This window comes from Peribacillus aracenensis (assembly GCF_025175645.1).
GTDB classification, from domain to species: Bacteria; Bacillota; Bacilli; order Bacillales; family DSM-1321; genus Peribacillus; species Peribacillus aracenensis.
In genome coordinates this window covers 57,672-105,739 of the sequence record NZ_JANZMJ010000019.1, presented here as the reverse complement: position 1 = coordinate 105,739, position 48,068 = coordinate 57,672, and the positions used below count along the sequence as shown (strand labels likewise).

The 48,068-nt window shown below is 38.4% G+C and carries 41 protein-coding genes and 1 pseudogene (1 of these 42 only partly in view); 6 read left to right on the top strand and 36 right to left on the bottom strand.

All coding sequences use genetic code 11. From position 1 onward, the window contains the following. Positions 1-240: 240 nt before the first annotated feature. Positions 241-525 (bottom strand): DUF5643 domain-containing protein, encoded by a 285-nt coding sequence (locus N0M92_RS18505; RefSeq protein ID WP_260287216.1) that lies wholly within the window; start codon positions 523-525, stop codon positions 241-243. Between the two features lie 27 nt (positions 526-552). Then, on the bottom strand, positions 553-948 hold the full coding sequence (locus N0M92_RS29475) for a UPF0715 family protein (protein ID WP_397443877.1): 396 nt from the start codon (positions 946-948) through the stop codon (positions 553-555). A gap of 134 nt (positions 949-1,082) precedes the next feature. Here N0M92_RS29475 and N0M92_RS18500 point away from each other — a divergent pair, with 134 nt between their 5' ends. Next, entirely contained in the window at positions 1,083-2,462 is a 1,380-nt protein-coding gene (locus tag N0M92_RS18500; protein ID WP_260287213.1) for a DUF3238 domain-containing protein, read from the top strand. A gap of 262 nt (positions 2,463-2,724) precedes the next feature. Here N0M92_RS18500 and N0M92_RS18495 read toward each other — a convergent pair whose 3' ends face one another. From N0M92_RS18495 to N0M92_RS18465, 7 genes are all read right to left on the bottom strand, one after another. Continuing rightward, entirely contained in the window at positions 2,725-3,279 is a 555-nt protein-coding gene (locus N0M92_RS18495) for a recombinase family protein (protein ID WP_260287212.1), read from the bottom strand. Between the two features lie 634 nt (positions 3,280-3,913). Further along, positions 3,914-5,215 carry an MFS transporter gene (locus N0M92_RS18490; RefSeq protein WP_260287211.1) on the bottom strand — a complete coding sequence of 434 codons (1,302 nt, stop codon included), beginning with the start codon at positions 5,213-5,215 and terminating at the stop codon, positions 3,914-3,916. A 16-nt stretch (positions 5,216-5,231) separates the two neighbouring features. Continuing rightward, on the bottom strand, positions 5,232-5,849 hold the full coding sequence (locus tag N0M92_RS18485; protein WP_260287210.1) for a flavodoxin: 618 nt from the start codon (positions 5,847-5,849) through the stop codon (positions 5,232-5,234). 150 nt (positions 5,850-5,999) lie between these two features. Then, on the bottom strand, positions 6,000-6,449 hold the full coding sequence (locus tag N0M92_RS18480) for an NAD(P)H-binding protein (RefSeq protein WP_260287215.1): 450 nt from the start codon (positions 6,447-6,449) through the stop codon (positions 6,000-6,002). A 22-nt stretch (positions 6,450-6,471) separates the two neighbouring features. Then, the gene (locus tag N0M92_RS18475; RefSeq protein WP_260287209.1) at positions 6,472-6,624 is read right to left on the bottom strand and encodes a Rossmann-fold NAD(P)-binding domain-containing protein; all 153 of its coding nucleotides are present in this window, start codon (positions 6,622-6,624) and stop codon (positions 6,472-6,474) included. Further along, complete coding sequence (locus N0M92_RS18470; RefSeq protein WP_260287208.1) at positions 6,621-7,487, bottom strand: aldo/keto reductase; 867 nt, start codon at positions 7,485-7,487, stop codon at positions 6,621-6,623. Before N0M92_RS18470 ends, N0M92_RS18475 begins: the two co-directional genes overlap by 4 nt. A gap of 76 nt (positions 7,488-7,563) precedes the next feature. Further along, the gene (locus N0M92_RS18465; RefSeq protein ID WP_260287206.1) at positions 7,564-7,983 is read right to left on the bottom strand and encodes a MerR family transcriptional regulator; all 420 of its coding nucleotides are present in this window, start codon (positions 7,981-7,983) and stop codon (positions 7,564-7,566) included. A 1,305-nt stretch (positions 7,984-9,288) separates the two neighbouring features. Here N0M92_RS18465 and N0M92_RS18460 point away from each other — a divergent pair. From N0M92_RS18460 to N0M92_RS18445, 4 genes and pseudogenes are all read left to right on the top strand, one after another. Then, positions 9,289-9,927: a LysE family translocator gene (locus N0M92_RS18460; protein WP_260287205.1), complete on the top strand. Its 639-nt coding sequence runs from the start codon at positions 9,289-9,291 to the stop codon at positions 9,925-9,927. A gap of 270 nt (positions 9,928-10,197) precedes the next feature. Beyond that, positions 10,198-11,628, top strand: a complete 1,431-nt coding sequence (locus N0M92_RS18455) for an IS4 family transposase (protein ID WP_260287204.1) — start codon at positions 10,198-10,200, stop codon at positions 11,626-11,628. Between the two features lie 656 nt (positions 11,629-12,284). Next, positions 12,285-12,452 (top strand): spore germination protein, encoded by a 168-nt coding sequence (locus N0M92_RS18450; RefSeq protein WP_260287203.1) that lies wholly within the window; start codon positions 12,285-12,287, stop codon positions 12,450-12,452. Between the two features lie 517 nt (positions 12,453-12,969). Then, positions 12,970-13,146: pseudogene (locus tag N0M92_RS18445) on the top strand (DUF2179 domain-containing protein); the annotation flags it as partial. 268 nt (positions 13,147-13,414) lie between these two features. On the opposite strand, the gene N0M92_RS18440 reads toward N0M92_RS18445, so the two are convergent. The 26 genes from N0M92_RS18440 to N0M92_RS18315 form a co-directional block, all read right to left on the bottom strand. Further along, entirely contained in the window at positions 13,415-13,633 is a 219-nt protein-coding gene (locus tag N0M92_RS18440) for an aspartyl-phosphate phosphatase Spo0E family protein (protein ID WP_260287202.1), read from the bottom strand. 422 nt (positions 13,634-14,055) lie between these two features. Further along, a complete protein-coding gene (gene meaB, locus N0M92_RS18435; protein WP_260287201.1) occupies positions 14,056-15,093 on the bottom strand; it encodes a methylmalonyl Co-A mutase-associated GTPase MeaB in 1,038 nt (345 codons plus the stop codon). Between the two features lie 79 nt (positions 15,094-15,172). Next, positions 15,173-17,359 (bottom strand): methylmalonyl-CoA mutase, encoded by a 2,187-nt coding sequence (gene scpA, locus N0M92_RS18430; protein WP_260287200.1) that lies wholly within the window; start codon positions 17,357-17,359, stop codon positions 15,173-15,175. Then, the gene (locus N0M92_RS18425; RefSeq protein WP_260287199.1) at positions 17,325-19,463 is read right to left on the bottom strand and encodes an acyl-CoA mutase large subunit family protein; all 2,139 of its coding nucleotides are present in this window, start codon (positions 19,461-19,463) and stop codon (positions 17,325-17,327) included. Before N0M92_RS18425 ends, scpA begins: the two co-directional genes overlap by 35 nt. Before the next feature lie 122 nt (positions 19,464-19,585). Beyond that, positions 19,586-21,136 (bottom strand): acyl-CoA carboxylase subunit beta, encoded by a 1,551-nt coding sequence (locus N0M92_RS18420; protein ID WP_260287198.1) that lies wholly within the window; start codon positions 21,134-21,136, stop codon positions 19,586-19,588. 39 nt (positions 21,137-21,175) lie between these two features. After that, positions 21,176-21,667 carry an acetyl-CoA carboxylase biotin carboxyl carrier protein gene (gene accB, locus N0M92_RS18415; protein WP_260287197.1) on the bottom strand — a complete coding sequence of 164 codons (492 nt, stop codon included), beginning with the start codon at positions 21,665-21,667 and terminating at the stop codon, positions 21,176-21,178. A gap of 15 nt (positions 21,668-21,682) precedes the next feature. After that, positions 21,683-21,817, bottom strand: coding sequence for a hypothetical protein (locus N0M92_RS18410; protein ID WP_260287196.1), 135 nt, complete (start codon positions 21,815-21,817; stop codon positions 21,683-21,685). Positions 21,818-21,885: 68 nt separating this feature from the next. Beyond that, the gene (gene accC, locus N0M92_RS18405) at positions 21,886-23,238 is read right to left on the bottom strand and encodes an acetyl-CoA carboxylase biotin carboxylase subunit (protein ID WP_260287195.1); all 1,353 of its coding nucleotides are present in this window, start codon (positions 23,236-23,238) and stop codon (positions 21,886-21,888) included. 200 nt (positions 23,239-23,438) lie between these two features. Beyond that, positions 23,439-23,615 carry a Spo0E family sporulation regulatory protein-aspartic acid phosphatase gene (locus N0M92_RS18400; RefSeq protein WP_260287194.1) on the bottom strand — a complete coding sequence of 59 codons (177 nt, stop codon included), beginning with the start codon at positions 23,613-23,615 and terminating at the stop codon, positions 23,439-23,441. Between the two features lie 515 nt (positions 23,616-24,130). Next, the gene (gene coaD, locus N0M92_RS18395; RefSeq protein ID WP_260287193.1) at positions 24,131-24,625 is read right to left on the bottom strand and encodes a pantetheine-phosphate adenylyltransferase; all 495 of its coding nucleotides are present in this window, start codon (positions 24,623-24,625) and stop codon (positions 24,131-24,133) included. A gap of 363 nt (positions 24,626-24,988) precedes the next feature. Beyond that, a complete protein-coding gene (locus tag N0M92_RS18390; protein ID WP_260287192.1) occupies positions 24,989-27,058 on the bottom strand; it encodes a (Fe-S)-binding protein in 2,070 nt (689 codons plus the stop codon). Between the two features lie 431 nt (positions 27,059-27,489). Continuing rightward, a complete protein-coding gene (locus N0M92_RS18385) occupies positions 27,490-28,767 on the bottom strand; it encodes an acetyl-CoA hydrolase/transferase family protein (RefSeq protein WP_260287191.1) in 1,278 nt (425 codons plus the stop codon). Positions 28,768-28,873: 106 nt separating this feature from the next. Next, complete coding sequence (locus N0M92_RS18380) at positions 28,874-30,049, bottom strand: thiolase family protein (RefSeq protein WP_260287190.1); 1,176 nt, start codon at positions 30,047-30,049, stop codon at positions 28,874-28,876. A 43-nt stretch (positions 30,050-30,092) separates the two neighbouring features. Continuing rightward, on the bottom strand, positions 30,093-31,064 hold the full coding sequence (locus N0M92_RS18375) for an electron transfer flavoprotein subunit alpha/FixB family protein (protein WP_260287189.1): 972 nt from the start codon (positions 31,062-31,064) through the stop codon (positions 30,093-30,095). 27 nt (positions 31,065-31,091) lie between these two features. Continuing rightward, positions 31,092-31,859: an electron transfer flavoprotein subunit beta/FixA family protein gene (locus N0M92_RS18370; protein WP_260287188.1), complete on the bottom strand. Its 768-nt coding sequence runs from the start codon at positions 31,857-31,859 to the stop codon at positions 31,092-31,094. A 358-nt stretch (positions 31,860-32,217) separates the two neighbouring features. Next, positions 32,218-33,159 carry an MBL fold metallo-hydrolase gene (locus N0M92_RS18365; RefSeq protein WP_260287187.1) on the bottom strand — a complete coding sequence of 314 codons (942 nt, stop codon included), beginning with the start codon at positions 33,157-33,159 and terminating at the stop codon, positions 32,218-32,220. A gap of 41 nt (positions 33,160-33,200) precedes the next feature. Then, on the bottom strand, positions 33,201-34,505 hold the full coding sequence (locus tag N0M92_RS18360) for an MFS transporter (RefSeq protein WP_260287185.1): 1,305 nt from the start codon (positions 34,503-34,505) through the stop codon (positions 33,201-33,203). Then, complete coding sequence (locus N0M92_RS18355; RefSeq protein WP_260287184.1) at positions 34,499-34,630, bottom strand: hypothetical protein; 132 nt, start codon at positions 34,628-34,630, stop codon at positions 34,499-34,501. Before N0M92_RS18355 ends, N0M92_RS18360 begins: the two co-directional genes overlap by 7 nt. A 455-nt stretch (positions 34,631-35,085) precedes the next feature. Beyond that, positions 35,086-35,838: an SDR family oxidoreductase gene (locus N0M92_RS18350; protein WP_260287183.1), complete on the bottom strand. Its 753-nt coding sequence runs from the start codon at positions 35,836-35,838 to the stop codon at positions 35,086-35,088. A 53-nt stretch (positions 35,839-35,891) separates the two neighbouring features. Further along, positions 35,892-36,350: a MaoC/PaaZ C-terminal domain-containing protein gene (locus N0M92_RS18345; RefSeq protein ID WP_260287182.1), complete on the bottom strand. Its 459-nt coding sequence runs from the start codon at positions 36,348-36,350 to the stop codon at positions 35,892-35,894. A gap of 355 nt (positions 36,351-36,705) precedes the next feature. Continuing rightward, positions 36,706-37,890 (bottom strand): acetyl-CoA acetyltransferase, encoded by a 1,185-nt coding sequence (locus N0M92_RS18340; protein ID WP_260287181.1) that lies wholly within the window; start codon positions 37,888-37,890, stop codon positions 36,706-36,708. Next, positions 37,891-39,303, bottom strand: coding sequence for an OB-fold domain-containing protein (locus N0M92_RS18335; protein WP_260287180.1), 1,413 nt, complete (start codon positions 39,301-39,303; stop codon positions 37,891-37,893). 53 nt (positions 39,304-39,356) lie between these two features. Then, positions 39,357-40,514 carry an acyl-CoA dehydrogenase family protein gene (locus tag N0M92_RS18330; RefSeq protein ID WP_260287179.1) on the bottom strand — a complete coding sequence of 386 codons (1,158 nt, stop codon included), beginning with the start codon at positions 40,512-40,514 and terminating at the stop codon, positions 39,357-39,359. A 117-nt stretch (positions 40,515-40,631) separates the two neighbouring features. Then, on the bottom strand, positions 40,632-41,492 hold the full coding sequence (locus N0M92_RS18325; protein WP_260287178.1) for a hydroxymethylglutaryl-CoA lyase: 861 nt from the start codon (positions 41,490-41,492) through the stop codon (positions 40,632-40,634). A 17-nt stretch (positions 41,493-41,509) separates the two neighbouring features. After that, positions 41,510-42,682 (bottom strand): acyl-CoA dehydrogenase family protein, encoded by a 1,173-nt coding sequence (locus tag N0M92_RS18320; protein ID WP_260287177.1) that lies wholly within the window; start codon positions 42,680-42,682, stop codon positions 41,510-41,512. 84 nt (positions 42,683-42,766) lie between these two features. Then, complete coding sequence (locus N0M92_RS18315) at positions 42,767-43,552, bottom strand: enoyl-CoA hydratase/isomerase family protein (protein WP_260287176.1); 786 nt, start codon at positions 43,550-43,552, stop codon at positions 42,767-42,769. A gap of 1,117 nt (positions 43,553-44,669) precedes the next feature. Here N0M92_RS18315 and N0M92_RS18310 point away from each other — a divergent pair. After that, on the top strand, positions 44,670-45,929 hold the full coding sequence (locus tag N0M92_RS18310) for an MFS transporter (RefSeq protein ID WP_260287175.1): 1,260 nt from the start codon (positions 44,670-44,672) through the stop codon (positions 45,927-45,929). Between the two features lie 936 nt (positions 45,930-46,865). On the opposite strand, the gene N0M92_RS18305 is transcribed toward N0M92_RS18310, so the two are convergent. Further along, a protein-coding gene (locus N0M92_RS18305) for a CaiB/BaiF CoA transferase family protein (RefSeq protein WP_260287174.1) crosses the window boundary here: on the bottom strand, positions 46,866-48,068 show its 3' portion. It continues 51 nt past the right edge of the window; only the last 1,203 of its 1,254 coding nucleotides appear in the window; its start codon lies beyond the right edge, outside the window — the gene reads right to left on this strand; it ends in the stop codon at positions 46,866-46,868.

The following is a 48,068-nucleotide window of genomic DNA, read 5'->3' as shown; positions in this document are numbered from 1 at the left end:
TCCAATGATACCTAGCCTTATATGAAGTTCGTGTTCCTCAGACCGGAGGTTTGCCGCTTGCTTCCTTCAGATTCCACGTCACCGTGGACACCCTTGCATTAAGCTAACCACTACTACTGCCTTCATGATTCGGGACTTTCACCCTATAGATTGCACCCATGCCGGGCGCACGAAAAAGAGCTGAAGTACCAGCTCTCCTTTTAACAATGAACAAAGCTCTTGGATGATTCATTTAGGTTCTCATTGAGGTATTTTCACTTTAAAAGATTCAAACTCGACAGGCTGTAAAGAATCCCCTTTAAATTCTAACTCTTTAGATTCACCATTTTCGTCAAATTCCACTCCTCCTCCATCCGTTGGAAGTGCTAAATAAGGTGTGATCGTCAATTCTTTGACACCCTCACTGACGGGGTCAAATTTATTCTGCCCATTAAACACCATTATCCCCTTATGGCGTTTACCTGTAACAGGACCTGAATGCGAGGTGATTTCTTTACCATTTTCGTCCGTCATACGGAAATCTATAAAACGTGGTGCGTACTAAAAACTTTTTTAATTGTATCGTTTTAAGACAAAAACGGAATTCCAAAACCAGTAACTAAGACCTAACCCTAGCCATATTACATACATAATCCAACCTTCGGCTATAAACATTTTGGATTCCATAGAAATAATTCTCTCAAAAAAGGTTCGGTCTATAATTTGAATCACAAAAAAAGTAATTAATAGGTAGGCTATTAGACCAATAATGCTAAATGGCTTTTTTCTGCGATTTAATAACAGAGAGAACGGAAAAGCTGAGACTAAATAAATTAGGAAGACGAATCCAGAAACTACGAAAATTAATGGCAAATAGCCACTAATTGACCCTTCCGTGATAGTAGCAATCATATAAATGTGAGCAAAAGTAATACTAGATAACAATAATGTGAGGAAATATTTTTTCATCTTTTATCCACCCTTTGTGTTTTATTACACTATTATGACTATTATACCGTTTTTCCATAATTGTACCATTTTCGACATGTTTTTATGTTATATTATAAATGTTATATCCAATATAAGGAAAGCGAGGAAGAAACTTGAAGTTATATTCACTTTTAAATCGAAAAAGATTTAATCCCAAGTATTTAGTTTTACCATTTGTTCTCACAGGTTTTGTCTATGGTGGTAACTCAGCTTCTGCTGAAAGCAATGTCGATGTCATTTATTCAAACGAATCTATAACACTTCAATTTAATCAGAATGCTGATTTTTATGAATTGTATAAAGAGGGGAAGCTAGTCTACAAAGGTAGTGATAAAAATTTTGTAGATAAGAATATCAAAGAGGGTCAACGCTATAAAATAGGTGTCTATAATAATAATAAACTTGAAGATGTGATTAACGTAAGGACCAATAAAAATGAGGACATCGTTCAAACAAAATCACCTCAGATGAGGTCTGTTGCTTCAAGTGAGCAAGATAGTCAGGACCTATTGATGAAAGAAGAAGTAAATAATAGCTACGTTGAATCCGTAACATCGGCTAACTCTGTGTCATTAGAGTGGAGCGCACTTCCGGATAATGATGGCATATATGAAATATTTAGAGATTCTAAAAAAATTGGAGAAACAAAAGAATTACAGTTTGTTGATACAAATGTTGAGCCGGATAAGCGCTATACATATGACATTGTAGCGGAATCCGAAGTCGATGAAAGTACAAAAGAAAAAATAAATGAAGAAATTAAAAAACAAAATAGTACACCTGACGCGGCACAACTTCACGAATTGTATAATACAAAAGGCATGCTTACAAAATTGGTTGATACTCCTTCAATTGATAAAAATTCTTTAACCGAAAAAACACCCGTCTTTGAAGGTGAAGAATCGTCGACTATAGGCACAAGGGCGATCCCTAAATCCGAAGAATACTCTTTTAGATATACCACATTTATACCGCAAAAATCTGTCATAGACTTTTTATCTCCCGGGAATTGGTTAAAAGGGGATAATCGTGGGTATGATCCATATTCAACAAAATTTCGTACAAACACAGAAGTCAATGTAGGATTTTGGATGCCTTTTATGACTCCATTTTTAGAAACTGGAAAATCTCATAGGTGTGATACAAGTGCATGTACGAAAGTTATAAAAGAAGACCAAGCAAGCACAAGCGGTATCAAAGTAACAAAAGATATTGTTACTACATCAAAAATGCGTTGGAGAGTGAATCATGATGTAGGCATTCCGTTTGGTGCTATCTATCCCAACATTACGTATTACTATGATGCGGTTCTTACAAAGACCACATTTAACGTGAATGGATCTCATGATAAAGCTCCAGCTCACGAATTCTATATGTTCTCGGCCACTTCCAGTGGTTATAATACGCTTCACCGAACAACGGTAGATTCCACTTGGGATTTCACATTGCTCGCCCCTGGAGCTCCGCAGACGAATTTTAAAGTTTCTCTTTAATTTTATTCCATTAAGACATCTCGTTTACGAGGTGTTTTTTTATTGGTCGAGTCAATACGACATCGGATTTAACGATGATCCCCACAGCACGCTGAAACAAGAACTGGATAATGACTTCACAATTGTCCTGACTTCGATTGAAAAATACCTTGCCTACAGCGACCAGGTATTTGACAGCACGTTCTAGGACATCGAAAAGGGAATCATTGAAGTTCACACCGGTATGGGCTTTTATCAAAGGATTAGCTGGGTTTCTTCATTTTTACTGCTTTTCTAAATAGCGATAAATCGTTGTTCGAGATACGCCCCATTTTTCTGCGACGTCTTTAATCGGTGTACCATTTTCAATTAGGGACTTCATCATTTCAATATCTTTCGGTCCAAATTTTTCAGGACGTCCACCAAGACGACCACGTGCTCTAGCTGCAGCTCGTCCGGCAGCCGAACGTTCCTCAATTAAATTACGTTCAAATTCCGCAAATGCCGCAAACAAATGAAACATCAATTGGCCTGTGGCATTGCTTTTTTCCATTGTTAAATTTTCTTGTAGACTGTGGAAGCCCACACCACGTCCATTTAAGTTATTCACAATTTGAATTAAGTCTTGCATATTGCGTCCTAATCGATCCAATCGCCATACTACAATCGTATCGCCTTCACGTGCATACTGAAGTGCTTCCTCTAAACCAGGACGCTGTCTTTTTGCCCCACTCATTTTATCATCGAAAAATTTGGAACAGCCATATAGCGTAAGAGCGTCCATCTGTAAATGTAAATTTTGCAATCCCGTCGACACACGTGCATATCCAATTAACACTCAAATCACTCTTTCTTTTTTTCCTCTTATATTTATTGTAACATAAGATAAAAAGAGATAGGTTATTGAACGTAGAATAATGAACAAAGTTTTGTTACGAGAAAGGCAATTAAAAACGTCCTTTTCAAATCGAACAGTGGTGTGTTCAGAAAAGGACGAGTTTTGGATCAAATAATAACTTATTTATGAAATGTGTGCTTTTTTAACTTTGTTCCACAAATGGGGCCATATTGTTGAATAACACCTAGATATCTAGGTAGGAGTTTTGTGAAACTTTGTACTTAAAGTAACTGAGCAGATTAGCTTAATAAGAAGTATACTATTGCTCAAACTTTGTTCTAAAGCTACAACTGGAAGGTTAATAATAATTATCCATATAATAACCAATATGTTAGCATTATGTTGTTTAGATTATGAATAAGGTTTGAGAAGAGGGGGGTACTAATGTTAGGCGGGATCTATTGGGTGAAATGTTAGTTCATCTTTTTGTCATATAGCTAATAGTTTTAATCACTGTATATTTATTTGTCAATGTCAAAGATTTTAAAAAAATAAATCCCTGCCAAGATAAAGATAGACAGGGATTTATTTTGTTTATCATTAAATTAATCATTTTTGCTCTGTTCAGAAGTAATCAATATTTCTTTTCATTCACAAAAATAGCAACCACCAGTATAGAAGCGAGTGTAAATAACGTCATGAACCAGATTTCAATAGAAAAATCATTAGTAGCCGAGACAATTAAAGATAAGCCGATTGGCCCGCCAATTTGATGCATGGTATTTGTAACGCCACTCGCAATACCAGCCAGTTCAGTTGGCGCTTCATGAACGCCTGCTGAGGTGACCGGTGCTAAAATCAGTCCTTGCCCCAAACCCAGTATTAACATAGGAATGAGAATAGTACGCCAATAACCATTGGCTGGGTTAGAGAAAGCAAGTAAAATTAACCCAGCCACTAATATTATCTCACCAACAAGTAAAACTTTGCTATTTCCAAATTTTGCGGTTAATCGTGGTAATTGCATGGCTATGATAAAATTGACGATTGTCAGAGGTAAAAATGCCAGACCCGATTGTAAGGCCGAAAAGCCATATTGACTCTGCATCATTTGCGGTAAAAAGAACCAAAATGGCAACATTGCCATCATAAATAAAAGCCGTGTGGCATATGCACCGGATCGTATCTTATTTTTAAAGAGTGATAATGGCAAAATGGGATATGGAACGCTTCGTTCCCAGAAAATGAATAAGCCTAAGATAATCATACCGGCAATGACGAATATACCTTTGCTTTCTGTCAATCCATATATGATACCAATTAATCCTGTGATTGATAATAAACTACCTAGATAATCAATGCTTTCTTTTCGTCGTTCTGAATTTTCTACGTACCTTACTGTTAAGAAAAACAGAAGAAGAGTGAACGGTACATTTATCAGGAAACCAGCCCGCCAAGAAATCAAGCTAGTCAACCCGCCGCCAACTAATAAACCGACACTCGAACCAATTCCTGCTGTTGCGCCATAATAAGAAATAGCACGCTGTCTCATATTGTTCTGATACGCATCCATGATTAATGCGAGGGTTGTAGGTGCAATAATCGAGCTGCCAATCCCTTGAATGGCACGCATAGCAATCACCATCTCAGGTGTTCTTGATAGACCAATGATTAGTGAACTGATCCCAAAAATGAACAGCCCAAACAAAAAAATACGTTTTCTTCCCAGCAAATCAGAAAGCCGTCCACTTAGAAGTAAGAAGCCTCCGAATGTGAGCGTATACGCACTTGATACCCATGAAAGTGCTGCGGCAGATAAGCCCAGGCTTTCTCCTATCTGTACTGAACTAGTAAAAATGATCGAGTTATCCATTAATATCAAAAAGTAGGATAGTAATGTAATCGGTAAGGTGATTCCAAATTTTTCTTTATTCAACTTTTTTAACTTCTTTCTATTTCTTTAATTGTTTAATTCTCTCTAGCCAAGTATCTATTTCCTTTGATACCTCAGCTTTATTTTTACCTTTAATTGCAAGCATGATACCGTTAGTTTCTTCTCCGCCCTTTACAGTATATCCTTCTAGAACTTTCGCTCCTTTAGCACCAGCATTTATCTGTCTAAAGGTTGAACCAGAACCGTAACCGCCATTCGTGTTAAATGGAATCACCGTTTTCCCCTTAAAATTATAACTATCTAAAAATGAAACTACCGATTGAGGCAAAGCCATGTTCCATGTGGGCGCTCCGATAAAAATACGATCATAGTTCTCAAAATTAGTAATGATTGTTTTTAATTCTGGTAGGGTAGCACTCTCTTGTTCTTGCGCATTTTGTTCTACTTCCATTCTGTAATCCGTTGGTCTTGACTCTTTTGTTTCAATTTGTACGAGATCTCCACCAACTTTTTCTTTGATAAGTTCAGCAACTGCCTTAGTATTTCCCGTCCTTGAATAATAGACAATCAATGTTTTTGAATTTTTTATGGTTGTTCCTTCCTTTTCATTCTGATTTATTGTTTTTGGTAGAATAATGAAACCGACGATAATGACGCATATAACTGTTATTAGCAAGAAAATATAATTTTTCTTAATTATCTAAATCTCCACCTTTGTACTGTGTTTTTCCTCCATAAAAAGGCTGTGACATAGTACAAATAATGGACTATGTCACAGTTTTTTCTATTCATTCTGCTGATTGATTTACATCATACACTGCTTAAATCAATAAAAATCAGGTTTTGGTTTATTTTCTGAGCCAGGTTCCCATAAGCCGATACTTGCTCGGATATCGTTTCGTTTGCCTGTAATATTATCGATAACAAATTGAGCAATTGCATATCTTGTAATTTGAGCGCCTAAAAATGGTTCTCCTTTTGGGCTTGCGACATAATCCTTTCGTTTGCCATTATATAACCAAGTCATCCGCATATAAGTGTAATCTAAATCACTTGCTTCAAGTGATTCTACTCCGCGGTTATGAGCAACCGATCCGCCCATCATTCGGCTATTCCATGTGGCAAAAGGTTCCGCAACTTCGCCATATACACTTAATACACCTGCTTGAATGATACGCTTAACGCCAGTTTTATGCATTGCTTCAATGACTGTTCCTGTAATTTTTTTATTGTCAAAATTCATATAAACAATCTCTTGGTTTTGCATGGCATTCACCAAATCTGATACATTCCCCCCATCACCAGAAATCTTTTTTTACATTCGGATAGGGTAGACTAGTTGCATGACGACCAAACAATGTTAGTTTCAGATCAGCTTGTTCTTGTAAAAGTGGTATCAGCACTTCTGGAATTTGACCGCCTGCACCAATGATAAGGATATTTTTCATCATTTTTCTGTGTCCAACATGCGATTCATGAACCATTCAACTTGTTGTGGCGCATCATGATCAAAGAAAGCTGATTCTTTCATATCTAAAGCAGCTATTTTTTCAATATCTTCTTTTGAAAGTTCAAAATCAAAGATATCAATGTTTTCAGCCATTCGTTCTGGACGAACAGATTTAGCCAATGCAACAATTCCTCGTTGCATTAACCAGCGAAGCACGACTTGTCCAACAGTTTTGCCATATTGTTCTCCGATTTCTGCTAATACAGGATTTGTGAATAGATCGTGACGTCCTTCTGCAAATGGAGCCCAAGCTTCTACTTGTACACCATATTTTTCATGCCATTTTTGATCTTCAATTCTCTGATTCCAAGGGTTCACTTCAATTTGATTGATTTGAGGCTTCACTTCATTCAGCCCAACAAATTCAATCATCTTAGCTGATTTGAAATTTGAAATACCAATTGCACGCAATTCACCTGCTTTTTGCGCTGTAACTATTGCTCTCCATGCTCCATAAACATCGCCATAAGGTTGGTGAATTAGATAAAGATCAAGATAGTCTAGCCCCATAGTATCAAGTGAGTGTTCAATCGTCTCAGTTGCTTTAGATTCCGGTGCTTGTAAAATAAACAACTTAGAGGTTACAAAAAGTTCTTCACGTGTAACAAGCCCTTCGTCAATTGCTCGTTTGATACCTTCACCCGTTTCTTTTTCATTTCCATAAATAGAAGCCGTGTCGATCAAACGATATCCTGCTTTGATTGCTTGATAAACTGCTTCAGCTGTTTCATCCAATGGAATTTGGTAAACTCCAAACCCTAATTGTGGTATTTCCACACCATTGTTTAATTTGATTGTTTGCATGTTGTTTTCCTCCTCTAGCTTTGATTACATTACCTATCCTAAACCTTGGAGTTAAGTCCATGGCAAGGAAAAAGTTTTATTTTTTTCGTTCCCACAATTTTTCAACTTTATAAGGTGCCATTACACCTGTCTTGAATTTTGCGAGATGCTCATCATAAGTTTCAATTTTATAAACTAGTAAATCCCTAACTTCCTGCATTACGGCTAACTTTTTATCCAGCTCCTCCAACTGATCAAATAAAATCTGTTTTTGAGCTTCTTCTACATTTTGCGTTTCTCGTAATTGGGCCAACTGGGCAAACTCAATTAAGGATTCAACCGATAATCCGGCATTACGCAAATTTTTAGCTAAATAAATCCAATTCAAATCCTTCGTCGTATAGTCACGATATCCACTTGCATTTCGGTGAACAGGTGGGATAACACCTACTCGTTCATAATATCGGAGTGTATCAACACTTAAATCAAACATCTCAGCTGCTTTTTTAATATTCATCGAATATTCCTCCTTACTTATATAAACTATAATAAACCTTTGAGCTAACTCCAATGCAAGGATACAGTTATAATTAAAACCCTCACTCTTATAAAATTGATTTTGTTATCAATATGCCCATTTTGGGAACATTCTACATAAATAGTTTATCCTTTATAATATTTTATTGAGTTCTTATTGTAGGATTAAAGTGTTCATAAAATCAGTGTTTTCTTATTCCACAAAGCTAGGTAATAGTTAATTAGTGAATAAGTATTCTTGAAAAGGCGGATATGTTAGTTTAACAAGTGAAAGCATTAAAGATCTTCAACAATCGGGCGCGATTGTTGAGCAACGAAAAAAGCCTAATTTCTCAATTTTAATGAGAAATTAGGCTTTTTATATTTACTTATAGTGCAAAATAGCATTTAAAAAGTGTGCATTTTATCTCTTAAAGTGACATAAGTGAATCTAAGTATTTTCATTAATCTCTAAAACTTATAACTTTTAGATGGAAAAAAGGCTTCTTTGCTCGACTTTTCGGAAAGTGAACAAAGAACCTAAAAAAAATAAAAAAGGGGGTATGACCAACCCTGCTTAGTTTGTCATACCCTCATTATACAATAATTACCTTAACAGTTAAAATCATACAGACTCTCACCAGGGATTTTCTTTTATAACCCATTTTTCAATAAGGGGTTCCACCACATAGCCAGCAATCCAATATTTTAAGGTATCCCCAGAACTAAAATTTTCTCTCTCTCTAGTTGTTTATGAGAATTTAGCTCATTTTTTTCGTTTTGGGGGTAACCAGTTTTGTTAGCTTGATGGGCATGTGGCGGTACCCCATCACTATCAAGCTAACATTTTGAAGTACCCCCAAAATGATAAAAATAAGCTTCGTTGCTATCAAAGATAAAAAATTTCGTTCTGGGGTATTGAAAATTTTTAACTTGATGGCGATGTGATTCAGTCCTTCTTCAATAAATTGTAAGTTAAAACATTCAAATTGCATTAAAATACATGTATAACATATTGCATATTTAGACAATTTAAATGTCTATTTTATGTATGGATATTATATCAAAGTTTATTGAAGGAAATTTCTATTAATAAGCACTTTAATACTTCTAAGAAGATTAATAAGTGTATAGAGATAAATAAATATGTAATATCAAAAATGACTTGATTAGAATTATATATTATGATAATATTCATCCCACGTCCTTTTTGAATATTTATTCATTAATAGGAGAGAAAATTAATTGAACCCCTATATAATACTTCAAATTGGATTATTTTTCCTACAAAAGGGGAGTATAGTAAATGGAATTATCAAATCTTTGGTTATTTTTAGTTACAGTCGTTCTATTATTAGTTATTCCAGGTCCATCAGTTTTGTATATTATTGCTAGAAGTATTGATCAAGGTAAAAAGGCTGGACTAGTATCAGTTTTAGGGATGTCTACAAGTGCAGCAGTACATACTTTATCTGCTGCAGTTGGAATGTCTGCAATTCTTATGGCATCTTCAACGGCATTTAATGCAATAAAACTACTAGGAGCTGTATATCTTATTTATCTGGGGTGTAAGACATTGCTTTCGTCGAAAGAATCTTCTACTTTTAATACTACTAAAACCAATCACAAAAAGTTAACGAAGGTTTTTTATGAGTCTGCTATAGTAGGAATCTTTAATCCTAAAACTGCACTGTTTTTTCTAGCTTTCTTTCCTCAATTTATTTCGCCTACAGGTGGATCGATTCCATTTCAATTTTTGATTTTGGGGAGTGTTTTTATTGTAATTGCTTTTGTTAGCGATAGTATGTATGTATTGCTTGCTTCCAGTATTCGAAATTGGATTAACGGTAGTCCAATGAGAACAAAAATTCAAAATTGGCTAACTGGTGGAACATACATTAGTTTAGGAATAGTAACAGCTGTTGCTAAGAGTTCACAAAAATAATGTGGAAAATTATTAAATATACAATCTCCAAAAGAAGCCATATGTTAACTTTAAAAAGTTTGACCATTTCTAAAATGAAAATCCGAAATCGATTTACGATTTCGGATTTTACTTATTGAACAGGAAAAGCAGAAGTTGTATCACATTCCCTTCATGTTAAAACAATCGGTATTCCTTAAAGTGAAAAGGTAAGCTAACAAAAAGAAATACCCTCAAAATGAAAAACGTTATTCTTTCTGTAGAATCATAGGAAAGGATGGCGTTTTTTGTATGTCTATTTCAGTATCTGACGAACTACAACTATTTGCACAGGAGATTCAGAGTCTTTTATCCCCAAATACCTTGCAGAGTCTAGCTAGAGATGTTGAGTTTGTACAGCGAACAAGTAAGTATCGAGCACAAGATTTAATAGCATTATGCGTATGGATAAGCCAAAGTGTAGCAAACACTTCCTTAACCCAGTTATGTAGTTGTTTAGAAGCATCAACAGAAGTACTCATAAGTCCTGAAGGACTAAATCAAAGATTTAACGCCGCAGCCGTGCAGTTTCTACAACAAGTATTAGCTAAACTTCTGAACCGAAAATTATCTTCATCTAGGTTATTTTCTTTTCCATATAATTGTATTTTCAAGCGTATTCGCATCTTAGATTCCACTGCATTTCAACTTCCAGATGTATTTTCATCGGCCTATCCTGGTGCAGGAGGTTGTAGCCATAAGGCTGGTGTGAAAATTCAACTTGAATATGACCTTTTAAGTGGACAGTTTCTCCATATTCATACAGGACCAGGTAAACAACATGATCGAACCTACGGTTCTTTGTGCGTCCCAACTGTAACAGCGAATGATTTATGTATCCGAGATTTAGGTTATTTTCATTTGAAAGATCTTCAACATATACAAGATAAAAAGGCTTATTATATCTCACGTATCAAATCGAATACACGTATTTATCAACAAAATCCTAACCCTGATTATTTTCAAGATGGCAGAATCAAGAAAGGTACAGAGTATATCCAGATAGATATGGAGGTTTTAATGAACTCTCTTCAACCAGGACAAACATGTGAAATATCCGAAGCTTATGTAGGAATGACTGATAAAGTACCAACTCGTGTGATTGTTCATCGACTAACAAAAAAACAACAACAAAAACGATTACAAGATCAAACTGTAAGAGAAAAAAAGAAAGGAATGAAGTATTCTGCTCGTAGTAAACGACTTAGCGGTATCAATGTATATATGACAAATACTCCTACAGATATTGTCCCGATGGGACAAGTACATGATTGGTATTCTTTACGTTGGCAAATCGAAATTTTATTTAAAACGTGGAAATCATTCTTTCATATTCATCATTGTAAAAAGATAAAACGAGAACGATTGGAATGCCACTTGTATGGGCAACTGATTGCCATTCTACTCTGTTCTTCTACCATGTTTCAAATGCGGCAATTACTTCTTATGAAAAAGAAACGAGAACTGAGTGAATATAAGGCCATTTATATGATTAAAGATTACTTTCTTCTTCTTTTTCAAGCTATACAGAAAGACACCCAAGAGCTATCAAAGATTCTAATTCGCCTGTTCAACCTCCTACAGCAAAACGGGAGAAAATCTCATCGGTACGAGAAGAAAACAGTCTTTGATATATTAGGTATCGTTTACAATTATACCATGTCTGATAATCAAGCGGCTTAATTCAAAAAAATGAAACCCGTTAGGGTTTATTTTGTATGCAAATCTTTAAATTCCCTACACATAACCTTTAGAAAAAAGAAACAATCTCTACTATAATTGACGTTGTATGAGCTTAGCTTGATAGCGATGTGGCGGTACCCCTTTAAGGGATATATTAACACAACTACCTCTATTCAATGAAAAAAGGTGCTTTGTAAATCTTCAAAGGAATAAATATGTCTAGGTTCTTGAATCTAGACATAATGAACAATATATCCTACTAAATACAAATTGTGAATATATAGCTATTTTGGATTCCGATATTCAAATATATTCTATCGAGATTACTTTTAAAATACATAAAATATAAAAAGGTTCTGCCGATAGTGCTTAGAACCCACAACACTTTGAACCAGTTAAGAATAGAAAAATAGGTCTGTAACTAAGGAGTTTTGGCGTTAAACAGCGATCAAGCATTATATTGACAAACACATATTTTTGATTTAAAAAAACTAATCCCCTTAATTCGAAATCCAGCCTTGGGCTTATCTGCTCCTTTTTAGTGAACATTCACCCTCTTACATGGAAATAAACATAGGTCCAAAAACAATCTAGTCTAAACTAGATTACTTATTATCAGGATTAAATCAACTGTAGACGTATGCTTAACCAGTAGTGTGCTGTTAATTGTCGTTGCATTATCGGCCCTTACTTCTTTCACTACTCCCGTCTATCAGATGAGTATTACTATTCATTTAATCCGATTTCCTTTTATTTTATTCATCCAATATTTAGGACATTGGATGTTGCAGTATATTTTGGTTTTGCTTTGTCCCATTTGTTAAGCCTTTTTCTCCGTTAGAAAGGTCTTATCTAAGTCCTGTTTTTCCACTTAGATTAAAGGATTTAAAAGATGCCCTTTTCCGGTTGCCTTTTAATAAGGAGCGAATGCGTCTCTGTAAGCAAGTTCAGAACAACCAGTCAGATTTATGGACCCGGCAAAAGGAATGAAAAAACCCAGATATTGAAGATTAATGCCGAGATAGGATTACTTATTTCCATGATAAAAGAAAATCGTCAGTCTCCTTTTTTTATTTTTTATTTATTACACTCCATACAATTGAGTAGGCATACTTGGATTTGAACAATATACAGTGTAATCTTCTGGGCAAGATTCATTAATTTCTATTTTAGTTTCCGAGGTTTCATTTATATCATCATATGGATGTTCTACGTCAAAGGGAAAAGTGATATAACGGTTATACATAAAAAGCTCTTTGAAGTGGAGGGGCACATTCTATCACTGGTATTTATCAATTATTTGGCTTTTATCGTTACAATCACACGCAGATAAGTGGAGGTTATTTACACGGTGAAGATGCCTTTATTGGAGATGAAAAGAAGGTCATTTTCTGTATAATTACCAGACTGGAAGAATCTAAGTTAACTACAATTGTTGAAGAAATCGACCCTTCTTCTTACCAATGGCAAACGTCGCGGAAGTGCGGTGGTCGGTTCAAAAAGAGAGATATTCAATGAATGGCAGCCCCAACATTTTGAGGCTGACTTTTGTTTATGTCATCGCAAGAATACTGTGATTCTAAGTCAAAAAATAAAGTAACCATTCCCCGGCCAGGAATAATTACTTCTGTATTAATCGTTCTGATTATATAGTTCAACATTTGAAAAGGTCTCTTTAGTGAGAGCGAGTGTGTTGGATATAGTTCCCTTCATTCGTCCACTGCTTTTTAATCCTTTTCTTTTGTTAGTTCTAATTGTGTTTCCCCCTGTGTTCACCGACACGTTGCTATTTTCTTTGCCTAATATTATAAGAAAGTTTTAGAAAAGTCATAATGTGTTGATCTAATTTTTGACTGGCACAAATGGTATCCTGACTATTTATGCCAGTGGTTACTGCAATCTGGATCAAATCTTGTTTCAGCTTATGGATTTTCTCTTCTAATTCAATTTCTGTAAACATTACAAATGCTCTATTTGTGGACTTTGGATGAAGAAAGCCTTCCATATTACCGATACTCCTTTCTTTGGTATATCATTGAATCAAACTGACTCCATTAGCTTTCAGTTTCCCTAACTGCATATTAGCTTTTTCTATCCGTAGTAGGATATGGTAATACTCTCCCCTTTGTTCTCGAAAAATTCGGAAATAGAACCATTCGAACTTATCGTTTTCAATTAGTCCAACCGAGTCTGACCTATCTCGAGAAACATCCACGGACTTTTTAGTTTCCATAATTTAACAATCTAAACATTTTAGCCCAAATAAATTCCACATGTCCTGATATGTTCTTTCTGATTTGATGCTTTCAAATATAACACCTTTACTCCCATATCATTTGAATTGGTTCTATATTGTTAATGGAGTGCCACAAACGGTGGGTGATGTTTAGTTTTTCCACATTGTTAAGATAAAAGTGTCATAGTTTCTTAACGATTTTGATCATAAATGCTAAACAAGTGTTGTACTGCAAAAGTGGGTGATGCTTGGCCACTGACAATCAATTTCTCCATTTCAGATATTCTCTGTTTCATTATTAGATTTCCATAAAATCTTGTCTTTAACTGGTTTTCAATCATAGAATGCACCCAGTCAATCATCTGTTGTTTTCTTCTCTTTCCAAAAACACCAGTTTTACTGGTTACATCTTTATATTGTTTGATGACTTCCCATATGTGAGGAACACCTTCACCAGTTACTGCTGACACAGTATATGCTTTAGTTTCCCATCCCTCTGTCGCAGGCTGTAAGAAATGAAGGAGTCGATTATATTCAACCTTTGCATTCAAAGCAGCCTGCTTGTTTACACCATCTGCTTTATTGATATAAATGGCATCAGCTAATTCCATTACACCTTTTTTTATTCCTTGCAATTCATCCCCTGCACCAGTCAGCATAATAACTAGAAAAAAATCCACCATGGAACGAACGGTTATTTCACTTTGTCCGACTCCTACGGTTTCAACGATTATCACGTCATAACCTGCAGCCTCACAAACCAGAAGAGTTTCACGGCTCTTTCTTGTGACTCCACCTAGTGTACCACTTGAAGGTGATGGTCGAACATATGCGTGTTGGTGACGAGAAAGTTGTTCCATTCTAGTTTTGTCACCTAGTATACTTCCTTTTGAAACACTACTCGTAGGGTCAACCGCTAATACCGCTACACGGTAATCCTGCTCACAAAGCATCAGCCCAAAAGATTCAATTAATGTGCTTTTCCCAGCACCAGGGACCCCTGTAAAACCGATTCGAATGGATTTTCCGGTATATGGCATGAGTTGTTTCAGTACTTTTTGTGCCGTTTCCATGTGAGTTGTCAGATTGCTTTCTACTAAGGTTATCGTTTGAGCAATAACAGCTCGATCACCATTTAGCACACCTTGCACATAATCATCGACTGTAAGATGTTTTTTTCTTTTAGGAGGAAAATACTGATTTGATTGAGTCCCTTTTCCCTCAGTCATTTCGTAACCTCCTTTTACCATGCCTGAATTCTGTATAGGAAGAGTCCATACTCAATGACACCCCAAGGAAACGAGCTTTTCATTGATTATCACCGAATCCGAGACGACTATTTATTTCCTCAATCACTTGCTGTGCAGCGACTGGGATAACCGTTCCCGGGCCGAATATGGCTGCTGCTCCCTTTTCTAGTAAATAATCGTAATCTTGAAATGGAATGACACCACCAATCACGACGACGATATCATCACGCCCTAAACGTTTCAGCTCTTCTACGACTTGTGGAAGCAGCGTTTTATGGCCAGCGGCTAGTGAACTCATCCCTAGTACGTGTACGTCATTTTCCACGGCCTGTAATGCTGCTTCCGCAGGGGTTTGAAATAAAGGGCCAATATCAACATCAAAACCAAGGTCCGCAAATGCCGTCGAGATTACCTTGGCACCACGGTCATGTCCATCCTGTCCCATCTTAGCGATCATAATTCGAGGACGACGCCCTTCGTTTTCTTCGAATCGATCGGCCATTTCTCGTACATCTTTCACTTGCTCCTCTTCACCAAACTCTGCACTATACACACCACTAATTGAACGAATCACTGCTTTATGCCTACCTAGTGTTTTTTCACATGCTTTTGAAATTTCTCCTAAACTCGCTCTGGCACGAGCTGCATGAATTGCTAACTCTAAGAGGTTTCCTTCTCCCGTTTCAGCTGCTTTTGTGATCGCTTGTAATGCAAATTCTACTTTCGCATCATCTCTTTCTGCACGAAGTTTCTCTAAACGTAGAAGTTGTGAATTACGAACAGCGGTGTTATCAATATCCAAAATCTCAAGGGGCTCTTCTTTTTCTAGTCGGTATTTATTTACGCCAATAATTAATTCTTTACCAGAATCAATATGTGCTTGTCTTCTAGCTGCCGCTTCTTCAATTCTCATCTTTGGAAGTCCTGTCTCAATCGCCTTTGCCATTCCACCAAGTTCTTCTATTTCCTCAATATGCACCCAAGCTTTTTCAAGTAATTCAGCAGTCAGTGACTCCACGTAATAAGAGCCACCCCAAGGATCTAATACATTGGTTATACCTGTTTCATCCTGAAGGTATAATTGTGTATTTCGAGCAATTCGAGCAGAAAAATCAGTCGGTAACGCAATGGCCTCATCCAGAGCATTCGTATGAAGGGATTGGGTATGTCCTAAGGCAGCGGCCATCGCTTCAATACATGTGCGTGTCACATTATTAAACGGATCTTGCTCTGTCAGGCTCCATCCAGAAGTTTGTGAATGGGTTCGAAGTGCTAGCGACTTATCATTTTTAGGATTAAATCGTTTCATTAATTTTGCCCAAATTAATCGAGCAGCACGCATCTTAGCAACTTCCATATAGTAATTCATTCCAATCGCCCAGAAAAAAGAAAGACGTGGAGCAAAGCGATCTATATCAATCCCTGCCCTCAATCCTGTTTTAACATACTCTAAGCCATCTGCCAGTGTGTACCCCAACTCTATATCAGCTGTAGCACCCGCTTCTTGCATATGATAACCAGAGATGCTAATTGAGTTGAATTTCGGCATATGTTGGGACGTATATTCAAAGATATCTGCGATTATTTTCATCGACGGTGCCGGTGGATAAATGTACGTATTACGAACCATATATTCCTTTAAAATATCATTTTGAATGGTTCCAGAAAGCTTCTCTTGAGGTACTCCTTGTTCTTCCGCTGCCACAATGTAAAATGCCATGATAGGTAATACGGCTCCGTTCATCGTCATTGAGACAGACATTTGGTCTAATGGGATTTCATCAAATAAAACCTTCATGTCTAGAATGGAATCTACTGCAACACCGGCTTTTCCCACATCCCCAACGACTCTAGGGTGATCAGAATCATACCCACGATGCGTTGCTAAGTCAAAGGCAATGGAAAGGCCCTTTTGTCCTGCAGCTAAGTTTCGTCGGTAAAATGCATTACTTTCTTCCGCAGTAGAAAAGCCAGCATATTGACGGACAGTCCAAGGTTGTGTTTTATACATAGCAGGGTATGGGCCTCGAAAAAATGGTGCAATGCCCGCCACATAGGCTAAATGCTTCATTTCTTTTATGTCGTTATTTGTATAGATAGGCTTTATATCAATCTTTTCATATGTCGGAACTGCTAATTCTTCAACAGACTTTCCAGAGAGTTTTTCTGCTTGTTTACGCCACTCGCTAAATTCTGTTTTTATTTCATCCTTAAATGTTACTTGGCTGAAATCTGGTTTTGTCATTATGTAAAACTCCTTTCTTCAGTAGGAGTTGACTTAAAAAGTCATAACAATTTAAGTCAGCGTGAACAAACTCAAATATTCCAGCCTCTTTATAGCTGACTTTGTCCTCTTTACTTGGATTACCTGCTAATAAAACCGTTACTTGTTCTGCTTCCTTTTTAATCGACATTGTAAGGGGAATCGCCAATTGTTGATAGGCTTCATCTTTTCCACAAATGATGACAATATCGGCATTTGAAGCAACAGCTGCATCGGCTGCTTCTTTTGCGGAAGCAAACCCATTATTTTGAATGACATCGAAGCCACCCACTCCAAAAAATTCAGCTGCAAAGTCTGCTTGAGCTTTATGAGACGGAATAGATCCTAGGTTTGCTAAAAATACAGATTGACGTTTACCTGTTTTCTCCGCATTTGCATTAACGGTTTGACGAATTTCTTCAAACTGAATGGCACCTCTTGTAGGCTGGATTCCTTTAACGCTAAGTATAGCTTCCGATTTTCTTCCCAATGCCTTTGCTAATTCACCTAACGAAGCTCCTCGTTTCGCTGCTTTAATAGAAGCTTTTGTTTTATTTAATTTTGTAGCTAAACTCTCCACCGATATATCAGCACGACCTTTCACCTGATTAATATGATCATTGATTTGCGATGTCTCATCATTAGCTGACCAATCTCCCACTTTTTCCTCCATATTTACATACATATTTGTACCAACAAAAACATCTTTACAAAGAGCAATATTCCTTATTTTCTTTGAAGCTGTTTGTTGAACCAATTTTTGTGGGAAACCTTTAATCATGGATTGAAAAATACCACCATTTACCTCGGTTTCTTGGAAAAGCTCCCATGCTTTATTTGCTATTTCATTTGTCAAAACTTCAACATACCAAGAGCCACCTGCAGGATCACTTGTCCTCGCAATATGTGCTTCCTCTTTTAATATTATCGAGGCATTACGTGCAATGCGCCGTGAAAAAGTGGTCGACTTTTGTATGGCTTCATCAAAACAACTAACATGAATGCTGTCAGCTCCGCCTACTGCAGCTGAAAATGCTTCAGTTGTTGCACGCAGCATATTTACAAAAGGATCAAAAACAGTTTTTGTCCATGCAGATGTCCGTGCATGCATGGTCATCTTCTGGGCTTCTTCATTTCCGCCAAAGGTTTCAACAATTTTAGCCCAGAGTGTTCTTGCAGCCCTAAGTTTGGCTACTTCCATAAAATAATCAGAACCTACAGAGAACGAAAAACGGATACTGCTTGCAGCCTTATTTATCTCCACCCCCCGAGTTATTAGCGCATGTAAATATTCGACGCCTGTTGCTAGTGTAAAAGCCAACTCTTCTACCGCACTGCCTCCGCCGTCATGATAGACGTTTCCATGGATAAGGACGGTTTGGAGATTAGGGGTATTTTCGATCGCCCATTTTGTTACATCGGCCATTAGTGAATAACACTCTTCCAACTCATAACTCAACGTTCCATTTGTCACCAGTTCCGCTAGAGGATCCATCCCTATACACCCATGCAACTTTCCTACTGGTTGTTCTCCCTGTTCTAAATGGGCGATAAAAAAGGCAAGGATGGGCAATGAATTTGCACCAGCATTAAGGTGGATTGAAACATTTGCAAGATTAATATCTTTTAGAGCATCAGCTACGTCGTTTACCCCTGAAATCGATAATCCTCCTTTACCGACTTCTAACAAATCCTCATTCGGGTTTTTTCCACCCTTGGTCGGTGTGTCAAGGACGATATTTAACGACGTTTGCCCTCGGCTTAGGTCATGCGTTACCACTTCATTAAAAGCTGAGGGTGTCGCAACATTAATTTCCTGACTGATCTCCCACCCACCTGGAAGGATTTTTGTACCACGAGTAAAAGGAGCCTTCCCAGGTAAGGATTGAAGTAAAGGAAGATTGTCTGTATCCTCTTTTCGATACATCGGTTGAAGTAAAAAGCCTTCATAGGTTTCTGTCACAAGCTTTTTTTCAAACGAATCCCCTTTTAGGGAATTTTCTGTTACTTCTCGCCACTGTTCATAACTAGGGATATCAAATTCTGAAAATAGGTCTACTATTTTTTCTGTCATTTTATCTTGCAATAAGTAACTACCTCCATGCTTATCGCTCTCTCCCTTCTATACTTTTTTTATAAATGTAATGAAGAGTGAGGTTCTCCACACTATTTATAAATATGTAGCCCCTCCTCTCTATAGAGATAGGTTTATAAAGGGATATTTCCATGCTTTTTCTTAGGTAATTCCTTTTTCTTATTTTTGAGCATTTCCAATGCACTAGAAATGCTTTTTCTCGTATCCCTCGGGTCAATGACATCATCAACTATTCCATTTGCCGATGCGACGTACGGGTTGGCAAAACGTTCTCGATACTCGTTAATTTTTGCTTGCCTAACAGCCTCGGGATCGGGACTTTCGCTAATCTCTTTTGCAAATAGAATATTTGCTGCTCCTGTTGGTCCCATGACAGCAATTTCCGCATTTGGCCATGCAAACACTAAATCTGCCCCGATTGCTTTACTGTTTAAGGCTACGTACGCTCCCCCGTAGGCTTTTCGAAGAATAACTGTGATTTTTGGTACGTTAGCTTCCGAATAGGCATATAAAATTTTTGCACCATGCCGGATAATTCCGCCATGCTCCTGTTGGATACCTGGGATAAACCCACTAACATCTTCGAATGTTATTAATGGAATATTAAAGCAATCACAGAATCGGATGAAACGAGCACATTTGTCAGCTGAATTAATATCGAGTCCACCAGCCATCATCTTCGGATTATTTGCAATAATTCCAACTGTATCGCCATTTATTCGGCCGAATCCAACGACAATGTTTTTTGCGAATTTTGGCTGAACCTCCATAAAGTCTTGATCGTCAACGATTAAATGAATCACTTTACGCACGTCATACACCTTTGTTCCATCAATTGGAACAACGTCAAGTAGTTCATCGATCCGCTCATCTAATGGAATTTTATTCTTAGGTTCTTTGTAAGCTGGTTTCTTTTCATAATTAGGAGGTAAGTAGCTAATTAATCGTCGAACCTCGTTTAATACTTCTTCTTCTGACGCTGCAGAAAAATGCGCATTTCCACTTACCGAAGAATGAACGTTGGCACCGCCCAAATCTTCACTATTAATCTTGGCACCTGTTACCGACTCTATAACCCTTGGACCAGTAATAAACATTTGACTTGTTTTTTCTACCATGAAAACGAAATCAGTAATCGCTGGTGAATACACAGCTCCACCGGCACAAGGTCCCATAATCACTGATATTTGTGGAATTACCCCTGAATAAATGGAGTTTCTATAAAAGATATGGCCATATCCATCAAGTGATAAAACACCTTCTTGGATACGTGCTCCACCTGAGTCATTCAACCCGATTACAGGGGCTCCATTTTCTGCCGCTAAATCCATGATTTTTGTAATCTTTGTCGCATGCATTTCCCCAAGGGCTCCACCGAAGACGGTAAAATCTTGAGCGAAAAGGAAAATAAGGCGCCCATCAATCTTACCGTAGCCTGTCACAACCCCCTCTCCTGGAGCTTCTCCGGAAGCATATTCAAGACCACGATTCTCAATAAACGGGTTTATTTCTATAAATGTTCCTCTATCTACTAATAAGTCAATTCGTTCTCTAGCTGTGAGCTTCCCACGGTCATGTTGGGCATCAATCCTTGCATCCCCACCACCTAGCTTTACTTTTTCACGTCGTTGCTCCATGATTTCGATTTTATCGAACACATCCATATAGTGGGTTCCTCCCTGACAAATGTTATCTTTTATTGATTATGCTGTTTTTACAAGGAATAGGGGCATACCATATTCAACAAGCTGACCATTTTCTACTAGGATATCAACAATTTCACCACTTACTTCAGCTTCAAGCTCATTCATGAGCTTCATAGCTTCAACAATACAAAGCACGGTATCTACATTTATTTGATCTCCCACTTTTACATATGGTTCAGAGTCAGGTGATGGGGCAGAATAAAATGTTCCAACCATTGGGGAAGTAATTTTATGAATCGATTTGTCCTCAGTCATTGTTGATGTTGTTTGTATACCTTCCTGCTTTTGAACGGGGGCGGCTTCCACTTTCACAGGTGCGACAGCAGTAGTCGCTGGGACTTGTGTTTCTTCGATAAGCGCTACTTCACCGACATTCAATTGTTTACTTATTATTATTTGCTGATCATTTTCACCTTTAATCGTTAATTCTCCAATTGAAGAACGGTCCACTGCACGAATTAATTCTTTAATGTCATTCATTTTAAACATGAGGAAACACTCCTTCTATAATTTAATTTTTATTATTTTTTCTTTACTCAATTCAGTTTTCTTAGAATCTATGAAATCTCCACCCATAGGTTCAGTCCCAATTATCCGGTCATTCTCATCAACAATTACAAAAAAATGTTTTTGCTCCATTATTCCATTACCTCTTCTCTTTACTAAATAACCTAGTGCCACTGCATACTTCAAATCACCACTAATTACTAAGTGGAAACTGTTAAATCATTCATCTCTAAAAATTTTGTATTAAAATTACCAGCTTTAAAATCCGGATGTTCTAATAAGCGAAGGTGGAAAGCTATTGTTGTATCAATTCCTTCAATGAAGAACTCGCTTAAGGCTCGCATCATCCTTGCAATTGCTTCTTCACGATTTTTTCCATGTACGATTAATTTGGCAATCATTGAATCATAAAATGGTGACATCGTATATTCTGGATAAACTGCGCTATCGACTCGGATTCCAAATCCACCTGGAGGTAGGTATAATCCAATTTTCCCCGGGGATGGCATAAAGTTTTTATCAGGATTTTCTGCATTAATCCGGCATTCGATAGCCCAACCATTGATATGAATATCTTCTTGTTTGACAGATAGCCTATGACCTGAGGCAACAAGTAATTGTTCTTTGATTAAGTCTACTCCTGTTATAAGTTCTGTAACTGGGTGTTCAACTTGAATACGGGTATTCATTTCCATAAAGTAAAAATTTTTATGCTTATCTAGTAAAAATTCAATAGTACCTGCCCCTGAATATTGTACGGCCTTCGCGGCTTTTAATGCCGCCTCTCCCATTTTCATTCTTAGTTCTTCATCAAGTGCAGGGGATGGCGCTTCTTCAACCAGCTTTTGATGGCGCCTTTGTATAGAACAATCACGTTCCCCTAGATGCACGACATTCCCGTACGAATCCCCTATAATTTGGATTTCGATGTGGCGAGGTTCTTCGATATATTTTTCTAAATAAACACCTGCGTTACCAAATGCAGTTTCTGCTTCTTGCTGCGCCATTGAAATCGCTTTTTTTAACTCTTCCTCGCATTCAGCAACCCGCATCCCTTTTCCACCACCACCAGCAGTGGCTTTAACAATAACGGGATACCCGATACTTTTTGCTGTAAATATAGCTTCTTCAATATCTTCAATAATCCCATCTGTACCAGGAACGATCGGTACACCCGCAGATTCCATCGTTTCTCTTGCTACAGCCTTGGCACCCATTTTACTGATTGCTTCAGGTGATGGTCCAACAAAAATCATATCGTTCTCAATACATCGTTTAGCAAATTCTGCATTTTCCGCTAAAAAACCATAACCCGGATGAATAGCATCTGCCTTTGTTGCTTGGGCAACACTTAATAAATTGGTTATGTTCAAGTAGCTCTTTAATGATAAGTGTGGACCAATGCAATAGGCTTCATCTGCTAGACGAACATGAAGTGCCTCTTTATCTGCCTCTGAATACACAGAAACGGTCTCAATTCCTAACTCTTTGCATGCCCTTATAACTCGAACTGCAATTTCGCCTCGATTGGCGATCAGTACTTTCTTTAACATTTTGTCCCACCCCTAAGGAAAATTTACGATTAAGACTGACTAGTCGTTCTTGGGATTATATTCGCTACTTCAATTTAATTTAAAAACACTAGAAAGGTTTTTACAATTCAGAAAATTCACAATACCTTCATCCTATCTAATAAATTGTTTTAATTAACGTCTAATACGAAAAATTTGATACCGACAGAGACAATGATGCTTTATAGTGAGCTAATCTCAGCTAGTAGTCTTTTATACGATACAATCTGTTGATCTAATTCTTGAACTGTTTTTATTGTCTCTGGATCCTTAATCCCTTTGTTCATTACTAAAAGGGACATTTTTTTTTGATATCCTTCTATACTCTTTTTTAAATCTAGTGCAGTTTTCAAAAACATGACTATTTCTTCCCTTCTTACATATTTGGCTAATATTTTTGTAAATCATAGTTCGGAAACATTTATACAGAAACTCAACTATGAAATTCAATTAGTGTAACAGGTGAATTCAAAAATTTTAAAAATTAGTTTTTCTATCTATTAATTTAATATGCAAAAAACGTGCCAAATCTAAAAACAGATAAATCATCGCATCTAATTAAAAGCTTTATTCCATTAATGTAAAAATTCATCTATTCAATGTAACTTTACATTAAAGCTCCCAACTGTTGTTCTGGAATGGATTATAGGTAGGAAATCAAATTTTTTCCATTATTTGATACAAAGCAATACAGTGACTCTTGTTTTTTATATTTACCACACCTTTTTTAAAATTCTCCTTTATATCACTTCTTGAATGCGTTAACAAAAAGGTAAGGGAGATGGGAGCCTATAAAGGAAATGTGTTTCGTAGTTTTACTTATAATTTTACTTTTTAGCATCTGTTGAATCCTTCATTGCTGTAAATTGATTCACTAAATATAATATAGGTGATTGAATTTCATTTTTAATGCTTTTTCAACTTCTTCAGGAACTAACTCTGATATATTACCACCATACTTTGCTGCTTCCTTGACTATACTTGAACTTAAAAATGAATATTTATTATGTGTCATCATAAAAAATGTTTCTATATTCTCTTCTAACACTCTATTCATGGAGGTAATTTGCATCTCATATTCAAAATCTGAAACAGCACGCAGACCTCTTAAAATTGCTGAAGCTTTTTTTTCAAGAGCATAATCGATTAGCAATCCACCATAGGATTCTATGACAACATTCGGAATATGTTTTGTTACCTTCCTAATTAATTCACATCGTTCCTCAACAGAAAACAATGGTTTCTTTGAAGAATTGTTTAGTACACAAACATATACTTCCCCAAACACTTTTGCTCCCCTTGTAATAATATCTAGGTGACCATTTGTAATTGGGTCGAAGCTTCCAGGACATACCGCTAACTTCCCCATCTTTATTCCTCCCATATTGGACTCGTATTCGAAAAAAACTCTTGCATAATAACCTAACGAGCTTGCTTCTGTATAAGACCAATAACCGATCGGTTATTTCATAAGGAAACCCGATGAGCGGAGTTGGTTTATTTTATATGTAATAGTTCTCTTGAACCTTGGGTTTATTACCGTTCCAATTTCTTACTCAGTCGTCCATCATACTTCGGCTTACGCACTTCCTGGTTAGCATAAAGAACAAAATGCTCAGCAATATATAAATACTGAGCATTAGTCGGCATAGCATTCTAAATAAGTTACATTCAAAAAAATGGTTTGAAAGTTATGGACCTGTTATTCACACCAGATTAGAATACTAATGCATTACATTAGGGACTTTTCTACAATTTCGGCTATATCCAGCGTTTTGACTTGCTCTTCCACTTCTTTTGCTTTAGTGCCATCGCTAAGCATGGTTAGGCAATAGGGACAATTGCTTCCAATCATGGTCGGTTTCAAACGGAGCGCTTGTTCCGTACGATCAACGTTTACACGCTTCCCCTGGGTTTCTTCCATCCACATTCTACCACCCCCGGCTCCGCAGCACATGGCATCCTCACGGTTGCGTTCCATTTCAAGAACTTGTACTCCAGGGATGGTCTTAAGTATTTGGCGAGGAATATCAAAGATGCCATTGTAGCGGCCCAAATAACAGGAATCATGATAGGCAATCTCTTCCTTGACTTCTTTTGACGGCTTGATTCTGCCTTCTTGAATCAATTGATAAATGATTTCAGTATGGTGATAAACTTCGGCCTCCAATCCGAATTCCGGATACTCATGTTTAAACGTGTTGTAGGCATGCGGATCGATTGTGAGAATTTTTTTGACTTCGTAAGACTGGAAAACCGAAATATTCTCTTGGGCTAACTGCTGGAAGAGGAACTCATTTCCTATCCGGCGCGCTGTATCCCCCGAATTGCGCTCCTTGTTACCTAAAATAGCAAATTTCACCCCTGCTAGATTCAAAATTTTAGCAAAAGATAGCGCGATCTTTTGACTTCGCTTATCAAATGAACCCATCGACCCAACCCAAAATAAATATTCGAATTCTTTCACTTCATTAACGGTTGGTATCTCGATATCGTCCCGCTCTTCACGCCATTTGATGCGTTCTTTCCGGTTAATTCCCCATGGGTTACTTTGACGCTCAATGTTTTGAAAATAACGGGTAGCTTCGTGGGGCATGCTACCTTCAGTCATTACTAGAAAACGTCTCATATCAATGATTTTATCCACATGTTCGTTAGCCACCGGACACTGATCCTCACAATTCCTGCATGTCGTACATGCCCATAATTCCTCTTCTGTGATCACATCGCCAATCAAATTAGGCATTTCAACAGTCGCGGCTGTTTCCTGAGCTGTAGAACCAGACACTACTGCAGTAGGTGAAGCGGAAGAACCAAAAACAAAATTTGGCATCCATGGGTTTCGGGATGTAACAGCGGCTCCTTTCTCGGTTAAATGATCTCTCATCTTCACGATAAGATCCATCGGTGACAAAGTCTTCCCCGTTCCGGAAGCGGGACACATATTCGTGCATCTGCCACATTCCACGCAAGCATACAGATCAATCAGCTGCTGTTGGGTAAAGTCCTCGATCTTCCCAACCCCGTATTCCTCGACGTCCTCATCCTCAAAATCAATCTTGTTTAATTTCCCTACAGGACCGACTTTCTTGAAGAAGATATTGAACATTGCGAATAGCTCATGCGCTTGCTTCGACTGAGGAACGAATACCATGAAGGACAACACGATCAGCATGTGAACCCACCAGAATACATAGAATAGAACAGTCGCCGCTGTCGTTCCTATGCCAGAGAATACCAAGGAAACGAATCCCGAAAAAGGAGCATAGACAAAATCCGGTTCATGCCCAAGCATAACTGTTTCAAAACCCAACGAAAGCAGGATTGATAGGGTGAGAATGGTCAGTCCGTTATAGACAAAAGCTGCTTTTCCATCTCTCTTCCATTGCAATCTCTTCAGCTTCTCCACATAACGGCGGAAGGCGGCATATCCAACGGCACACAACATCAGGAAGGTACTCCACTCCTGAAGAAGACTGAAATATGAGTGTGCGTCCCCGAATGGAAATTCATACCCCTTAATAAATCCTTTGATTACCAGTTCGATTAGCCCTACTTGGATGATCATAAAACCGTAAAATAAGATCAAGTGCATATAGCCGCTTTTCTTGTCCTTAAACAATTTTCGCTGCCCGAACCCATTCACCAATACCGCATTGATTCGTTCTTTCAGATTTAACTCAAATTCCGCTTTTTTGCCGAGCTTCACAAACAGGTAGCGGCTGTATACGACTTGGAGAAATAAGTAAATAGCAGATCCTGTTACTGCTAGAAGCACAATAAAATTAATCAATGTCAACATGATTACAACCCTCGCATTTTTGAATATATTAAATTTCCTTTTTATAGAAATTTTGTTTGTTTAGAAATTTTATATAAGCAAATATAATACTCTATCGTTTAAATAAAGATTTACTAGTACCAAACTCTATAAAAATATGCATTAAAAGTTATATCCACCACAATACAGAGGATCATTATGACTCATTGCTGCAGTTATACATCCTCAATGTGAAATGGCATGGTACACTTCATGAGTTCCCCTTACTGCAGTTAGCTATTCGACCACTAATAGTCCATAATGCACCTTTTAGGTGTTAACTAATTAAAATCCCTGCAAGATTGACCGTTTGCTGAGGATGTAAGTATTTACTATTCAATATAAATTTAACAGTTAATCCGCATAACACGTTCCATTCATTCGATAAAAAGTAAAAACCTTTAATTTGAATGTTATATTTTTCTAAATTCATATTGTAATTGTTCTCGAAAATTAGGGTGAGCGACAGCCAGCAATTCTTCCGCTCTTTGCTTAATAGATTTCCCAAATAAACTGGCAATACCATATTCCGTTACTACATATTGTACATCTGATTTCAGGGATGTGACCTGTGAGACGGCAGGCTTAATGCGTGATTGAGTACCTTTTTTGGCGGTGGAAGGGAGAGCAATGATAGATTTACCACCATTAGAGAGCTGGGCTCCACGAATAAAGTCCATCTGACCTCCCACTCCTGCTATCGGAAAAGGCCCGACTTGTTCCGCATTGATTTGACCTGACAAATCAACTTCCAGCGCTGAATTAATGGAGTGAAATCGTTCCAGCATAGCTATGGTGCTTCCACTATGCGTATAACTCACAGGATGCAGCTCAAATAACGGATTCATATGGGCAAAGCGATATAACCGTTCGGTTCCGGTTAAAGTTGTGGAAACCATTTTATGTTGATCAATTTCTTTATGTTCATTGGTTATCACACCTTTATCCACCAAATCAATGACGGCATCCGTAATAGAACCGGAGTGGATACCTAATCCTTTTTTATTACTCAAGGCGCGAATGATACTCTCCGCGAGGCTCCCAAGACCCACTTGAATTGTAGCTTTATCAGGAATAAGTTCTGAAACAAACTCAGCTATCTTTTGCTCAGCGCTCGTCGGCTCCCCCGATTTGATTGCTAGCAACGGACGGGAGGTTAAAACAAAATAATCTATATCTTTAACATGAACCAATGTATCTCCGTAAGTTGACGGCATTTGGCTATTGACCTCGGCAACAACGTATTTTGCGTTTCGAATCAGGGAATGTGAGAAGTCTACAGATATCCCTAAATTGCAATAACCCTTTTCATTAGGCGGTGAAACCTGAATAAAAGCCACATCCATATTTTCGTTTTCTAGGAATCGGGGAATTTCTGAAAGATTAATCGGGATATAGTCGCAGGAGTGGTTCAGGTAGGCTTCCTTTAATAAGGGAGATCCCAAAAAGGTTCGTATTTGCAGGTTTGGAAAACACTCAGCTTTTGCATAAACACAAGGACTACCTATTATATTGTTATATATAATAACATCGTGTAATCGATCTTTTTGTCGAACTAATTCTTCCAAAAGGGTCTGCGGTTCACTACAAAATGAAGATAAAATGATTTTCGATTTGGACTGAACAATAGAAATCGCTTCTTGTACTGTTCTTTGCCTGTCTTGATAATTCTTCACCCATTCATTTATCATCTTTATATTATCTCCAATCTTATCGATAATAGAGGTTGACCAAATCGAACAATTAAGGGTCAACCTCTAAAACAAAAATATAAAATATGTGGTTTTATATGACGCCTTATAATAATTCCAAAGCAATAGCCATCCCTTGACCGCCACCGATACAGAGGGTAGCCAATCCATACTGCTCTTTTTGACGCTTCATCTCGTAAAGCAGTGTGGTGATTATTCTCGCTCCTGAGGCCCCTACAGGGTGGCCCAAGGCAATAGCCCCACCATTTACATTCAATTTATCCAGATTAATGTTCAGGTCATGAACCACGCCTAGGACCTGGGCAGCAAAAGCTTCGTTCAATTCGATCACGCCAAAATCACCCAGATTCATGGCATTTCTGGCCAAAAGCTTTTTCACGGCTGGTACGGGTCCTAGTCCCATGATGTCAGGTGAAACACCTGCAGTTGTCCAATCCAAAATTTTTGCCATCGGTATTAACCCAAGCTGGTTCGCTTTGCTCCTTGTCATGAGAACCATCGCACTAGCTCCATCATTTCTCCCGCATGAATTTCCTGCAGTTACGGTACCGCCTTGCTTGAAGGCTGGTTTTAGCGATGCTAACTTTTCTATTGAAGTTTCACGGGGGAATTCATCTGTATCAAAAAAAATGGTTTCTTTCTTCTTTTTTACTTCAACAGGAACTATCTCATCTTTAAACCTGCCTTCATTTATGGCCTTAGCTGCTTTTTGTTGACTTGAAAGTGCAAAGGCATCCTGTGCTTCCCTAAGGATCCCATATCTCTCCGCTACGTTTTCTGCCGTCATCCCCATCCCCACATTGCCCCAAGTTTCCATAGGTTGTTGACCATTTTCCAAATTCGAATCTACCAGAAACGGATTTCCTTCACCAAATCTAGAATTACGTAAATAGATGGGTGCCCTGCTCATGTTTTCTGTACCACCAGCTATAACCACACCGGCTTGCTTGGAAGTAAGCTGCTGGACACCAGATGCTACAGCTTGCATTCCCGAACCGCATAGGCGGTTAATTGTAAAAGCCGTCGCTGTATCTGGAATGCCAGAACGAAGCGCTGCTACTCTGGCCACATTCGAAGACTCCGTAGCTTGTCTCACTTCACCCATTACCACTTCATCTACCATTTCAGGGGCAATCCCAGCTCTTTTTATAGCCTCTCTAATCACAATGGCCGCTAGGTTACTTGAGTTTATATCTTTCAATGCCCCACCAAATTTCCCAGTCGCAGTTCTTACCGCTGATACAATTACTACGTCATCCATACTCCCTTCACCTCTTGTTCTTTTTACTCTCCCTCTACCAAAACTAAACAGTGGTCAATATTTTTTTAAATTCTTCCGTCAATAACGGAACTACTTCAAACAGGTCTCCTACAATTCCGTAATCCGCTATCTGGAAAATAGGAGCTTCTGGATCTTTATTGATGGCGACGATGATTTTGGAATTCGACATCCCGGCTAAGTGCTGAATAGCACCGGAAATCCCACAAGCAATATAAAGATCAGGGGTTACTACTTTCCCTGTTTGTCCAATTTGCATGGAGTAATCACAGAATCCAGCATCACAAGCGCCGCGTGATGCCCCTACAGCACCGCCTAAGATTTCCGCCAATTCTTGAAGCGTCTTAAACCCCTCCCCGCTTTTGACGCCCCTTCCGCCAGATACGATTACCTTTGCTTCGCTCAGGTCGACGCCACCTGCAGTCTTTCGAACAATATCTTTAATTACGGTTCTTAAATCTTTAATAACAGGATTATATGAAATTATTTCCGATTGCACGTCTTTGACTGAGATTACAAAATTATTGGCACGAATAGTAGCAAATATTTTCCCTTGATTAAACACCTTATCCTGGAACGCCTTTCCAGCGTATATTGGTCTAGTAAAGATGACAGTTCCATCTTCGATAGAAACAGCCGTACAGTCCGAAACAAGTCCTGCGTCTAATCGTGCAGCCACCCTCGGGGTTACATCTTTTCCGATGGATGTATGTCCCATTAATACAATATCCGCTTCTATTTCTTCAATTAACTGAGTTAAAGCTTGAGTATAACCATCCATTGTATAGACATCTAATGCTTCATCTTCAACCACATACACTTTTTCAGGACCATACTGGCTTACTTCTCCAACAAAATGGGGTGCCGTGGAACCGAAAATGGCGGCTGATACTGCCCCCCCTTGTGCTACTTGCCGGGCTACCGTTAAAGCTTCAAGAGATACATTACGCAGCTTTCCATCTTTGATTTCAGTCAACACGAGGACATTTTTACTCATTTTACTCATCTCCTTTTACAAGAATAGTTAAATTACTTTCGCTTCTGTACGAAGCAATTGAATTAAATTACTAACCTGTTGGGTAATTTCTCCCTCTAATACTCGACCAGCTTGCTTCTTTTCTGGCAAATATTGATTACGGATTGAAGTTCGAAGAACTAACTCACCTTCTGTCAAATCCAAATCCTCGACAGACAAACATTCAACCGTTTTTTTCTTGGCCTTCATAATCCCGGGCAGGGAAGGATAACGTGGCTCATTTAATCCTTGTTGAGCTGTAGCTAAGAAAGGGAGACTAACCTCAAGGATTTCCACATCCCCTTCTACATCTCTTTCGATAATCGCCTTACTTTCTTCAATAGTCAGTTTCATAATCGTGGACACATGCGGGATTCCTAAGACTTCAGCAACACGAATGGCTACTTGGCCAGCTCCGGAGTCTACTGCCATATTCCCGCCAAGGATTAAATCATATTCTTTTCCGTTAATGGCAGCAGCAATGATTTTAGCTAAAGCATATTCATCCACTTCCCTGTCATCTAATTCGACCATCAGTCCCTTGTCCGCACCCATCGCCAAAGCTGTGCGAAGTGCACTTTCCGCCTGATTTGGACCAACAGTCAAGACCGTAACTTCCGCCCCCAACTCTTCTTTGATTTTTACAGCTTCCTCTACCGCATATTCATCATACGGATTGATGATAAATTCCACTCCATCCTCGTTAATGTTGCCATTATCGATGACAATCTTTTCTTCGGTATCAAAGGTTTGTTTCATTAGTACTAAAATGTTCACCCTCATTCCCTCCTAATCACATGGTTTTAAACTTTCATTTAATATCAAGCAATTTTCGTGCCAAAAAAACATGTATGTTTGAACCTTGTAATTGTAGGAATATACTTAAATGATATACAGCATTGGCTCCATTCCAATGCATTATTACATTGGTTAAATAGAGATGATGTCTTTTTGCATTATAATGAAAAAACAACTATCAAAACTTTTGGAAATATTATTATAAAAACAAAAAAAGGAAGAATCTATTGATTCTTCCAATCCAGAGTTGTTAAAAATGTAGAGCAATAGCGCTCCATTTTCTTGTTCATAAGCTTCCATCTTCAATCAAGACTTGCAATCTAATAATATTCTATGCTTAGGGTAAAAAATATATTACCCCCTGTCTTTCTTCCTTCCTTATGCACCCAATAGAATCCATATATGTTAGATTAGTAATTGTCTGTAGAAAGGGAGCAGCACTGACACGATCCGTTATCCGTCTGTTTCCATAAACGTTTTGCGAAACTTCATACGCGGTACTTCCTTCTTTATGAATTAAGCCTTTGATTTTCTCCCACTTTTTCCTATAATGGACCCTCATATCCGTAATTCGTCCAGCTAGATTGTCAATCCGCTCTCCATGTCCCGGCAAAACATATAATGCTTTATATCCATCAATACGAGCCAAAGAATTAAAGTACTCTTTTAATGAATTATCTCCATGCTGTTCAGTTAGGACAATAGAATTAATTGAATTTAATACATGGTCTCCAACAAACAGAATCTTCTCCCTTCGGTTATAAAAACTGAAATGATCAGGAGAATGTCCAGGTGTCCATATGGCCTCAAACATCAAATCCCCCAACTTAATCTCCGAACAGTCTTCGAATAATAAATCAGGCTCAAAATCATAATCCTCTAACCTACGCTGAAAACCTCGTTCGGGTACCTCCGGTCCGCCATGTACGCTCAGAAACGAAAAAATGGGATTTAGATTTGGATTCAAAATAAAGGACTGGATTTTTCTCAACTCTGTGTAACTTTTTTTCGACATCCAAATCGGAACATGAAGCTGATGCTGAAACCAGCCTGCTAAACCTACATGATCTGGATGGGCATGTGTCAGGACCACCTTTTCCACAGGTATGCCATCGGACAGAATTCTTGTCCACAATGCCTTGGTTTCCTCCGTGTTATAGCCGGTATCGATAATTGTATAACCATTTTTTCCTTTGATTAAATAGCAATTCACATACTTCATTCTGATCGGAATGGGGTTTTTGACTTGATATACCACATCCGTGATTTTCGTCAACATACAATCCCCCTACTCCTTTTTTTGCACAACATACCCTGACTTCAGGAGCGATACCCAGGCTCATCGGTAGACTGAACAGTAGAGATAAAAGCTTTTCCCTGCAGCACTTTCTTTTCGTTATAGAAAAGGGCAAGTCCCAGCAAACCACCGACAAATGCAAGAAAAGAGAAAACATAATAAGCATAATTGAAAGAATCTGTTATTTGAAGCACAAATCCTACTAAAATAGGTGCGATAACTCCTGCAAGTGAACCGCCCGTTAATACCAATCCATGCACTTTTGGTACATCAGCAACTTCAAACAAATCTATTAAATGCGCTGGTACTAGCCCTATCGCACCACCAACGAAAAAGCTGGCCAAGGAAAAGGATACTAAGCAAGCGATAACTGAGGGAGTTATTACAGCGTAGGCAATAGTAGGAGCCATCGCAAAAAGTGAAAAAGCGAGCCACGGGCTTTTATACCCCTTACCTGTATCTGCCAAGCGGCATAAAATAAGGGTTCCCATACCCATAGCAATCCATGGTATGGACGAATTCACTCCAGCCTCCATAATATTGGAACCTCGGGCTTGAATAAAGTAAGTTGGAAGCCAATTGACGTTTGCCCAAAATACCAGTGTGAATACAAAATAGGTCAGAGTAATTACCCATACCCATGGATTCTTTAATAACTGGATAACTGTCGACCCTTTCGAATCAGATACCGCATCTCCTCTAAACTGGGCTTGTGAGGACTCGATAAGCTCTTTTTCCTCTTTGGTTATTAAAGGATGTTCCTTGGGCTGATCCCGCAAGATTCGCCACGTTATTATAGCCATAATAACTCCCAGACTTCCAAAAATATAAAAGATACTGCGCCAGCCAAGACTACCGATAATGCCAACACTTATTAAATTCCCAATAACAATCCCTATCGGCACTCCAGTTATCCAAAGTCCCGAAGCTAACCCCCTGTCCTTGGGAAGAACCCATGCGCTGATAATTTTATTTGCGTTGGGGAAAAAGGGACCTTCGAGTATGCCAAAAATGATCCTTGCTAAAAGTAGACTTACGAATGACCAAGCAATGCCAGTAAAGATAGTAGCAATCGACCATCCAATCAATGATACTGTAATTATTACACGGGAAGGAAACCGCTGAGAAAGAAGGCCACCTGGAAAGCTGGAAAGTAGGTAACCAAAGGTAAAACCGCTCATAATTATCCCCAATTGCGCCGGGTTCAAGCCAAACTCTTTTGATATAAGAGACGCGGATACAGAGAAGTTGACTCGGTCAAAATAGGCGACCACCGCAATAAACAGTATCCAAAAAACTGTTATCCAACGAAAATTTCTTTTTAACATCCGAACTTTCCCCCATTCTTCTTACCACTTTCAAACGTTAATTTAGTAATCGTTGCCCCATCCGGATTTCCTAATAATTCAGCAACACGATCGTCTTCTTGATCCGCTCCAGAGTCTACAGCCATATCCCCGCAAAGAATGAAATCATATTCTTTATCGTTAATCGCAGCAGTAACGATTTTGGTTAAAGGATCATTTACGAAAGCATTTCAGTAAATCAGCTTTAATTCTCCTATTATTCAGAAATTTAAATATACAATCTTAATCTACCCAAAATTTATTAATACATATGAAAGTTAATTGGCAATTGCACTATGATGGTATGATACCTCTACAAATTTAGACTTCTCCGGTAGTTATTAATATCCTACGTATTCAGATACTCTTTTCTCAAAGAAAGTTTTAATACCTTTCTGCAAGTCATGGTTATATAACAGACTAAACGATGCAGAATTTCCACCACAATGTATCATGCTCTAAAATTGGGAGGGATCTTCATTATATTTTGATTATCTGTATATCGACCAACTCCCGACTTTTAGGAGTTGTTCTATTCTTGACCGGTAGTTTCTCTTGGGTCTTATATATTTCGCGCTCCCAAACTCTTTCCGCCATCTACATGAAGTACTTGACCAGTAATATACCTAGCTTCTTCAGATATGAAGAACAAAACCGTATTAGCTATATCATGAGGCTTCCCGATGATTGGTGTTGGCTGTGCCTTTATGAGACTTTCTTGAATCTCAGGTTTGAGACTGCGGATCAAAGGCGTATCAATTAACCCTGGGGCAATACAATTCACCGTTACATTAAATTTGGCAAACTCTAGAGCCAGTGCACGAGTTAAACTAACCAGACCACCCTTAGAAGCGGAATAATTGGATTGTCCTACTTGACCCAGCCATGCACGGGATGAAATATTTACAATTCGGCCGTAGTTGTGTTCTTTCATTTGTTTCAAGACAGCCTTGGAACAAATCCAGGCACCTTTTAAATTGACATTAAGAACGAAATCAAAGTCTTCTTCAGGCATTTTTAAGATTAAGTTATCTCTGACAACGCCTGTATTGTTAACCAGGCCATCTATTCTTTGAAATCGGTTGATAATGGTATCAACCATCTGATTCACTTGTTCGGTATCCGTAATGTCCGCCTGCAAACCTATCGCCTCGTACCCGTTTTCCCTTAATCGATGTGCTACTGTTTCTGCTTTCGTTAAATCAATATCATTGATCACTACTTTGGCTCCACTTTCTGCCAGTTTGGTTGCAATTCCTTCACCAATACCGCTTCCAGAACCAGTTACCAATATAACCTGGTCTTTAACATTCACTTTCTAACAACTCCTTTCAGTTCTAATGGTTTAGTATTTAATTAATGATAATCTTAGTTTGCGGGGACTTGTTCCGGCATTCTTTTCATCATGATGGTCATTTTTCCTTTTTGAACGACTTCTCCACCTTGATTGATTAACTCCACTTCCCGAATCAATACCCCGCGGTCAGGTTTAGATGTTTCTCTTTTTTCAACAATCTTCATTCGGAAATGAACAGTATCGCCGATAAAAATAGGTCCTGTGAATTTCCATTCTAATCCTAAAAATCCCATTACTGTTCCATCAAAAACTCCGATTCGCGTAACTAAACCAGAAACAAATGACAGCCCCAAAATTCCATGAGCAATCCGACCTTTATAGATACTCTCTTTGGCATATTCCTCATTTGTGTGAAGTGGATTATAATCCCCTGTCAGACCGGCAAAAGATACGATATCCGACTCAGTCACCGTTCTTCCAGGACTAATGAACTCCTCGCCAATCTCAAATTCTTCAAAGTATTTTCCCATCGCTTTGCACTCCTCATATATTAGTAGAAAGGGGCTTTTAGAAGAACTTCTGCTTGTTCGCGTTTCTTTCAGTTTCCTATCAAATAAATGTTTCATCCTTATATTTGAATGGATGTTGCAAATTCAAAATAATATAAATGAATTAATGGTCGGGAAGTCATCGGTCTAAGGTGTCTGTCCGCTTCCCAAAGCTCAATAAGGGAGATCAGATTCACGTTGTTAAATCTATACTGCTGAAAAATCGTCTACTCCCGATCTGTTCGACCGCTGGTCAATTGATTAAGCTTCTATCTTAAATTTTTCTTCCAATTTTCCCACTCAAGTTTTCTAGAAAACTTTTTAATTACTTTATAAATTAAGATAATTCTTTTCCTACTATCGAAATGAAAGACACACATTGCATTGGAGTTCCGCCCAGGTTATGGGTCAAACCAATTTTTGGATTGTCCAACTGCCTCTTTCCGGCCTTTCCTTGAAATTGTAAGTACATTTCATATAACATTCTCAGGCCGCTTGCTCCAATTGGATGGCCAAATGACTTTAAACCACCATCGGGATTGACTGGAAGTTCCCCCTCCAATTCAAATACGCCATTTAAAACATCTTTCCACCCTTGCCCTCGTTCACTAAATCCTAAATCTTCATATATGACTAATTCTGTTGGTGTGAAACAGTCATGTACTTCGGCCATGCTAATTTCTTTTCTAGGATTAATAATACCCGCCTCTCGATAAGCAGCTTCGGCAGCAGCAATATTTTCTTTAATGGAAGTAAAATCAAAATCTTGACGGAAACGCCCATCTCCAGGCCCTGAAGCAATAGAGAGTGCTTTTACATACATTGGATCCTTGCGATATTTATGAGCATCTTCTGTTCGTACAATGATAGCAGCTGCGGCTCCATCGGCTACCCCTGAGCAGTCCATTACTCCTAGCGGAGCACATACCGATGGTGATTTTGAGATTTTCTCCATTGGGACTACACGGCGATATTGGGCTTTGGGATTTAAGGAACCATTATAGTGATTCTTATAGGCAATTTTAGATAATACTTCTCTTCCTTGTTCATCCGTTAATCCATATTTTTTAAAATAAGCAGGTGCAAGAAATGAGAAAGAAGCAGGGGCTGAAATATTGGGAGCTGTCCCATCACTTGGTGGTCTTGGAATATTCAATCCACTAAAACCTGAGTCTTTTAACTTCTCCACACCAATCGCTAAAACAATATCATAGGCTCCTGAAGCAACAGCATAACATGCATTTCGAAAAGCCTCAGAACCTGTTGCACACATGTTTTCAACTCTAGTTACAGGAATAAATTGTGTTTTTAGTGGTCCTGACAATGTGAATCCTGCATAACCAGATAACATCGTTCCCAGCCATGCAGCTTCAATATCAGTTGGTTCGATTCCTGCATCACCAAAAGCTTCATAGGCTGCTTCTACTAATAAATCATCAACACTTTTATCAAAATGCTCAGCAAATCTTGTACAGCCCATTCCGATAACGGCTACTTTATCACTGATTCCCTTTCTGCTCATTTAGACACTCTCCCTTTCCCTGATTGGCCGTGCTTTCCAAAAATAGTTACTAATGCCTTTGGCTTCAAAAAGACGTCTAAACGTCATTTCTACATTCATGCCAATCTCAATTTCTTCCGGGCTGCAATCCGTCACCTCACAAAGAATTCTCCCACCATTGTCAAAATCCACTATGGCTGCAATGATTGGAGAAGCTACTGAAGCAGCTAAATGATCTATGGTAAAGGTCGTAATCTTTGCGGATTGTCCGAAAAATCGGTAGTCTTCCATCTCATCCTTTGCTTGGCATTGTATACAAACCCGCTGCTTAGGAAATTGCGGAGTCCCACATATACGGCATTTTGAACCTGTAAAGGAAAGGTTTTGATGAGATCCTCTATATAATGCCGGGGCTGAAGGACGGTCCGTTTCAGCTCTTCTTGGCGGTTCAATTTTAATAATTTCTCTCCATTTGAGATAATCGCTGTATAAGACTTGATCATTTTTAACTTCTAAATGTCCTTTGACGCCCTTTCTTTCCTTCAACCCACAAATGGCATCAGTAACTTCAAGAAGGATAAAATCCAAGCCTTCTGCAAATGCCAATACAAGTAGTTGATCACCAGGCTTAGCGTTTTCTAACGCTGAGACGAGCATCATCGGAGCATGGGCATTTCCAGTTGCTCCAACTACCTCCAATAAAGGATCTTGAATTTGTTCCTTTTGGAAACCAAGAGCACTTGCTGCCTGTGTATGAGAGCGCTTTCCCTCTCCGGAGATGATTACTTTCGTAATGGACTCGACTGTACGATCATTTTTTTCCAGAAACGGTGGAAGAGCTTCCTTTATCTGTTTCAAAAAGGATGTAGAACCAAGTCTTTCTTCCCAATTCTGTGTAAAATCGTCCTTTTGGCTTCTCCACTGACTAATGATATCTCCTTGAAGACTTCCAGCATCTACTATGTTTGCAATAACATCTTCACCGCTCCCGATTAAAAAGGATGCAGCTCCTTCCCCAAACCATAATTCGTTTTGTCCACTAGGTCCACCAATTCGGCAATCCGCAGTAATAACTAGAGTTTTCTCCTCCTCTTTTGCAGCCATCAATGAAGAGGTTCCGCTTCTTAGTGAAGAAGCGGATTCAATTCCTCGAACGTTCTTCTTTAAGTTTAGTGCTGCTGCAATAGTAGGAACTGACCCTTTTTCCTTGTATGGTGAGCTGGTTGTTGCAAAATAAACCGTATCAACATCTTGAGGATTTACATCCTTCAAACAATCAAGAGCAGCTTCAACTCCCATGGATACACTATCTTCATCATAACCAGCGATGGCCTTTTCTCCGCTAAGACCGGACTTCCCAAAAAACTCACCAATTTTTTTTCGTTGGAGTCGATTATATGGGATGTATGCCCCATAAGAAATGATTCCTTTCATTTTCTTTTCCTCCTTTCAGATGATCCACTCATAAAAATGTTTTCAGTCTTTTATTAAACATGTACTAAGTATTCTTTATGGAGCTGTGCTGCAATAATATTTTTTTGAATTTCTGATGTTCCTTCATAGATTTTGGTGATTCGGGCATCACGATAATACCTTTCGATCGGATACTCCCTTATGTACCCAATCCCCCCATGAATTTGGACTGCTTTGTCTGCAATTCGATTGAATATTTCCGATCCAAGTAGTTTGGCCATAGATGCTTCTTTCATCACATTCATTCCTTGATCGACCATCCAGGCTACACGGTAGGTAACTGAACGCAATGTTTCAACATCTAACGCAATTTCCGCTAAATAGTGCTGAATAATTTGCTGTTCAAAGATTGGTTTTCCAAACTGTTCACGATCATGTGCATATTTGATGGATAACTCTAGTAATTTTTGGCTAGATCCCAGGTTACGGGCTGCCAGTCCTGCACGGCCATTAGCGAGAATTTTTAAAGCATTAACATAACCTAGCCCCTCTGCTCCAAGAACATTTTCTAATGGAACTTCACAATCTTCAAAAAAGATTTCACAGGAATGGGAGCCTCGGAGGCCCATTTTTTCTTCCGTTTTTCCAACTATAAACCCTTTAAAATCCTTTTCAACGATGAATGAAGTAATTCCTTTAGCTCCTTTTCCAGGATCTGTAACAGCCATTACCGTAAATACATCAGCAATAGGCCCGTTTGTAATATAATGTTTAGATCCGTTTAAAATATATTTGTCCCCTTTGCGGACAGCTTTAGTTTTAATTGCTGCTGCATGTGACCCAGCGCTTGGTTCAGTTAAGGCAAATGCACCTATCAGCTCTCCAGACGCCATTCCAGGTAAATATTTTCTTTTTTGTTCCTCATTCCCCATTTCTACGATACCGACTGAGCCAATTCCTGTATGTGCTCCAATTACGGTTGTAAACCCATTGGAGGTACGGCCAATTTCTTCAAAAATGGCACACTTTCCTACCATATCTATTCCCAATCCGCCATACTCTTCCGGAATACTCAAACCAAATAAACCTATATCCTTGCTCATTTTCAAAATATGTTCAGGAATTTTGTCCTCTCTCTCAATTTGATCTGCAATTGGATCGACTGTATTATCGACAAAATCTCTTATCGATTTCTTCATTTCCATTAATTCAGGCGACAGCGTAAAATCCATGTTGTTTCACTCCTTTAAGTTGATATAGATTCATGTTAAACGTATTTATTGTTTCGAAAAACTATGCAAAGTTTGCTGCTACCTGTATTAATGCTCTCCTAAAAATTTTAAAGGCATTTATAATTTGCTGGACAAACTTTTAGCAAAAGGGGTTATTTTAATAAGTTCCGCGTAGTCAACTTCGGTTTGACACCCCATCCTCTTAACCATGTTCAGCAAATCCTCCGTGGAAAGATTGCCCGTTGCCCCAGGGGAATATGGACATCCACCAAGACCGCCTACTGAACTGTCAAACTTTGTTATCCCTGCTTGCATGGCCGCAACCACATTTGCCAAGGCCATATTTTCTGTATCATGGAAATGTCCGACAAATGTGGTATCTGGATATAAATCTCTTAATCTCGAAAATCTTTCATACACGAGTTTTGGATCAGCCTTCCCATTTGTATCACCAACATCAATTTCATCAGCACCAAGCTCTACGAAACCGTCGCATACATATTTGACTTCTTCCAACGAAACATCACCTTGGAAAGGACACTTAAATGCCATAGAAATATAGGCACGAATAAAAATCCCCTCTTTTTTGGCCCTTTCGAACATCGGTACACACTCATCCAATGATTCAGATGTCGTTTTATTAATATTCTTTTGATTAAATTTAGTGCTAGCCCCAATAAATACCGCCACTTGGGGTACTTTGGCTGCGATTGCACGTTCTAAAGCTTTGAGATTTGGAGTCAGAGCAATAGAGGTAATTCCAAGATCATTACAGTAACTGGATATTTCTTCTGAATCAGCCATTTGAGGCACCCATTTCGGATGGACAAAAGATGTTGTTTCCATTCGGGAAAATCCAGCTTTAGCAAGCTGAGCGATAAGCGTTTTCTTCGCATCTGTTGAAATAGGCAGGGATTCGTTTTGTAAACCATCACGAGGCCCTACTTCCACAATTTCCACTTCTTTTGGAATAAACAAAGGTTATGCCTCCCGAATTAGTATGATCTTGGTAGCCCAAGTACGTGCTCAGCTACATAAGATAGAATTAAATTGGTTGAAATTGGTGCCACTTGATAAAGCCTTGTTTCTTTGAATTTACGCTCAACATCATACTCTTCGGCAAAGCCAAAACCGCCATGAGTTTGTAAAGCTGTATTCGCTGCTTCCCAGGAAGCATCAGCAGCAAGCAGCTTGGCCATATTAGCCTCTGCTCCACACTTCTCTCCAGAATCAAACAAAGTCGCTGCTTTGAAACGCATAAGATCTGCAGCCTCTATATTGACATGTGCACGGGCAATCGGAAATTGAATTCCTTGGTTTTGCCCAATTGGGCGACTAAAAACCACTCTCTCTTTTGCGTAATTTGAGGACCTCTCTATGAACCAACGTCCGTCTCCAATACACTCAGCTGCAATTAAAATTCGTTCTGCATTCATCCCGTCTAAAATATATTTAAAACCTTTGCCTTCTTCTCCAATCAGATTTTCAACTGGAACTTCTAAGTTTTCAATAAATAACTCAGTTGTAGCATGGTTCATCATCGTTCGAATTGGATTAATCGTTAGCCCATTCCCAATAGCTTCTCTAAGGTCAACAAGTAAAACAGAAAGCCCTTCAGATTTTTTCTTTACCTGGTCTAGGGGCGTGGTCCTGACAAGCAAGAGCATTAAATCTGAATATTGCGATCGTGAGATAAATACTTTTTGGCCATTTACAACATATTTATCCCCTTTTCGCTCTGCGAATGTTTTTAATTTGGTGGTATCCGATCCAGTATTTGGTTCAGTAACACCAAATGCCTGTAGCCTCAAAGAACCATCTGAAATTTTAGGGAGATATTTGGCCTTTTGTTCAGCACTTCCATGACGAAGTAGCGTTCCCATTGTATACATTTGGGCGTGGCAAGCTCCTGCATTTCCGCCAGAACGGTTAATTTCTTCTAATATAATAGAGGCTTCTGTTATTCCAAGGCCTGATCCCCCATATTCTTCTGGTATAAGAGCAGCCAAAAATCCACTTCTCGTAATCTCGTTAACAAATTCTTCAGGATAAGCTAGTTTCGCATCTAACTCTCTCCAATAGGAATCAGGATATTTGCTGCAAACTGCACGGACACTTTGTCTTAGGTCTTCATGGATTAGTGTATTCTCTTTTATAGTTGTACCCATATTTATTTTCCTCCCTATAATTAAAATGGAACGAGTGAAGTCAGGTTAATAAAAGTTTCCTGCGTCAGGCGATATCTGATTCTTCTATTTTCCAGCAAATCGTGGGTGACGTTTTTCTACAAATGCACGGACCCCCTCTAGTCGATCTTCAGTGTCAATGCAGCGATTGTAATAGCTTATTTCTATTTTTTTGGCTTCTTCATTAGGCATTCCAAATAACGCCTCAATTGATTGCTTACAGGTTTGAACAGCTATTGGTCCATTTTTAACAATTTGTTCAGCGATTTCTATTGCCTTTTTAAGAATTTCACTTGAATTAGTAAGAACATTAACAAGCCCAATCTTTTCCGCTTCTACACCTGAAACAATTCGTCCAGTACAAACCCATTCTTTTGCCCGATGAACGCCAATTCTTTTTGACAATAATCTAGTTCCACCGCAGCCTGGCATGATTCCCCTAGTAACTTCTGGCAAACCAAATTTAGCTGTATCAGCTGCAACTAACATGTCACAGTTTAAAACGATTTCAAAACCTCCAGCAAGTGCATAACCATCTACCACTGCAATTACCGGCTGTTTCATATCATGGATGGCACTAAACATCTTCTGATATAGTAAATGCTGATTCTTCCACTCCCCTTCAGACATATTATTGCGTTCCTTTAAATCGGCTCCTGAACAAAATGACTTTTCAGTAGAGGAAGTGATTAAAACTGCTCTAATATCATCACTTTGGTCTACTTCTCTGATAATGTTTAACATCTGTTCAGCCATTTCAGTTGTAAATGCGTTTCTTGCTTCAGGCCGATTTAATGTAATTTTGGCGATGTTACTCTCGGTTCCAACTGTACTCAATTCAACTATAGCCACGATTGTCAATCCTTTCTGGACTTTTCGTCTTTATCAGATAGTACTTTGCCTAAATCCCTAAATTTCATTGATTGACCTTTTCATAACTTCCTTTACATATTTATTTTCAATTTTTGTATCAATCAGTTCTAGTAATACCCAATCTCTCTCAATCCCCATAATATTCTCCAACACCAATAGATTTATACTTGGTTTCCTTATTAATCTAGCTATAGATACCCTCCCTTCATAATCACTGATGAACGAGGTAAATATAAAATATGTTTTATATAATAAATACTCTTTCTATTAGTTTTATAAATGCAATTATCGTGCCAAACCACAAAAGTATATAAACCCTGAATCTAATTGAAATTTTTCTATTATTAATGTAAAAATTCATTCATTCGATGTAAATTTACATTAAACCTAGGTATCACGAAATTACAATAGAAAAGACCACCATGTAATTGGAGGTCTTTTTAAGAGGAAAGATGATAAAATTACAGCGGGGTTATGTTAGATCAGAATCAGGAATAACCTGAAACGATTTTCGATATCGTGACATGTCGGCGTACAGTGCATAACAACAATTATTTTTAGTAGTTGCACTAAATTCCGAACCATACAACATCTGTTAAATTGTGGTATTTTTAGATAACTTGTATTTTAGCTCACTTTTCTTCTAAAAAAGGAGGACATGTATGGATAAAACTGTCGACAGGATTTTGTTTCTTTCCTTTCCCTTAGTGGACTATTTATTGACAATTAACCCTTTAAGGATGAATTTTTGTAAGTGTGATACCAGCTTTAGAAATCTGTGGTTTACATTTGCAACTTGTATTTATGGATTGATGAATATTCACATTAAATAAATGAATTATTACATTATTAGTATCCATGCCTTAAATAGTTGTAGTGACCTATCAACTTTCCCGAATTGGCGCGATAATTGCATAACAATTAGCTGAGGAGCAAATTGTCTATACTCCAAAATAAGTAAGTGAGGCGGTAAAGGGGTAGATTTCTAATCAATACAAAGGAGAAGGAGTCGGCAGAGAATTTGTTCCTCTAATTATGAAGTCGCTTACAAAGAATCATATGTTTCATGTATTTAAAAATGGAAGGAGTGTTTTGCATGCGTTGGGTTAATCTTCTACTTTTGTTTTTCTCCGCTTTTATTGTCTTTGCGGATAAGCAAGTTTTTGGATATGCTGCTGAACCGTTAATGAATGAATTTGGCATTAACAGTGCCCAGTGGGGAATTTTAGGGAGCAGCTTTTTCTGGCTATTCATCATAACAAGCTTTGTGGGTGGGACATGGTCGGATCGTTTGGGGACCACCAAGATCATCTTTATTGTCTTAGGAGGATTGACGATTGTACAGCTTGGTGCCTATGCTATAATCGGATTACCTATGCTCATGCTCTACCGAATTTTGCTAGGAGCGTTCGAAGGTCCATTTCTTCCGACTGGAATGAGTCACATTACGCATAGGTTTCCTACAGAGCTGAGAGGTTTGGCATTGTCCATTTTTATTTCTGCAGCTTCTCTAGGCGGTATCATATCCTCTCCAATCCTCGTCGCAATGATGGAGAAATATGGCTGGAGATGGACTTTCGTCTCATTGGGCGTCTTAAGTTTGACCATGCTCGTCATTTGGGGGATGATGGATCGGTACAGCAAGGATAAGCAAAAACCTACTTCATCAAAGGCCAATCAATTAAAATGGTCTGAAATAGTTCCTGTTCTTCGTAATCCGGCTTGCTTTTTAACTCTAGCTCTATCAGCAGCTACCTATTGTTTTATTCTTTGGATGGCGTTATGGGCACCGATTTATTTAACAAAAGTCATTAAATTGGAGCCCATGCAGATGGCTTATGCCATTTCGGCATCAGGGGTTGCATCCTTGGTAATGGTCATATTGATTTCATCTATCTCTGACCATATTTTCAAAAAAAGTCAAAGCTATAGAAAAGCGCGAGTCTTGGTTGCCGCCATAACCACAATAATTGGGGGACTTGCTCTTGCGGTGATTCCCCTTTTAGGAAATTCGATCCTCTGGATTTGCGTGGCTTTGTGCGTGGCAAAAGGATCCACATACGTTAATGTCTCAATGAGTACACAAGTCATGATTAAATTGATGCCAGAAAGAGCTGGTCTTATGTCAAGTATTTTAACTTTAGGAAACAATACTACTCAATTAGTTGCACCCATTGTTATCGGGATATTAGTACAAGCCGGGGGAGCAAATCTTGAACTTGGTTTTAATTATTCAATATATTCAATGGTCGGGTTGTTCATCCTAACTTCTGTTCTCTACTTAATTTTTGTGAAACCTGATAATGTTTCCAATGACGTATATACTACCAATTCATCTAAAGGAGAAGTAGTATAACAAGTGGGTTTTTTATGAACCTAATTAATTTTTTCAATTGACGGTATCCAATTAGAAAATTACCATTTCTTGAACGCACCTAAGTCGGGAGTAAATACAAAAGGGTTATAGGTAAACGGTGTAAGCGATTGCGATACGCAAAGATAAACCGACCATTCGTCCATGCTGGCAAATATGGAAAAGCAAAGAGCTGTACTCTTATAAAGGTAAAATCCTAGGCAGAGATAGAACCGCCTGATAGAAATACTTGAGGATACACAAATCATGGTCACCACAACCGCAACAAAGAATAAGCTGAATTTCCCCATAAAGGAAGCGATGTGAATATAACGGGTAACTTGCAGAAAGGGCACATCCCTATGGCCGTTTAAATTCGGGATCAAAGATTAGGATGCGAATATAAGCAATTAACCATCTATTATATCTCCGCCGATTGCATCGCCTAAGAAAAATTAAGACAATAAAAATAACTCTAATCGATAGTCGATTAGAGTTATTTTTATTGTTAACTAATATGGTTGCACCTATACTAAAAGGTGGTTGGTGTAAGGAATGTACGGGAAGTTTTTTTACCACTTAATACGCCTGAATAACATCTCACTGTATAGACTTATACAGCATTACCCATCATTATTTATATGTAGCTAAAAAAGTGGTTATAAGTTGCTGGGATTTTAATGAAGAATAGTTTTGTAGAACGAAACTAGGCTTTTGAAATACTTTTTCTACTCTGACTTACACTGTCGGAAGATGATTCAGCTACACTGCCAATTCATAATATTTCCTTCTATTTAATAAGTTCAGCCCCATGTATCGGTAAATTCCACTGCAAGGAATCTTGCTCGCTGTCATCCTTGATAATCCCTTTGTTTACTACTGTTGAATTATAAAAGAAACCATGCCATGACTGTTGTCCCAGTTTGAATAGTATTTAATCTATATGACACCTTGCTCCTTTAACCTATCCATATCTTCACGACTATACCCTAGGAGACCACAATAAACCTCTTCATTATGCTGACCCAAAAATGGTGCCGGTGAATCAAATTCTACAGGAGTTTTAGAAAATTTAATAGGTAAACCAGTGCCCATCACCTCTCCTTGTTTTTCCATGAGGGGATGGAATAAAGGCACTATTGCCTTCCTGTCAATCAATTCCGGATCTTTCATAACATCTTTGGCGATGGTGACCGGTGAGCAAATAACACCTTGCCGAGGTAATTCTTCAATGAGTTCATAAACAGTTTTGCTTTTTGTCCATTTTTCTACTATTTCAACTAATGCCACAGCATTTACGACCCTCTGGCCGGTATTGCGGAATCGATCATCCAAAAGGACATTTTCTTGATTCATAGCTTTAAAAAGCTTTCTTGCTTCCCCCTCGGTCAGTGCAGAAATGGTTATATAACCGTCCTTGGCAGGGAATACTCCGAACAAAGGCAATCGGTGATGATAATTTCCTGTCCTGTAATTTATATTGTATTGATCAAATATATCGTAATGTTCCCCAGCAACAAAGGTAACCAAACTATCCAACATAGCTACGTCTACGTATTGACCTAACCCTGTTTTTTCTCTGTAGGACAAAGCAGATAAAATACCTATCGTCGTATATAAAGGCGACAGCATATCAGCCATGGGAACACCTAACCGTGTTGGTGGGCCATCAGGAAAACCGGTGGCATCCATAATCCCGCTCAATGCCTGAATAACGGTATCGTAGGCGCGCATATGTTTGCGTGGTCCTTCTTGTCCAAAACCGCTAATCGACGCGTATATAATCCCTGGATTGATCTTTTCTATGTCTTTATAGCTTATACCTAGACGATCTACGGTTCCCGGGCTGAAATTCTCTACTATAATATCAGCATGCTCAGCTAATTTATATAAGATATCCTTCCCTTCAGTGGTTTTTAAGTTCAGGGTTATCCCTTTTTTATTCCGATTCCGGTTTAAATGGGAAAGTGACATGTTATCGCCTGTCATTTCACTGAAGTCTATCCCGTTTGATCCTAAGTACGGAGAGTTGTAGCGTACACGATCCCCATCCTGCTGTTGTTCAACCTTTATAACTTCAGCACCGAGACCACCCAATAGCAACGTGCAATAGGGGCCGGCCAGAGCAATAGAAAGGTCTAG

Excerpts from the sequence above, each read along its gene's own strand:
- accC (WP_260287195.1), bottom strand. The coding sequence starts at position 23,238 with ATGTTAAAGAAAGTACTGATCGCCAATCGAGGCGAAATTGCAGTTCGA.
- N0M92_RS18440 (WP_260287202.1), bottom strand. The coding sequence starts at position 13,633 with ATGGAAGGCTTTCTTCATCCAAAGTCCACAAATAGAGCATTTGTAATG.
- N0M92_RS18345 (WP_260287182.1), bottom strand. The coding sequence starts at position 36,350 with ATGGGAAAATACTTTGAAGAATTTGAGATTGGCGAGGAGTTCATTAGT.
- N0M92_RS18355 (WP_260287184.1), bottom strand. The coding sequence starts at position 34,630 with ATGGCTGTAGACTCTGGAGCGGATCAAGAAGACGATCGTGTTGCTGAA.
- N0M92_RS18310 (WP_260287175.1), top strand. The coding sequence starts at position 44,670 with ATGCGTTGGGTTAATCTTCTACTTTTGTTTTTCTCCGCTTTTATTGTC.
- N0M92_RS18360 (WP_260287185.1), bottom strand. The coding sequence starts at position 34,505 with ATGTTAAAAAGAAATTTTCGTTGGATAACAGTTTTTTGGATACTGTTT.
- N0M92_RS18390 (WP_260287192.1), bottom strand. The coding sequence starts at position 27,058 with ATGTTGACATTGATTAATTTTATTGTGCTTCTAGCAGTAACAGGATCT.
- meaB (WP_260287201.1), bottom strand. The coding sequence starts at position 15,093 with ATGACTGAGGGAAAAGGGACTCAATCAAATCAGTATTTTCCTCCTAAA.
- N0M92_RS18410 (WP_260287196.1), bottom strand. The coding sequence starts at position 21,817 with ATGGAGCAAAAACATTTTTTTGTAATTGTTGATGAGAATGACCGGATA.
- N0M92_RS18400 (WP_260287194.1), bottom strand. The coding sequence starts at position 23,615 with ATGTTTTTGAAAACTGCACTAGATTTAAAAAAGAGTATAGAAGGATAT.
- N0M92_RS18460 (WP_260287205.1), top strand. The coding sequence starts at position 9,289 with ATGGAATTATCAAATCTTTGGTTATTTTTAGTTACAGTCGTTCTATTA.
- N0M92_RS18340 (WP_260287181.1), bottom strand. The coding sequence starts at position 37,890 with ATGAGCAGAAAGGGAATCAGTGATAAAGTAGCCGTTATCGGAATGGGC.
- N0M92_RS18320 (WP_260287177.1), bottom strand. The coding sequence starts at position 42,682 with ATGGGTACAACTATAAAAGAGAATACACTAATCCATGAAGACCTAAGA.
- scpA (WP_260287200.1), bottom strand. The coding sequence starts at position 17,359 with ATGACAAAACCAGATTTCAGCCAAGTAACATTTAAGGATGAAATAAAA.
- N0M92_RS18385 (WP_260287191.1), bottom strand. The coding sequence starts at position 28,767 with ATGATAAATGAATGGGTGAAGAATTATCAAGACAGGCAAAGAACAGTA.
- N0M92_RS18330 (WP_260287179.1), bottom strand. The coding sequence starts at position 40,514 with ATGGATTTTACGCTGTCGCCTGAATTAATGGAAATGAAGAAATCGATA.
- N0M92_RS18380 (WP_260287190.1), bottom strand. The coding sequence starts at position 30,049 with ATGGATGACGTAGTAATTGTATCAGCGGTAAGAACTGCGACTGGGAAA.
- N0M92_RS18335 (WP_260287180.1), bottom strand. The coding sequence starts at position 39,303 with ATGAAAGGAATCATTTCTTATGGGGCATACATCCCATATAATCGACTC.
- coaD (WP_260287193.1), bottom strand. The coding sequence starts at position 24,625 with ATGGGGAAGTTAGCGGTATGTCCTGGAAGCTTCGACCCAATTACAAAT.
- N0M92_RS29475 (WP_397443877.1), bottom strand. The coding sequence starts at position 948 with ATGAAAAAATATTTCCTCACATTATTGTTATCTAGTATTACTTTTGCT.
- N0M92_RS18420 (WP_260287198.1), bottom strand. The coding sequence starts at position 21,136 with ATGGATGTGTTCGATAAAATCGAAATCATGGAGCAACGACGTGAAAAA.
- accB (WP_260287197.1), bottom strand. The coding sequence starts at position 21,667 with ATGTTTAAAATGAATGACATTAAAGAATTAATTCGTGCAGTGGACCGT.
- N0M92_RS18365 (WP_260287187.1), bottom strand. The coding sequence starts at position 33,159 with ATGTTGACGAAAATCACGGATGTGGTATATCAAGTCAAAAACCCCATT.
- N0M92_RS18475 (WP_260287209.1), bottom strand. The coding sequence starts at position 6,624 with ATGATGAAAAATATCCTTATCATTGGTGCAGGCGGTCAAATTCCAGAA.
- N0M92_RS18455 (WP_260287204.1), top strand. The coding sequence starts at position 10,198 with ATGTCTATTTCAGTATCTGACGAACTACAACTATTTGCACAGGAGATT.
- N0M92_RS18465 (WP_260287206.1), bottom strand. The coding sequence starts at position 7,983 with ATGAATATTAAAAAAGCAGCTGAGATGTTTGATTTAAGTGTTGATACA.
- N0M92_RS18375 (WP_260287189.1), bottom strand. The coding sequence starts at position 31,064 with ATGAGTAAAAATGTCCTCGTGTTGACTGAAATCAAAGATGGAAAGCTG.
- N0M92_RS18470 (WP_260287208.1), bottom strand. The coding sequence starts at position 7,487 with ATGCAAACAATCAAATTAAACAATGGTGTGGAAATACCACAATTAGGG.